Here is a 57671-nt window from a genome sequence, read left to right on the forward strand (position 1 = left end):
TACCTGGATCGAAAATCATCAACGAAGCAATGACCTTTTACTTCTGCTGCAACATCTCCCTCCCAGGCAGTTGGAGCGCTTATATAGCCGTTTATTGGAAACAGCCGATAGTAATCCTCCATGGCTATCAACTCTGGTAACCTATATTGTTGCCAATCGTCTTTCTGGCAATTTGAATAAAGAACTGCATCGCCACTTTGCCAAACTTGCAAGTTATGTCCTGCTGTCACCTACTTCTCATGACAACATTCATACGTTGTCGTTGGCACTCACAACGGAACAGTTGGTTAATATTATTTTTCAACTACGAGCAATTGCTGCAACGTACTCTTCCGAAACTCGAGAAAAACAACATCAACGTTTTAACGAACGCCGTCAAATTTATTTATCCAAATATGATGCACTAGCCACTGCTTTAACTGTTCGTGCTACCAACTCACAGGCTGAGTATGAGCAGTTGATTTACAACAATAGTGAACTTGCCAACATTGTGATGGTGAAGCGACTTAAAGGACAAATAGCTCCCAATCGTCAAAAAGAATTAGTCATGGAGTTATTAACCCATAGCAGTAAATATGATTTAAAGGATCCTTTGCTCAAAGCAGCTGCAATAGATGCTTTTTTGGCCGTTTTTGTCAAATTAAATCAGTCTGATTTAATTCAGTGCTTTAAAAAATATTATACCCTGTATGCCGATAAAAATTTAGCGGAAATCATTCGCTTTCTTGATCTTTTTTCTCATAAAACACAGGACATAAGCAAAATTTTAAGCTGTATCCATGAAATTGATGATGAAGATAGAACCATTACGATTAATTTTATTACCACCAGCAAAGCGGCGAAATATGACCTCATGGAAGGGTGTTTATATCGACTTAATGAGAAGCAATTGATTAATCTTTGTGGTCACGTGGTGGCCTTACGTCAAATTACTCGCAATGACAGTGAATTACTATCAGTTTACTATAACGTTTTAGCAAAAAAAATTAGTTCCTCTTCTTCTCCGCTCCAACATTTTTCAGAGCTGGCACACACTATCAAATTACTGCCGGAAAACGTTGTTAATGAATCAATTAGTAATATTCTCCTCTTTTTTAAAAATAACAGTGTCCTTCGTTATCAATGGTTAAGCGTTTTATTTGCCGCAGATTTTAATAAGACAACACTCCTGGCGCCTTGCTATGAATTGTTTAAACAGATTAAGTTATCAGAGCAGCTAACCTTACTTAAACATTTTTCCAGTGGAGAACTATTAAATTTTTATTTATACATGCTGCGTAATAACGCGGCTACCGAAGACTTTCATTGCCTGATTGAACTATTAAAGGAAACAGATAGACAACCTTTGTTATTATATTTGCTTTTAAACACACCACTCCATCAAGCTTTTCTTGATAAATTAATGGCCTTTATCGATGATAAAAATTTAATTACGCTTATCGAACAACTCATTGATAAAGTTAAGGAAGACAATGATTATAGGACAACACTTGGTGAGCTGTTAAAACACTTCTGTCAGCGGCTACAAGTAACCCGAGATGAAAATTCTTCTTTACATCAGTGGGTAGACGAAAGTCAGCACTGCCAGGCACTGGCTTTTCATTTACTGGAAAATCCCGTTTGTTTTTACAGTCTATCGTCACGTTCAACAATCTTGCAAGAGCTTACTCCTACGGTTTTACAAAGCTATTTAGGTAATCATGCTGCCGCTGATTTAAAATTAAGAATCAATCGTATTTTAAATGTGATTAAGTTAAATCCAGAAACTGCGGAAAACATTGCGCTGAATTTATTGAGTCACTTTCAAAATACACCCAAGAAATTACAAACACTCTTTGCAAATCTAGAAACAGCTCAACTCAGTCTGAATAGCCATGGTAAGCAAAATTACCACTATTTAAAGCAGGCTTGCTGGCATTTGTTAAACCCGAAAACTAACAGCTACGACGATACGCGATGCACTACCCTTTTAACAACACAACTTGGTCTTGCACACTGTTTTGATCCCATTTTAGCAAGACTTGCTGCTGATATCAGTCAAAGTGATGATGCTCATCTTAGTGCTCAATATTTAATACAAATAGAAGCGGCGGCAATAGAACAAATAGCTCCTGCATCGCTAGCAATGATTTTGACGAAATCAACCCAGGAAAACACTTTAACCAATTGGCAGAAAGTTGCAAATTACTTAAACAATCGAAATCTGGAAGAAAATTTGGTTTTAGTAAAAACGCTGATCGCTCATCTACAAAAAAGTACCCATCCAGTTTTGCTTAAGCTTGCCTTGCAATTTATTACGCAACTGGAACGTTTTGAAAAATTTCTCACTCAATTAGGTGAAGATGAACTGCGATGGTTTTTGCGAGAATGCAGCAACACAGAGTTCAGCAAACAGTTACCTTTTTGGTTTAATTTGTTGCTCGATTACTCTGCTTTTGAGCGGTTAAATTATGCTTCATTACTTATTTTACTGCCACAAGAACAACACTGTCTTGAACTTATTTATCAACATGAAAATTTAAAACCTCATTTACCTACTCTGTTTACTCAATTAGCTTTTCTAAATGCCAAGCCTGTTCATTTTATAACAATCTTTAATGAGCTGAGTAAAGCATCCTCTCAGCAGAAACGTGACTTTATTACAAAAGCACAACCTCTCATTCATGCTCATACCATAGAACCTTCGGCTTTATTTGTAATTAATATGCTGTTGTTAACACTGGATGATTTACAAATAAATTCTCACGTCGACATGAACTTAGTGTTGCAACATCTAAAATTGATTACACTATTGACTAAAAATCAGCAAGAAAATCATCATTCAGAAGGCTTTTCCCATGAATTACAGCAATTAACTTTAAATACCCTCTGCTACCTTTTCGCTCAAAATTCACGTTGGGCAAATCAATTATTGGTTAGTGAAGAATTTAGTCAGATGGCTTTGACTTGGCTAAATCAAATGGATACAAAAAATGTTGAACGTCACCCTCTTACCAGACTGCTACTGGATAATGCAAGTTTGCATTTCCATCCCCTGCTAACCTCCGATCATCGTTTTCAAGCATTTATCAAGCAGCTTTTAGTAACCCCGCCTGCGTCAATGAATGAGGATCAATTTGCACTTCTTTTGGAGAAATTAACAGCAGAAAATCGAACAGAACTCTCCTTTAAATTACTGCAACAACCTACCTTGGGCGATGTGCAATGGTCTTCTTTAATGATATTAGCCCATGCACTACCAGTGACAACACTCTATGCTATTTATACACAAAGCAAAACGCGGTTTGTTTTTGTCGATCTATTAGCCAGACATCATGCAGGCATGGCTCTTCTTAGCGACTCTCAACGAAATAAGCTTATTGCTGAAATTATGTCTGGAAAACAAGTGTTACGTATTTTGGACAGTTACAGTCCTGTTGCCACAAAAATAGCCTTCGTGGATGCTATTTTCAGCTATCTGGAAGCAACCAATACTTCTCTCTCCCATTGGCTTGAAGCTATGAATGTAGATATACAAACCTTTGCCGCATTTTCCAATTATACTACCAGTAAAAAAAACAAACAAAAACTATTAGAAGTTATTAAGAAAAGTAACTATTACGGGGACGGACTTAATGGATATTTACAACATCCTTCCCTGGACATGTCCTTAGAGACAAATGGGTTTTTGTTTAAGCTATTTACTCAAATTGCCTTAAATCCCTGGAAAGGTTGGCAATGTCAATTTCAACATTTGCAGAAATTAACCCCCGATACTTTAAAAGAAATCGTTCAAAACCAATTCGAGTTATTTGAACAAATTGATCAACTCAATCTATTTTTTGAACCGCTAAGCTTAAGTGAGGAAGTCGCACCTCATATGTTGGTGAGCGCACGCTGGGTGCAGTGTTTACCCTTAATAAATAGTATCTTAACCAGTATTGCCGTGTTTTACAGTAACGCAGAGCTCAGGAATATTCTTATACCTACCGCACTCTATCAACAAATTATTTTGCCTCTTTTGCAGGAGTCTCTTCCTCCTTCCGAAATTTCCTTCGACTCGCTCTACGATTTACTGATAGATTATGCACAAACAGTTAAAGCAAGCCTACCTGCTCACGAACAGATAATTAAGGGTTATCTTCTTCAATATCAACATCATTTACAAGCCATTGAAAATTACTCTTTTCCGAAACTGATTCAACTGTTTAGACCCAACTCCCATTTTTGCCAAATTAAAAATGGGCAAATTAAAGTGCTCCATGAACCCGAAATTGAACTATTAAGCAATGCCGGACAGCATCATAAAGAGTGGCTTGAATTTAAAAAATTTTCACCTTCAATGCAATTGGTTAATTTATTAACTGCTTTATTACAGGTTCCAAACGTACTAGACGATAAGGGATTCAGGCAGTGGCTCTTGGTGCACTGCTTTTTTTCACCCCTGGCAGAACATTTAGACGACAATTTGCTGAAGCAATTAATCAATAATTTTCCCATTAAGGAATTTGAGCATGACCTTTCAGTAATCCATCAGCGAATTCAGCGCATGAGGCTCGCCTGTCAGCTCTTGAAGAAGCTTGACACTACACGCTCCCTGTCTGAACTTGTTACAGGCTTATATACTCAATCTGTTGAAAATTTAACCCTCGTCTTGCATACCACTAAATTTGCGCATTTGTCTTATTTATCCCAACTTATATTGATGGTGTTACAGGCAAAAAAAAGCAACTTGTCCTGGCAGCAACTTCAGGTCTTATTGCTACCCCTCAAATGGAGTCATCAGCTGGATGTAGAATGGTTTTATCTGGAAATTTCAAAACTTAATGATTTGGAGTACAAATTAATTGAGCGTTGCCGACAATTGGTAATTTCAGGATTAAGCGCGAATAATGATGAAAAGGATTCGGCACGCCTGACTGTTCTTTCGCGTTCATTTATTATTGATAATATGGTCAGTCTAACCAGGATTTTTAATTCTTATCAGGCGGTATTTTCTTCCAAAGAAGATAACATTCCTGCCAATAAATTACTCCGTTTGCTAGAAAATTTACACCCATCTCCAGAAAAGATCGCTATTTTGTTGAAAAATTTGCACACTGCCGTGTTAACAGCCGTCATTAATTTTGCGCTAGAGGATCCTACAACTAATGAAGAATTGTTAATTAAAATTATGGATGCAGGTTTTGGAGAGCTCTGCGAAACGCTCATGATTAATCAGCTTGAGAAAGCATTTAATCGTGTAAGAGGTAAAGAGGAGACTGCTTTTCTTGCCAGTCTCTCTTTAGAAGAATTTGCCGCGCTAAATCCCGAAGAATGGGGCAAAATCCTTATTATACAGCGTCTTTATTTTAATAGAGTACCGCTGCCTGAATTAGCTGCCTTAAGTTCTGGCAAAGAGAAGAGAGAATATCAACGATTTTGCGCCGATGCTTCTCTTTATCAGTGTCTGCTCCATCTGCAGCAGCAAATTATACACGCTGGGCTTGCAGAAAATGAAAATTTAGTAATCAGGGCAAAAAAAAATCTTACTGCTTGTTTTAATTTTTTAAACCTTAACTCCAGAGCAATTATCTATTACTCCATCATGGAAAAATTTCACCGGGAAATTAATACACAGCAACCAGCACTTTATTTCCATTGGTTATGTTTACTTTCCTTTTTTACTGAAGACAGCAGCATTTTAATTTCCTCTTTTTTAGATTGGCTACATCAGACTGCGGAATCTGACTTAGCTCACCAACCTTACCTGGAAAAGTTATTAATGCATCTCTTACAGCAAGGTTTATTAACTACCTTGTGTAAACGCTTGAGGCAGTCGGAAGGAATTACAGGCGCAAAAGCAAATTGGCTTTATGCGCATCTAACTACTCAATCTGACACAACGTCTTTAATTTCAGATATAGTGCTTGGATTTTCCTGGGATTGGCTCAAAGAACACATTAAAAACTCAACCACTGAATCCATCGCATTGCTCGACGGTATATTGCAGCAGGAAAACCACCTTAAAGCCATCACTGCCAATACCAACATGAAATTAACACTAATTGCTGTTTTGGAGAAATGTCAATTTGCGGCCAGTGATTTACTTCACTTACAAAAAAATAATGGCAATACAGTCATTAAAGCACTTATTGGAGCTCATTTGTTGGGACGCAAAGACTATATAGACCAATTGCAAGGTGAAACATTTATTTCGCAATTAACCGATGTAGGAAAAATTATTCGTCCACGCCTTAACCCCCTTATTCAGGATCTTCATCTTGCAGAACTTCCACAAGAAGTCATCAAACAACTGCATCCTGAAGCGGCAGCAACCTTATTATGTTCAATTAAAAAGTTTCATCAACTGGATCAATCCTATGTTGAACCTCTCCTGCGCACCCTGGGAGAGCATACGGAAACGTTCATTCAATACTGGCTTACTTATTTTGCCACCATGCCCAATGGGGAAACACCGCTAGTCGCCATGATGAATGCTTTTCCAACAAAAATAACAGCTGCGCTGGCAAATCTGTCCGAAAATAAAAAAAGTTCTATTCTTTCTTTGTTAATTCAACACCTTGATCAACTTAATGGAACACTTATTAAAAATTTAATTGCTCTAGGTGAGGAATCTCACCTTAATTATGCAGCTCATCTTTATCTCTACAAAAGACAGATAAACGAGATATCGATTCAATTTATTCAGGAGTTAACGGATAAGCTGCTTGAAAAAAAAGCCACTTTCTCTTCGCAAACCATTCAATTACTTATGCGGCTTAGTGAAGAAGCAAGCTTTAGTAGCTTGCGAGGAAAATTAGGCAAAGCAACCAGCGATTATTTACGCAGTAGCGCTTTGTTCGCCGATTGTTCCATCTTTTATGATGAAGGCCAATTGAATATAAAACGCATGCAAAAGTTAGTTCCTCTGCAACCTCATGAAAAAACGGAGGAAACACCACACAGTTTTTTTCAAGCCTTTACAAAAACGTTTAAAACCATGTTTATTGCGCAGGAATCTTCTGCGTTATCGTTGAATGAGTTAGCTGTCAACCCATTAATCGATGCAGTAATGAAAGACAATGATAAGCTATCTTCTTTTGATTATTTTCTCATTCACTATCATGGAAAATTGGAACCACTTGAACGTTGTTTTAATGACTATCTAGATTATTTGGTTGAAAGTACTTCTCCGACAAAAAGTAAGCGACTGCATACAGTAGCATGGCTTCTAACCCGCTCGGAAATGAATGGACGTATTAAAGAAATGCTATTTAATTCTCTTCTCGCTCGTCCGCAATTGTTGGATAGCCAAATAAGCGCAGGACTATTACTCTTTAATTGTCAACAAGCCATTCATCATTTTGGTATCAAGGGGGATTATCAAACCGTTATTAATCTATGTGCATGGGGTTTGCCGTTTTTGGAAACTGGTTCAGACCATGAAAAAATGACAAAACGTGCCATGAAAGAAGCTGAATTTGAATCCTCGATTCACACCGTTACAGGATTTCTTGCTCCACTTCGCGTATGGATTAAGCGTAGCTTGTTTTATGGTTGGGAAACCTGGCTTGAGCCTAAAAAGCCACAATATGTTTTACTGAATAACAGGAGTCATCAAGAAAAATCCTCTTCGATGACCGCGTTACAAAAGTTACAAACGAATAAACTGGTTAAAGAGAGCATCACCGAAGATAATTGTGTGCGCGAAAGCTTGGACATGCTTCTTTCTCGTCTCGACAATACTGCCACTATTCCTGCACTCACTACCTTAATCAATGCTCTCAACATTTTTGACTGGCAAAAAACCACTCCCTCAGAAATGCAAACACGAAAAGCAGTGGATGATTTATTTGAGTCTTTATGGCAACGCGCAACATGGGATCACAGTTTGGCAAACTGGCTTTCCCCACATCTTGAGCCCTTCATTAGTAATCGCCAACGATTAATTGGTCTTTACCTCCAAGAGAATCAACAGGAGTTAATCGCTTTATTAGCAAAAGCAGTGGCAGGTCCGGGACAGTTTCAAGAGTTAGCAACCCTGCTACTAGAAACCGATGAACCGAAGCTCACTACAGCAAACAAGCAAACTACTCCTTTGCCAGAAGCAAATACTCCTTCTTTATTAGACAAAGTGACCCAGGGCTTTTCTGCCCTCTCGTCCCACTTTTGGACACCCGTTAGTAATACTGTGCAGACCTATACAGCATCAGCGTCATCCTATTGGCGCACCAATCTATTTAAACGATAACAGCGTCGTCGATGTCTTAACATAGCCACAACTTTTCTTCCCCCTTGAAATTTTAAAATTTGCCACCATGCCTATGATTATAAGATAACCAACAAGGAGAACCGTTATGAATCTTACGAGACGTGATTATTATCCACTTAGAGATTTCTCTAATCTTCTGGAGAGTTTCTTTAAAGGGCAATCAGAGGATTCTTCCTTTATTGACACCAGTACCTGGGCACCTGCTGTTGACATTAAAGAGGAAAACGATCGCTTCCTTGTGCTAGCCGATATTCCAGGAGTAAAAAAAGAAGATATTCATATTTCTCTAGAAAAGAATATCTTAACAATCCAGGGCGAACGCCATTTTGAAAAAAAAGAGGATAAGGATAACTATTCCAGAGTAGAACGCATGCAAGGTCAATTTTATCGTCGCTTTAGTTTACCCGAAACAGCAGATGAATCTAAAATAAAAGCAAAATGCAAAAATGGTGTATTGGAAATTACTATTCCTAAAAAAGAAGTTGCTCCAGAAAAACGCATTGAAGTTACAGTAGAATAAAATTAAGAGGGGCAAATTTTCCCCTCTTAATTATCTGTAAACTAAAACAATTATCCAAAATAAGCCCTGTAAAGCAAATAGATTCCAACAAGCAGATAAATTACTGCCGCAATTAACAAATAGGATGGATTTGCCAGCCACCACTGCCCCATTCTTAATAAAGACTCAGGTATGACTAATCTTAAAATTCCACTAATAAGCACTAACCAACCAATAATAGTAACAATTACTGGCCAGCCGAGTACCCAGACGTTATGACTTAGAACCAACAGTAAGCCCAGAATAACAGTGACGATAGCAATAAAAAATAACAGCGCTCGTTGTGCCAAGATATCGCCCATCACCGTTCTTAATTGTTCCTGGCGAAACAAGACATAAAGACTTACTATTACTAAATACCATCCAATTACCTTGGCCAAAAAAATCGTGATTTCCATGATTTTCTCCCGAAAGCTATTCCTATTTTAAGTATAGAAAAGGATGAGGCTCAACTGGAATATTAACCTATATATAAGGCATAAAGTTATTCTGTAGTGGTGATTTTCTTAATGTGGTTTCTTTTTGCGATTGAAATAACGAGTAGCCGGCTGTAGTGGCTGAAGTATTTTTTACGCTTACTCTATAAGAATGATGTTTGCTCAGAACCTCCATTGCCGCCTGATTAGCTACATTCCTCGCCATGGTAAGTGCATCATCGTAAGCTATATTTCTCAATTTAGGATTGGCACCTGCTTGCAATAATTCTTCAAACAGTGCGGCATTGTGACGCGTGTGAGGCGATAAGCAAGCAAGCATTAAAGGCGTATAGCCGTCTTTATTTTTAGCATCAACCTGCACACCAGGACAAGCAAGTAAGATTTTTACCAAATCCAGATAACCATAATCACAAGCGATACCAAGGGGTGTTGCCCCATCACCACGACAAGACTTATTGATCGCAAATCCACGTGCTTTGATTAATAATTTTAATACCCTTTCATGATGATAATAAATGGCATAAAAGACAGCTTGGCTAATTTGTTCCATACTGAGGCGATTCAAACCATTATGCAGTTGCAAAATTTGCCGTACTGTTTTTTCTTCGCCATTCTGCGCACTAATCGCTAAAAAACCGACTTGTCGGCTATTTTTATAGCTTATCTGTCTGCGAAAAACAGGGTAAATGTCATCTAATCGTTGGAGACGTCTTTTTAACTCATGAGAAGGGTTAGCAGCGATGAAATCGGTGTGAAAAATAAGCTGTCTACTATCACTGAAGCTTATACTTAGTTGGATAACAAGTGCTTCACTACTTAGAATTAAATAAGGATAATCCTCTGACTGTGTATAAAGCTCATTAATATCAATAAATAACCACTTGCCATCCCTTTTTTTAAGGCCAACGGAATGATTTTCACTGCTTAACACCATTGGCACATTATCGTTTATTTTTAGTGATTTAAACAGCTGATTAAAGTATTCAACGCCTTCATCTTTCGTATTAAACGCCGTAGTCTTTAAAAGAAAGCGCTTTACCTCAGAATTCTGGGCCAATTTATGACGAATTAACGAAAAAATGGCATCAATATGAGTTTGGTTAAGCCGTTGTGCATAAATGTCGTCGTAATCCTCAGGACTTTGCGCAAGACAAATTGCTTCAAAAAGAGACTTAATCTCTAATAATTGATTTTCGTGCCCGTTTATTCTTTCTTTATTTTTGATTTTAAAATTAACGAGTTCTATTTTATTCCCAAGGGATTGTTTATGTTTTCTAATCAAATTTAATCGTTCATAAAAACATTCCTCTATTCCCAACGCTGCATCCTGAGCCCAAGTTAAGGTAAAACCGAAGCAAACACCTTCGTCAGGAGCATAATTAAAATGCTCGAGTAATGTAAGGATATCCCTGTGTTTTAACTGTTTTTGATTGCTAAAAAATGATTTAAAAATAGAGTCAGTAGGTATGATAAGGCGCTTTGTAGCTACAATTGTCGCAACCAACAATAAAAAATAAACGAAGTAAATCATCGTACTTGCCTCCACTTGCTCCTAAAAAAATCAAAACACAAGTTGAGGCTGAAAGTAAATAATAAATAAAACCAGGCATCTATTGAGTTAAACTATTCCTATGCGTTTCTCCTGGTAACTGTAAGGATTCATCTATCTCCCTAAATAAAGAATACAATCGCCTGGGTTCATCTCTGTCTCTACGTCTAATCAAACCTCTTGTTACGCTCCCATCTTTCGCCCGAGAGATTTCAGCTAACTTGTTTTGAAAACGTTCAGCCCATGGCTTTAGGAAGAAATTATAAAGGGTGGGTGTATATTCTGGTCTCGTTTTAGTAATTGTGATTTCAAAATAGTTTAAAAACAATTTAATCTGCTCTGGCGAATATTTCTTCATAAGTTGCACTCGGGTTTGACAAGGCAATGCCTCCAGTAAATCACGGATTACAGAGTCATTAAAAAATTTTTCTGGTGAAAGCATCATTTTTGGCAATCCCATCAGTTTGGCTACTAATAAGGGTTGTTCTGCGTGTTTTGTTAACTGCATTGCAATTTCCTGCAATTGTTGCGGTGATACTTTTCTGCTTGCCTGTTTTAAGAGAAGCTGTGTTATTTTTACTGGCTTTAGCCGAGCCACCATAGAGGAAGGATTTAATGAATACCCTTCATGCTCAAGATTAACAGAATCTAATCTCATATTGGCTATTATTGTAAACAAACCAACAAAAACTATATTATCAATCAATAAGCTTAAATAAGGATTGGTACTGTTTTGGAGTGCTAAATCCATCGAAAAACGAGCACCAGCCACTAACAAGGGTAAACTATTAATTTTTAATCGATTCAAACGGCGTACTGCCTGCCCATCCAAAGCGCTCTCCACCAGAGCATAGCTTGAGCTTAAGTTTAACAAAGTGTGAAGTAGATGGGCTTCTGGAAAAAACGCAATTAGGATTTCTTCAATAAAATGCTCTCCAAGTAAGTATTTTATTCTCATAGATTCATCTTCAAACGATTCAGAGAAGGGAAGTTCTGATAACCGAATATCCGCGCGCATCATATTTATTAAGTACTTTGTTCTAATAGATCCACTCTCAACCGGTTCAGAAGAGGAGTCTTCGTCCAAGAGGCCCTGCTTCACTAGATAAGGGATAGCCATAAGAAGCGCTGATAGCCGAATACCCCCGCGCATAACATTCCTGAGAATATAGGATATAAACATTACATTGATGCTGGCAGCTGCTACTCCTATTGCAGCACTCTCAATATATGCCTCGGAAATTTCCTCTTGATAGTCATTGAGCATTTCTTGCAGAGTTTCATTAATTTCAAACGCCATAATAGCAGGCAAGAAATCAGCCAGAGCCGTTTCAACTAATGGGATAGTAATGTTTGCAGTACCCTCATTGGCCCACAACGCACTAACTGACTCAAAACCCGCTTTTGTAAAATGACGGATATTCGCACCAAATCGAGCTATATAATCAAACATAGAGCATCCAAAACAATTATAAAGATCAAATTTTGAGCGAATAATAACGAATCCATCGTTTCATGTATATAAGATTTACAGAGTAACTGCGAATCAATGACTGTAACCTTCGCAATTACCCGGCATGAATGGTGCGTTTTAGAAAATTAAACGGACAATGGTTTCGCGTTAGCTTGAGAGTCACTGCCCTCAACAAGTCTTGAAACCACGCTTGTACCGCTTCGAGTTGTTAAATGGGCAACACTATAGGGCAGGGAAATCAGACTAAGAAAGGCACTGCAAGGCAGAAGAATAGCAGCAACTGTAGCAATTACCCCGCAAAAACTGCCGATATCCCATGCCTCGCGAGCAAGGGAAGATTGCCCCACTACTTTGGAAGCTCCCGCGGTCAAATAAGCACCAGCACAAATTAGAGTCGCCAGTGCGGCAACCGTGCCAGCCAGTGCTGTCGCTAATGCAAAAGCAAAGGGAGCATACAGTGGGGCCCCCACACTTAAAACAATATCCTTTGCACTTCTGTAAGGAGTAAAAAAACCAGGAACATATTGAGTATAAAAGGTTTTTCCTTCACTCCAAACTACATTTACCAATTGAAACAGGAAGCTCTCATTAGCCATAATTATATCCTTATAAAGATAGCACACGCTCATTTAAGAAAAGCACTGCGAAACTTTTCCCTACACCTCATATTAAACCAAGTTTTCTTCAAGCGTTAACCATTTTTTACCACGAATTTCAGGTCTGACTTCTTGCATGCGATTGTCACAGTCAACAAATACCACAATGGGTTGGTGTTGTTGACAGTTCTCTTCCGGCAGTTGAATGAAGGAAGCGATGATAATAATATCACCCGGGGTTACCAAATGGGCTGCAGCACCATTGACGCAAATCTCCGTTGAATTTTCTTCACCAGTAATTGCATAGGTCTCAAAGCGAGTACCCGCGGTTACATTCCAGACATTAACAGCCTCATTAGGTAAAATATTGGCAGCGATAAGTAACTCAGGGGCTATGGTTATACTTCCTTCATAATCCAAGTCGGCATGAGTGACTCGTGCACGATGGATTTTTGATTTCAACATTTTTCTATAAAACATGGCCTCAACCCGGAAAGCAACTAAAGGTTGTTAAAATGAATTTCCGGACACTATAATAGCATAGAGTGTATTTTACAAACAGCATACTCAGCAGACAGCCTCATTCACTGCAACAGGCTGTCTTGCGCAAGATTAATGTTTAGAAATTTCTTCCAGGGTTTCGCCTTTAATTCTTTCCTCAGGACAATTTACAGCAATATCGCCCAAAGAAAGAACGCCAGTTAGTTTTTTATCGTCATTTAATACCACTAAGCGGCGAATTTGATTTTCTCTCATATATTTGGAGGCTTTTCTAACATCATCATTTTCAAAACAATAGAATACCCCTTTGTGCATGACATTTTCCACAGGTGTGTTCAAATCTTTACCTGCAGCAAGCCCACAGATAACAATGTCTCTATCCGTTATGGTACCAATCAGTTTATCTGTTGCTCTATCACCAATGGGTAAAAAACCGGTGTCTAGTTCACGCATTTTTTTTGCAGCGTCGCTAAGGGTACTGGTTGCGAGTAAATATTCTGGATTTGGGGTCATGATTTCTTTTACGTCCATGATGCACTCCTTAATTAATCTGTTTTATCCTTCACTGCTTCATGATCGATTTAAATCAACATTAGTCATTTAGCTAATGCAAAAACGACCGTATCACTCTAATTATAACAATTTTTAGCCAAACTTAAAAAAATTAGCTTATTTGTTTTTTATTAAAAGGAAGATTTTTTGAAAAAATACCCTCTATTCTGAAGATAAAGGGTATTTAAAAAGAAATGTTTATAGCTGCGCTCTAGAAGAGGCATCCGGTTCAGGCCCTGATTTCTCTGCTTCAAGTAAGTTACTGCGTATCGCTTTAACCTCTTGCACTATCTTACTATCCGTGGCATAAAGACGATTCTTGTCGATGCCAAACAGACTTATGAAGCAATTGGCAATATTTTTTAACATTTTTATGGCCGCTTGGTAAAGAGTAGGCTCTGTAGATAAATCACCTTTAATGGCGTCATCCACTGACTCCCGGAACTTGGTTTTAAAATTCTCGACTCCCTCCGAAGTAGGGTCACCCCTCAGTAAAGATAGCGCCCCTGTTAAATCCTCATATAAGGTTTGAGCCGCTCTTTGAATAGCTCGCCCTCTAGTAGAAGTAACTTGAGGCAAAAGTTTTGTAATTTTCTGCTCATATTCATCTACAGCGCCCTGTGCTTTCACTAGGAAGTTCTGAATTTTTTCTTGCTCTTTACCACGTTTCTCCTCTTCAGCGCGTTTCTCCTCTTCAGCGCGTTTCTCCTCTTCAGCGCGTTTCTCTTCTTCAGCGCGTTTCTCTTCTTCAGCACGTTGCTCTTCTTCAGCGCGTCGCTCTTCTTCAGCACGTTGCTCTTCTTCAGCGCGTCGCTCTTCTTCAGCGCGTCGCTCTTCTTCAGCGCGTCGCTCTTCTTGACGAACACGTTCTTGCTGGCGATATACTTCTGCAGTTTGACGATGACTTTCTTTTTGTCTAAGTTCTCTCTCCAAATCCACTTCCCACTCTTTAAAATTATCATAGATTGGTCTTAACGCCTCTTCTTTATACGTCTGAAGAGTGGGCAGTTCTTTCTTATATTTTGAAAGATCCCCCATTTCACTGAGATAGCTCTGCATTGCTTCTCTCAATGCATCAATAGCTCCCTGCAAATCTCCTTTGCCTATTTTTTCTGTTGCCTCTTTCTCTTTTATTTCCATAGTTTCTTTAAGTGCGGTTAAACGCTCCAACTTAGACATGATTGCCTCCTAATATTTGCTCTATATCAATTTTAGTCATTTAACCTTAAGGAAAGCTGACGTATTTATTGCATTATTGTTGGTTTTTTGTAAAAAAGGTCTAAACAATAAATTTACTTAGCCACTATCTCTTCTTTAGATATCTCTCAGCAGGCTCATGAAAAAATTAGAATTTTTAGGCGTATCTAGGTACTATTAACTCCTCTATCGCAAATAAACGTTAAAAGGAGATAATCGATGTTGCGATTAAAACGAGGAATACTTGCTGTTCTCATGCTAGGCAGCAGTCCGTTATTCGCCGGTAGTATGGGGCCTGTATGTAGTCCGGGTACAGTCACAGTCCCTTGTGAATGGAGTGGCTGGGACTTTGGTGTTAAAGCACTCTACCTTAAACCTGCCTATGATGTGGATTATGGCTATGGTCCCTTTGCCACTGTCGATGGCATAACACGCCACTATATTGATACTGATCCTGATTGGCATTGGGGCTTCATGCTAGAAGCTTCTTACCGTTTTAGTACGGGTAATGACTTAAACCTAAACTGGTCTCATTGGGATGATAATCGAAACAATTACAGTTATGCAGGCGCCTTTGTATCGGGTTTCGCCGGTGCTTTATTTGGAACTACTCAGTTTGAGCCTGAATGGGATGCTGTCAACTTAGAATTCGGCCAGCATGTCGATTTTGGCGAATTTAAAGACATCCGCTTTCACGCCGGCGTACAATTTGCACATATCGAACACGAAACCAGAGCTTCTGGTTATTCAACCATCATACCAGCAACTTTACCCTTCTCTTTTACTATTGATAGTCAGTTTAATGGTTTTGGGCCACGTGTGGGTAGCGATATGACTTATAACATTGGCCATGGTCTTGCTATTTATGGTAAGGGGGCAGCCGCTATTCTGGTGGGTACTGGAAAATTTAATGCCGGTGTTACCGTACCTACCCTGGTTGGAATGGCCTCTAGTGGTTCAAAAACGACAATTGTTCCTGAATTGGAGACCAAACTGGGTGCTAAATACGGTTGGGTGATGACGCAAGGCACATTGACGCTGGATGCTGGGTGGATGCTCGTGCATTATTTCAATGCCAATCACTTTATGAGTGTCTTTGGTACCCGAAATGAGTCTGGTTTTGCTCTACAAGGGCCTTATGTGGGTTTAAACTGGCTTAGTACGGTCTAACTAGTGGAAAAAAGTTCATCCTTCCATGCTCAAACCTTGTACTGAAAGGTATCGCGCTTAAAAGGAAGCGCAGTACGTAAGCAGTATAAAATCTTTAAACCAGGAGATCCTTCAAGCGACGATGTCGCTTAAAGGATGACAGTAATTTGTGCAGCTATCTATTACATTTCAAAATGCCTATTTTAAATTCTATTCTATACTTAAATAAAAACTACCACAGGACGTCATTTGAAAATGAAATTTCTCTGTCTAGCCTGTTGTTTTTTTTGCAGTTTTTGTCTTGCAGACACTCCTAAGGTGACTATTGGATCACCTCTTTTCGATCCGCCTTATATTATCACCTCAACCTCGGTTATACAGGGGTTTGATATCGATTTAATGAATACAATTTGCTCAAGACTTCAATGGGAATGTCAATATAAACCCCTCAAATTTGTTGATCTTCTTGCTGCAGTTCGTAATAATCAGGTGGATCTCGCTATTGGATCCATTGTTATTACGCCTGAGAGGATGCAGGAATTTATTTTTAGCACTCCTTATTTACCTTGTGATGGGGGTTTTACTGTACTAAAAAACAGTGCAATTAATAATCTTAACGATTTGCAAGGGAAGCGCATTGGCGTCCTACGTGCACGTGAATATTATCCATATTTATCTGAAAATTTTATTAACCAATTTACAATCGTACCTTACAGCAACTATCAAGATCTCTTTCTTGATCTTAAAAGCGGCAAAATTGATGCGGTATTTGGTAATTATTTTAGTACCTTGTATTTGGCTCATCAGTATCCGGATGACGTTAAAGTTCTTAAAGAACATTTTCAAGTTGGAGAAGGATTAGGTATCGTTGCTTCACCGGTCAATCAAGAAAAAATTGATCAAATTAATAAAGTAATTTTACAACTTCAGGCCGATGGAACTTTTGTTGGGCTATACAATTATAATTTTGAATTTTTTACACAGCAGCCAATTATTCGCAATTAAGCAGATGCCTTTAACTTCCAGCGCTTGTGAAGCCAGTGCCACTGTTCTGGGTGCGCTAGAATAATGCGCTCCAATGCTTGATTATAAGCAAGCGTATTTTGATAAATAGACTCTTGTGTCGTCTCATAATCTTTCCAGTAGATGGGCTCATGAAACTCAAGGACATGTTTGCCGTTTGGCAGACGATAACCTGCTGCAGGGACTACAGGAACACCTGTATGACGTGCAAAGCTGGCTAAGCTACGATAAGTGCCGGCTTTTTTGCCAAAAAACTCGACTGCCACGCCATCACGATTCACAAGAGAGGCGTGCTGATCTAACACAAAAACAACAGCGTGATTTTGATCCAGGGCTTGGCAAACCTGCTCTAATGAGTTCTTCTTGGGAATAACATTTAAACCGGCCCGATAATAGCGGCGAAACAGAAATTGCTCAAGCACCTTATTTCCTAATGTACGACGGATAAAATGAAATTGACCTTTAAATTCTTTAAAATTCAATATTCCACCGAGTGGGGCAAACTCCCAGTTGCCAAAATGTCCTGTTAAAATTAAAACCCCTCTCTCTTCTGCGACAATATCCAGCAATCGTTGATAACCCCGAACCTCTACGCGCTCCCGCAGTTTTTTTTCACTGATGAAGCGTAACTGGATAATCTCTTTAATTGAAGTTGCCATGTGCGAGTAGAATGCCTTTGCCAAGCGTTCTTTTTGCAAAGCGGTTAAACTCTCCCCAAAAACTTGGTTAATATTTGCACGAATAATGCCACGCCGATAGGGAATAAACCGATACAGGAATCGTCCTATCAGCGAAATACGCAACTTTTCTATTTTAGTATTTAGTTCAGTCACAGGCTTTTATCACTATAGAAGCATTCATGCTGGCAAATCCGCGATTAATCATTAACGCTGTTTTTGCCTTGTCTAAATAACGATGTTCTGCCTTAATATTTAACTGCTCACAAGCAGGTGCAGCCTGTGTAAAATTGGCAATACCTGGCACACATTTATGTGTCAGTGCATAACTTGTTAATACCGCATCAATAATACCAGAAGCACAAATAGTGTGTCCCATTGCCCATTTAAAAGCAGTCACCGGAACATTGGCAAACACAGCATGAATGGCTTTCGCTTCACTGTTATCAGATTTTACATTGCCATTACCGTGAGCCACGACCAAATCAATCTCATCAGGATTTATATTTTGGTCATCTAAAGTGCGTTTTATTAAGCTCGCTAACTCTTCACCATCCGCGTCAAGGGAAAATAAACCTGTTGCCTCACTTGCTGAAATACCGCCTGCGATTTCGCCAAAACAACGCGCTGAGCGGGCATGAACACTTTCTTCACTTTCCAATACTATTGCTGCAGCACCCTCAGCTAACACAGTACCATCATGTTCTTTGTCGAAAGGTTTTAAATGCCGATCGCTTAGTACCCCCAGTTTCTCATAGTAAAAAAGCGCTTGCGGTTCGATACTGATGTCATAGCCCACAACAATTGCTCTATCAGCCTGTCCCAGAGCAATCGCATGATAAGCTTCAATTAGCGCCTGTGTACCGCCTACAGCATGATTGGTCACATTATGATTAGGACCTTTGAAACCGTAGGTAATCCCTGTGTAAGCCAGTACATTATTAGGTAAAATACGTAATAACCACATAGGATGAACTTCATTAAAGAGTTCATCAGCAAACGTTTTCATATCTCCCTGCGTTTTGGCCAATAAAGGTAAAAAATCTTCCTGCTGAAAATATTTATTACCCGGAGAGCCCACATAGATAGCTGTTCTATCATTAAAATACTCCGTCATTTCCGGAGTTAAAGTAGTGCGGTAATCCATTAATTGACTATGATTGACTGCCTGTACTGCAGCATTGATCCCTATTACATCCTGTCGGGAAATTACTTTTATTAATTTACGATCAGGAAGCATTTTTGCCGGCTGAAAATTTTTAAGTTCGCCGCCTAAGCGATGTGACCATGAAGACAAATCCCATTGCTTAATTTCATCAATGCCAGTCTGACCCTTTAAAATGGCTTCCCAGGTGCTATCAGCTGTCTCACCACATGCTGTTACTGCACTTAATCCGGTCATAAAAACGCGATTGGAGTTTTTCATTAACTCGCTCCTCCAAACTCAGGGTGCTTAAATAATAAACAACTATTGGAGCCACCAAAACCAAATGAATTTGAGAGGACAACCCCTAAGGATTTTTCCCGAGGACCATCAACGACATAATCCAAATCACACTCAGGATCTACTGTCGTTAAATTTGCGGTTGGCGGAATGTGTGCATGCTGGATACTTAAAACTGACAGCACTGCTTCGAGAGCGCCAGCGGCCGCAATTAAATGTCCTGTCTGGCTTTTTGTCGAACTCACAGGAAGTTGTTTAGCATAGTCTTTAAATACTGCTTTTATCGCATTGGTTTCACTTAAATCATTCATCTTGGTTGATGTGCCATGGGCATTAACGTAATCCACATCTCGAGCAGTCACTTGAGCATCCTCCAACGCTCGTTGAATCGCCTGAATGGCACCATCCCCATTTGGATGAGAATCAGTGATGCGATAAGAACTTAGAGAATTACCCTCACCAGCCAACTCCGCATAAATTTTTGCACCACGCGCTTTTGCTTTGCTCCATTCTTCAAGAATTAAAAATGCAGCACCCTCACCAAGCACAAAACCATTACGCGTTTTATCAAAAGGCCTGCTTGCCGTTGCCGGTGTTTCATTGTAAGTGGATAAAGCACCCAACAAGCAAAAACTGGATAAGCCAAGGGGATTAATCATTGAGTCGAAACCACCTGCCAGCATAAAATCTGCTTCGCCTCGGCGAATAACCTGCATGGCTAGTCCCAGAGCCTGCCCTCCTGACGCACAAGCAGTGTGTACCGAGGATGCATAACCTTTGATTCCAAACTGCTGAATTAGCAAAGAAAGACCTGAGTTAGAAGTGGTCTTACCAAAATCAACTAAATGGTAAAAATCTCGTGCTTTTTCTTGCAAGACTTGCCAATTAACGACTCCATCAGCAGCACAAGTGTTTTGAAAGCGTTGTAAATAGCTAAATTCAGCAGTCATCATACCGCTACCAGTTACCACGCCCCAGCGAGAAGCGGTTTGCAGAGAAGGAGTAATACCTGCATCATCAAAAGCTTGATAAGCAGCCTCCAGTGCATATTGGGTAAACGGCATGGCAAAACGATTGTGTTTGCCTTTTATACAGGGATTAAGTTGAAATCCTTTCACTTCTGCAGCAATGCGAGTGGGGAAACCGCTGGCATCAAAATGCCTGATTCCAGCAATTCCTGACTGGCCTGCCATTAGATTCTGCCAGGTAGAACTAACATCATTGCCCAGGGGTGAAACAATACCCAACCCTGTAATTGCCACTCGTCTTTTGTTCATAATTAGCAACCTTTTGCAGTCATAACTAACTCTAAAACGCAGACGCGCTTACCTTCGACCTCGCTGCGATAACTTAAAATTAATTGTTGGTCATCCTGCTGTTTGACCTTCACATAGCAGGTAACAATATCACCCGGGTAAATAAATTCATTCATTTTTATTTTACGCAGCTCACTAATTTGATACGTGGTAGCAAACTGTGCTTGAACCAGAAACTCGCGCGCCAAATTAAGCTTGCATTCCAATAAAACAGTCATTGGCAGTACCGGTTTTCTGGGAAAATGATCAGGAAAAAAAGGAGCTGCTCGAGTGATATTTTTTTCAGCAACTAATGAAATACCAGGTTCTGAGGCTAAAATTTTATCGAAAGACAGTTTTGGAATACGAGGAGTCAGGTCGATATCTATCGTTTCTTGTGGTGAATGAGCGTCTGGTGACCACTCTCCAGGCCGATAAATTTCCTGGAATTGACGACGCACCTCTTGTTCATCAATAAATTCATCCATTGATAGCAATGGACCCAAAGCGCCATCCACCCGAAATACAATTTCCCTGTTGATGCGGGCAATGCTGTGATACTGTACCGCAGTATCATCAAGTCTTTCTATAAATGATTCTAATTCAAGAGTTTCACCAACATAAGCAGCACGATAAACACGCGCGCTAGCGACTACTCCAGCTACTGGACGCAAGCTAAATTGGTTAAAAGACATTACATTCCATGCAGCCAATTGGCCTAGCGTTTCCCCTATTAAAGAAGGGATAAAACACAACCGGCCAGTTTCATCGTAGCATAAATAAGCATCATCCTGTGTTACATGCTTTATCCCTCGGATGGATTCACCCGGAGATAACTGCAGAATTCTATCGACAAATAAAAACCGCATCAGGCTGGTGTTTCACAAGTTTTTTGTTCATTTACAGCGGCCACAACCAATTTACAGAATGTTTCGACAGTAAACAGTGTAGGAATTTCATTGACTTTCAGGTTTGCCTTGAAGTAATCAGCCGGCACTTCACTTAAATAATTTCTGAGCGCTTGCATGCCTTTAGGAGTCAGTATGCCCCCTTTTTCAAACTCATCTTCAGCCAAATCACCACGGGCATTTTTCTCAAGTTGACCCCGAGGTATTTTAATACTGAATTCTTTTTCAAGCTGAAAAACTAAATCAAGAAAATCAATTGATTCAGCACCTAAATCGGCTATCAATCGACTATTTAGAGAAATTTCTTCTTCATCAATAACCAAAACATCAGCGATAATTTCCCTTACCTTAGGGTACACGCTTTCTACATTCATTTTTCTTCCTCAGAACTCAACTGGTTTTCAAAATCGGGAAGTATATCATAAATTTTTGACAGACAGCTACGATAATAAAGTAAATCCAGGGTAAATATTTCTTATTTTTTGCTCATTTTGCCTTGCTTGCTCCTGCATGAACATGCAACAGAATTGATAGTATTTATTGATAAATGAGAGAGAATAAATTCTCTTTAATTGATGATTAGAGTTCACGTAATGAATTCAGGTGCCTAAACAGAAAAGCAAACCACGCCGATTTTTCGCTCTTCATCCTGATGACTATAAAAAAATATCATTATCTTTTATACTTTTCCCCTGGATAAAAAGTTTAAATGCTTTTCTTAATGAGTAGTGGAAATAATGCAAAAAATTAGAAAAATAATTGTCTTATCTGTTCTTATTGTTTTACCTCTTTCCCTTGCATATTCTTTCACAACCACTGACGTTCACCCCCACGCGACAGACGTTAATCAAAATCAAGAGTTTCGTGATATGGTCATTGCCCATATTCGTTCTGTTGCCAATCATCGCATTTTTCACACCCCGATTGCAGAAACCTCACTGGATAAGCTTTGGAATACCTCCTACCAGATACCTAACTGGAGTACTGACATAGGTATTTATTATCAAGGTACCCAAATTGGTCGAGCCAGCGTTCAGGGTCCCAATTTACCCCAGGTTTTGCAATCGGCTACTGAACATGCTTTAAAAAATACAAACTTAAAACCAATAACGGCTAAAGAATTAGAACAATTCCGCTTTAAGGTAAATTTTGACTATTACCCTACGCAAACCTATGCCTTTATTGAATATTTAAAAAGGGGATTAGAACTATTGGGAAATCGCGTGGCCGTAAGACGTTTAGAGGTGCCTTTGATCAAAGAACAAATAGCCAATAGTCAACATTATTTGCTTAATGTAATGCATCCCTCTCTATATGGATTTTTTAAGTTTTATGACGCGGGACAGGATAAACAAGAAAAGCGGCTACGTACCATTTATAGTGCTTCCAGTTTGTATACTCTCATGAAACTTTATCAATATAACCATGACCCGATACTGGAAAAAAATTTCAAACCTATTGCTAAATTTATAGTCTCCATGCAGGTACCTTCTGGTCCTCATGCAGGAGGATTTTATTACTCTTTTAATCCTGTAACATCCAAAAAACAATGCCGTGTTGTTGTGGGGACAACCTCCAAAACCATTTTTACGCTTTTAGAACTGTATCATTTTTATAATGATGATAGCTATCTCGCTACTGCTAAAAAGGCAGGTGATTGGTTATTAACCATGATAAAACCTGATGGCAATGTATCACCTATTGCCAAATGTGAAGGAACAGATTGGCATGTTTACGATAGATATTCTTTCCTTTACTCAGGCCAGGTCCTTTCAGCACTTTCACGCTTGTATGCCATTACCAAGGATCAACGTTATTATAAGGGCGCGACAAAAATTGCCAATCATTTTAAAGAAGAGGTTAAGCAACAAGGCGCCTTTGTTGGCGATGATTTTCGACCCAAGAATTCTATTTCTACCAGCTGGGTTCTCATGGCAATGATTGACTATGCCAAAATTAATAATGAGGCGGTTTATCGACGCATTATTCAAGAAACCGCTGCAAAAATATTGTCGCTGCAAATCACCAATAAACATGATGCTTACACTTATGGACGCTATCGTGATGCTATTACTCCTAGCGGCAATGGTTGGATTAATGAAGTGATGGGGGTTCTTTATGACTTTTGTCAAAACGAGCATTTAAACAATTGTGATCAGTATCGTCAGCCCATGTTATTAACTACTCGTTGGCTATTACAAAATGCCTATACCAAGGCCAACACCTATGATGTCAAAAATCCGGAACGAGCCATAGGGGGGTTCATTACCAATTTTAGCAGTCAAACTGTACGTACCGATGCTGTTTGCCATGGTGTAAATAGTTTGCTTAGCTTGTTAGCTATGGTAGGGGACACCAAAGAACCCTTATTGGTAGTTCCCGAAAGACCTTTTGCCGAAATTTTACCCTCCTTAAGGGCAGGCAGACTCACGTGAGTTCGACAGAACATTTAAGTGATTGATAGTTGCTCTTTCTGGGGCCCCGGTTTATTTACCGCGGCACCCAACCCACCAAATGTTATATATTTGACCAGTTTATGATAAAATTATTCACCTTTATTTAAATTTGCATTCTCTTATGGCTCAAATTATCGATTTATTCAATTTAATACCCGCTACACGCTCCTTATTGGCCAACCTTTTAATTGCGAATAAAAACAAAACTACGTTTGCGAAAGGTTCTCATTGGGTTAATGACGAGGAAATTATTCTTAGTCATCGTATCATCATGCACTTAAACTCCAACGCCACCAAAAATGTCTATGAAGTTCTTGATGACAATCTTTACGGCAAAGGGTGTTTTGGCGAACTTTATTTAAGTTTAGTCACGCTGGTGTTTGAAGAAAACACATTAATTGCCAAAATTAGGCCGGAAGAAAAACAACGTCTGGTCAAGGCACAACCTTTAAAATATGTTTCCAAAGAACAAGCCGAAAGAGAGGTTAGTAATTTAACCACCTTGGGATTTTTTCATTGTAAACCACTGACTATCGACGATGCACAAAGTTATATTACCATGCGTAAACTACCTGGTGTGCCTCTTAAGGTATTAATTGAAGCGAATCAGCTCACTATTCAGCAAAGATATAACTTAACCTGTATTTTAGTGCAAACCTATAAAGAGCAAATCATGGAGAAAGGTTTAATCCATCGTGATATTAATCCCGGAAATATTTTAATCAATGAGCAATTTGTTACCCATTTTGTCGATGCGGCATTTGCAATTCCTAAGGGATATGATGATTCTAGAGACCACCATGGCGCTATTCCTTATGCAGCCCCTGAATGCTATTCACTCTATGAGAACAGCACGGTTAAAACAGACATCTATGCCCTGGCTCGAGTGCTCATGCTTGTCTGGGGGGATGATATGTTTGGCAATCCCGATTTTCGTCCAACCGATGTGATTTGGACTGCCAAACACCCTTCTTTTGCCACCTTATTCTCACGCATGGATGAAATTCCGACGTGTCATGAGGAAATTCGGTCCCTGCTACGTAGCATGATGCATGAAGACGCGTTTGAAAGAGCCGACCTTACCCAAATTTTCACAACTTTAGACGGGTTAGCCAACCAATTAACTCCTATAGCTAATCCTGACAAAACTACCTTTGTAAGTTCTGTCAATTCTGCAGCCCCAGTAAAGGTAGATAGCGAAAGCAATGAGACTCCATCTGAACTTTCAAATCCTAATGTTAACAACTATTATACTGAAGATGATGAGGAAGGCTATAATGCCTATTACGGCTTTACTTAAAGAGCACGCAAGATAACTTGCATGCTTCCCCTTATCCAACTCGACTATAACCTGCATCTACAAATAGAGTATGAGCATTAATCATTTTTGCTTCCGGCAAACAGAGAAGATAAATGGCATCTGCTACATGTTCTGGCGTGAGAGGCTCGGCCGATAAAGCATGAGCATGATATTCATCCAATAATTGCTGGCGGTTAGGAAAGTGCTTTAATGCATCCGTATCAACCACACCTGCTGAAACTGTATTCACAGTAATGCCAAATTCTGCTAATTCAAGACTTAAAGAACGAACCAGCGCTTCCAGAGCAGCTTTGGAGGCACCAATAAAGGCATAATTGGGAATTGCCCGATGTGAGCCTAAGCTTGATAGAGCAATAACACGGCTTTGAGGTGGCATTAATTCACGTCCCTCAACTACCAAGTGATTTAGAGCCAAAGCATTGGTCTCCAAACACCAACGCCAATGTTTGGTCGACATTTTTAACGCGGGCTTTAAAACACCACTAGCCGCATTACTGATTAAAAAATGAAGTGCTGAGAAATGTTCTCGAAATTGCGCAAACATTTCTTTTACTGACTGGTGATCCGCAACGTTCGCCTGCAAGGCGACCGCTTTGCGTCCCAGTTGCTGAATGTCTTCAATCAAATGTTGAGCTTCGTCTGAACTATTATAATAAACAATTGCAATGTCGCTGCCAGCTTGTGCTAATTTTAAAGCAGTCGCTTTACCAATACCCCGCGCTCCGCCGGTTATCAATGCCACTTTGTTAGCAAATACACCACTCATTTAACCTTTTCCTCTGGGTAAAAAAGCATCAAAACTACAGTGAATAATATTATCTGTCAATGCTAGATAACGTCCATCTGGCAAGATCATACCTTGTATGATACTTCAACACTCAAACCTTGAGTAAATATTGTCATCTTGCCTTGAGCAATGTGAGGGAGGATATCCTTGCTTAAATGGCATTTCCAATGTTTTTCTTTTGAAGTATTCTTGTCTCCCCGACACTAACTTTGTACCATCAGCAAACACTATTAAAAGGCATTGTTGTTAATGAAACACTCTTGGTTAAAAACGGTTTTTCCCATTGCCGCTATTTTTTCATTTCGTATGCTTGGTTTGTTCATGCTGATTCCAGTGTTTACCGTGTTTGCTGGTAAACTTGAAGGGGCAACCCCTACCTTAATTGGTTTTGCCTTGGGAAGTTATGGCTTAAGTCAGGGGTTGCTGCAAATGCCCTTTGGCATGCTTTCCGATCGGTTTGGTCGTAAATCAATACTCACGATAGGTTTGGTTATTTTTGCTTGTGGCAGTTTAATCGGCGCATTAAGCCAGTCAATTTATACAATGATAGTTGCAAGAATTCTGCAGGGTACAGGCGCAATTGGTAGCGTGCTTATTGCGCTTATGGCTGATTTAACACCGGATGAATATCGGACAAGAGCCATGGCTGTGATTGGTATGACTATTGGTTTGTCATTTAGTTTAGCCATGGTTGTCAGTCCTGCTATTACTACCCATTTTGGTCTAGCCGGCATTTTTTATTTAACCACAGTCCTTGCTTTCATGGGGCTTTATTTATTGCATTTTGTGATACCAACACCTCGAAAAGAAAGTTTCCATGTTGACAGTGAAGCCAATCCATCTCTTCTTAAAACAGTATTGGCTAATCCACATTTACAACGCTTAAATCTGGGAATATTTTTTCAACATTTTATTTTAACAGCGACCTTTTTTGTGATTCCCCTCCTTCTGCAGCAACACATTAATCAAAAACAGTTATATCAGCAGTGGCATTTTTATTTACCATTAATGGTTTTCTCGTTTATTTTCATGATTCCTTTTATCCTGCTGGCCGAAAAAAAGCGGAAAATGAAATCTGTTTTTATCAGCTCTGTGATGACAGTTAGTCTAATGCAACTCTTTTTAGCCTTTATGAATCAACAGTGGCTTGGTTTATGGATTGTAATGTTTTTTTATTTTATTGCCTTCAATATTCTTGAAGCGACTCTACCTTCCTTAATTTCCAAACAATCTGAAGCCACTAGCAAAGGAACAGCTATGGGAGTCTATTCCAGCAGTCAATTCTTAGGGATTTTTGCAGGTGGTGCTCTTGCTGGAGTTCTTTATCAGCTGGGTGGGAGTATGCTGATATTTATTGTGAATGCTTCTTTAGGTGTAATCTGGTTTATCATTGCCTTATTTATGAAGCCTGACGTTTATTTATCAACATTGATCTTAACTTACCCTACAAACATCAAAGATACACAACAGCTATTGGATTTATTAAAAAACTTGCAGGGAGTGCGTGATGTAACCATTTCTCAAGCTGAACAAGTTATCTACTTGCGTGTTGATAAGTCTTCCTATCAAGAGGGAAGTGCCGTAAAACTTTTACAGCAAATCACAAGTTAACGTTAAAGGTTAAGGTTTCAATAACGGATGGATCATAATCCGGTGAAACTTATCTCACCCACGCCTACGCAATCGCTTTCAGATTAGTTATAATTCTGCTCTAACTTTCGCATACAGGAGAATAAGCATGGCACGTGGCATTAATAAAGTAATTCTAATAGGCAATGTCGGTGTAGATCCCGATGTTCGATATATGCCTAATGGCAATGCCGTAACAACAATATCGCTTGCAACTAGTGAAACATGGAAAGATAAGCAAACAGGCGATAAACAGGAACGTACAGAATGGCACCGCGTGGTTTGCTTTAACCGCTTAGGTGAAATAGCTGGTGAATATGTTCGCAAGGGTTCTAAACTTTATATTGAAGGCAGTTTACGTACTAGAAAATGGCAGGATCAACAGGGACAAGATCGCTACACTACAGAAATTGTAGCGAATGACATTCAAATGCTGGATGCCAAGTCTGGTTCTTCAGGTTTTGACGAGATGCCAACCGCAGCTGGAGCACCAATGAATCAAGGCATGAGTCGTAAACCACAAGCTACCCAGGCACCTCAGGGAGCATTTGAAGAATTGGATGATGATATTCCATTTTAAAATCTCAGAAAGATTTTAGCCTCACTTAAACATCCTTGTTACCTTGATGATTTTATGAGCATCAAGGTAACCTTCTTGTAATGCTCTAATTGTTATTATTTTATTGTTAATTGAATATTTTCTATTTGTTTCAATGTTCCGCTCCCTAATTTGGGGGTAAAAAAGCCTCGCTGGACTCTGAACAATCTACCTAAATTTGTAGATTTATTTAAACATTCCTCTATTAATTTTTGTTGAGACTCTAAAGGGGCTGCTTTTATATAGCTAACAATATTTTCCTTCTGCCCAGCAAGTGCTTTAAAAATAGAGGGCGCAACAAATTTTTTTGTCTGTAACAAAGCTACTAAACCTTGAGCGCTAGTGCTTTGTTTAAGAATTTCCTTAACTTCTTCATCCTGCATTATTTCTGTTGGGGAAAGAGTTGTCAGAAAACTGAATGGATCGTTAATATTATCAGGATTATAGGTTTCCAGATTAGGATCTGTTGCCTTATGATAACAGGTTTTACCAGGGTGACGGATAGAACTATAAATTCCTATTTTCCTATCCGTGGAATGAACTATGCCCGCTTTAATTTTCTCCCTTACTAAATGAACTTCAATTTCTTCTAACATATCCTGACATTGCTTTTCCTGCCCAGGCAAGATATAGAGGGTGAATTGCATCCCGTCAAAAAATCTTAACGCATTCTCAACCTTTTGTTTTCTTCGCTCTATTAAGCATTCGTATGTGTGCATTATACGAGTAAATAGCATTTCTTTATTGGGATTTAGAAGATAAAAAAAGTGAAGCAATTTATTATAATATTTTTGTACAGCAGCAATTAAGCGCCATTGACTATAACTGTAACTTTTTAACTCCTGTGATAATTTATAATATTTACTACTTAAGAAATTTATATCTTGTGAATTGAAATTATGTTGAAGCTGTTTATACTCACGCTCCAATTCGTCTAATTTTCTCTGTCTATCATTTTTAAATTTTTCAATAGCGTTATAATTTGTCACCTTAAAGAGTGTATTTTTTTGACAAAGAATAGGGAAAATTATATCCCAGGCTTTATTCAAATCATCGGAGTGAATACTAAGACGCGCTTTCCAATTAGTATCAACTTTTCTATATAAAGGAGTTTTTAGCAAGTTACGAGGACGAAAATAAATAAAACTGGAGCCATTGAAAGATCTAATAAGAATATATTTTTTATTGAAGTTACTTTCAAGAGGAATTAAAGCTTCTGGATTGATAAGTTCAGAGTATTTCATCATAAATTAAATTTATTATAGTGCGCGCCATTTTAGCAAATTGCCCATAACTCATGCACCAATTTAATTTCAACGTCTAAAACCTAATAGAAAAACAACTGCTATGTTACGATTAACAAAAAGCCCGCTTAAAGCGGGCTTTTTGTTAATCAAGGCGTTACTCTTCAGCTTGTTCTTCCATGGGCCTATCAACCAATTCCACGATAGCCATAGGAGCGTTATCGCCAGGACGATAGCCGCATTTTAGAACTCTGACATAACCACCCGGACGCTCTACATAGCGAGGACCTAAAGTCGTGAATAATTTTCCGACAGCACTTTTTGAGCGTAATCGATCAAAGACATAACGTCTTGAAGCAACAGAATCCTTTTTACTAACAGTGATAAGAGGCTCAATGTAGCGACGCAGTTCTTTTGCTTTGGGCAATGTTGTTTTAATCAATTCATGCTCAATTAACGATGTACACATATTTGAAAACATCGCCTTTCTATGGCTACTTGTGCGGCTAAAACTACGGCCTGAATTACGGTGACGCATGACAAACTCCTAAATATTACTCGCCAAGATTTGCTGGCGGCCAATTTTCAAGCTTCATTCCCAAAGATAAAGAACGTGAAGCAAGTACGTCTTTAATTTCAGTGAGAGATTTTTTTCCTAAATTTGGTGTTTTTAACAGTTCATTTTCAGTCTTTTGAACCAGATCACCAATATAATAGATATTTTCTGCTTTTAAACAGTTAGCGGAACGTACAGTAAGTTCCAGATCATCAACTGGTCTTAGCAAGATAGGATCGAAATCATTTCTTTCCTTATTATCAGTACGCGATTCTTCAAACTTCATGTCAACAAAAGCATGTAACTGACGTTGCAAAATAGAGGCAGAAATACGAATAGCCTCTTCAGGATCAAGAGTACCATCAGTCTCTAAATCAATGGTTAACTTGTCCAAATCTGTTCTATTTTCAACACGGGCGCTATCAACAAAGTAAGCAACTTTTTTAACTGGTGAAAAGGTATTATCAAGTTTCAATTTACCAACAGATTTTTGTTCAATTTCCTCATCAAAATTTCTAACGAATGAGTCTGTTGAATGAAATCCTACACCTTTTTCAACCTTCAAGGTCATGTTCAACTTACCATTTTCATTGAGTGTAGCGATGACTAACTCAGGATTAATAATCTCCTGACCATGAGTTAATTGAATATCACCAGCCGTTACCTGACATGGACCTTGCTTACTTAAAGTTAATAGTGCTTCCTTTCCAGTGGTAATTTTAATAGCCACCTGCTTTAAGTTTAAGAGGATATCAACAACATCCTCTTGAACACCTTCGATGGTGCTGTATTCATGCAGTACGCCATCAATAGTTACTTCAGTAATTGCATAACCGGGCATAGATGATAAGAGAATTCGTCTCAACGCATTACCGAGGGTATGACCATAGCCACGCTCTAAAGGCTCAAGAACGACTCGTGAGTGGTAAGGCGACTTAGCATCTACTTTAAGTACAGATGGCGTCATCATTTCTTGTATATCCATTCGGTTTGTCTCCGAGCTTACTTAGAGTAAAGTTCTACAACTAAATTAACATTATAATAGGTGGATAAATCATTCAGTGTTGGTACAGTTGAAAAAGTGCCTTTGAAAGTACTTGAATCAACCGTTAACCAATCACAAGAAGCACGCTGCTCAGATAGCGCAACAGCAGCTTGAATTCGACCTTGCCCTTTAGCCTTTTGACGTATAGAAACGACATCACCAGGCTTGACCAGGTAAGAAGGAATGTTAACCACCTGATCATTAACCAATATTGCTTTATGTGCAACTAACTGTCTGGCTTCAGCACGAGTACTGGCAAAACCCATTCTGTAAACAACATTATCAAGGCGTCTTTCAAGAAGAACCATTAAATTCTCGCCAGTAGATCCTGGTTGTCTAGCTGCCTTTTTATAATAGTTATGAAATTGTTTTTCCAGAATGCCATAAAGGCGTCTGATTTTTTGTTTTTCACGTAATTGCACACCGTAGTCACTAAGGCGAGGTTTATTGGCACCATGCTGCCCTGGCAGCTTTTCAGACTTACACTTTAATTTGTGGTCACGAACACCACTTTTCAAGAATAAATCAGTGCCTTCTCTACGTGACAATTTACATTTTGGACCAAGGTATCTAGCCATTAAAAACTCCTGAACTTATACACGACGTTTTTTGGGTGGCTTACATCCATTATGAGGTATGCCAGTTACATCGGTTATTTCTACAATTTTAAAATCCTGCGAAATCAGCTCACGAATGGTTGATTCACGACCTGGCCCAGGACCATCAATAAATACAGCCACAGATTTCATACCATATTCTTTTGCAACAGCAGATGCTTTTTCAGTTGCAACCTGAGCAGCATACGGGGTACTTTTTCTTGAGCCGCGGAAACCGGAACCACCCGCAGTAGCCCAGCATAAGGCGTTACCTTGGCGGTCAGTAAAAGTAACAATGGTATTATTAAAAGAAGCATGAACATGAACTATACCGTCTGATACAATTCGTTTTATCTTCTTTCTAGCTTTTTGCTGCTTTGCCTTATTTATAGCCATCTTGTTTTCCTACATATAATTAGATATTGCTAGTTTTACGTCGACCTTTTCGAGTACGCGCATTGGTTTTTGTGCGCTGTCCTCTTAATGGCAAACCACGACGATGACGAAGACCGCGATAGCAGCCAAGGTCCATGAGCCGCTTAATATTCATATTAACAGTACGACGTAAATCACCTTCAACAGTCATTTTGGCAATTTCTGCGCGTAAAGCCTCAAGCTTTTCCTCTGGTAATTGCGATACCTTTGTTGCCGTATCAATACCTACAGTTTTGCATAAATCCGCTGCTGTTGTTTTGCCAATTCCATAAATCGATGTAAGGGCTATCACGATATGTTTGTGATCCGGTATATTAACACCTGCAATACGAGCCATTAGTCTCTCCGAACGTTATTTTTTGCTCTGTCAGAAAGGGACAGAAGAATACTATTATAATGAACTAAAATCAAGCAAGGATTTTATCCCTGCTTTTGCTTATGCCTTGCATCTTTGCATATAACGCGGATAGTTCCATTACGCTTAATAATTTTACAGTTACGACAGAGTCGTTTTACTGATGCTCTAACTTTCATTAAAAACTCCGATAATAATCATAAAAGACCAGGCAACTTGGTCCCTCTAAAATTGGCTTTTTTCATCAAAGAATCATACTGTTGTGTCATAAGATGAGCTTGTACTTGAGCTACAAAGTCCATAATTACAACAACGATGATTAACAATGATGTTCCACCAAAATAAAAAGACACATGCCAGGTATACATTAAAATCTGTGGTAATAAGCACACTAACACTAGATATATTGCACCAACAAGTGTTAACCGTGTCATAACCAAATCAATATAACGAGTCGTTTGCTCACCGGGACGTATACCAGGAATATAAGCCCCTGATTTCTTTAAATTATCAGCCGTATCTTTGGGATTAAATACCAAGGCCGCATAAAAGAAAGCAAAAAACAAAATAGCAGCAGCATAAATAATCAAGTAAAGAGGTTGTCCTGGAGAAAGCGCCATACCAATATCCGCTAACCAATCCATTCCTTTACCTTTCGCAAAAAATTGCGCGAGAGTTGCCGGTAACAAAATTATACTTGATGCAAATATTGGTGGTATAACGCCAGACATATTAATTTTTAACGGCAAATGACTGGTCTGTGCTGCATATACTTTACGGCCGTGAGTGCGCTGCGCATAGTTAACGCGTATGCGACGCTGTGCCCTTTCCATAAAGACAACAAATCCCGTAACCAATACTACAATCACCCCAACCAACAATAGGGTAAGTGCCTGCATTTGTCCTTCCTTTACTTGCTGAAAAACTGATGCAATAGCATGTGGCATACTGGAAACAATTCCAGAAAATATAATTAAGGATATTCCATTACCAACACCTTTCTCAGTAATTTGCTCACCAAGCCACATTAAAAACATGGTGCCTGTTACTAAAGTAACAACAGCAGTAAAATAGAAAAATATATCCGCATGTAATGCTATTTGTTGGCCTGCAAGCCATCTAGCCATTCCTAATGATTGGAATATAGCCAAAACCAAAGTCAAATAACGGGTATACTGATTGATTTTTCTTCGTCCTGACTCACCTTCTTTTTTCAATTGCTCCAATTTAGGTGAAACAACTGAAAATAACTGTATAATAATCGAGGCAGAAATATAGGGCATAATTCCTATTGCAAATACAGTGACACGCGATAGAGCACCTCCAGAAAACATGTTGAACAAACCAAAAATTGTATTTTGTTGCTCACCGAAAAAATTAGCCAATTTCTGAGGATCCAATCCGGGCACCGGAATATGCGCACCTAGTCTGTAGACTAAAATTCCTATAATAACGAATAACAACCGCGATTTTAATTCCGCCAATCCGCCACGAGATTGGCTTGATATTTGCTTTTGGTTATTCATAGTTACTCTTCAATACTGCCACCAGCTTGTTCAATTGCCGCACGTGCACCTTTAGTCACACGCAAGCCCTTTAATTTAAGTGGAGCATTCAGCTCACCTGAAAGAATAACTTTTACTTCTTTAATTGATTTATTAACTAAACCAGCATCTTTTAACGTTTGAAGATCAATATTTTCTGCGTTTAATGCCACCAATTCAGTTAAAGTAACTTGATCAATTGTTCGTGCAGTTCTGGACTTGAAGCCCATTTTAGGTAGACGACGCTGAATTGGCATTTGTCCACCTTCAAAATTAATCTTATGGAAGCCACCAGCACGAGCTTTTTGCCCCTTATGTCCTTTTCCACAAGTTTTACCTAGACCAGAGCCAATTCCTCGACCAAGACGTTTTCTTCCAGGACGTGAACCAGGATCTGGAGATAGTGTATTTAAATTCATTACGCACACTCCTCAACTTGCACCAGGTAATTAACAACATTAATCAGTCCTCTGATTGCAGGATTGTCTTGTTGAATTACACTGCTATTCAACTTGCCTAAGCCCAGTTGCTTAACTATTTCTATATGCTTTGGTTTCCGACCAATAGTGCTCTTAACCAAAGTGATTTTTATCTTTTTGCTCATTATTCTTCCGCCGTTACTTCTGCAACTGTTTTACCACGTTTAGCAGCCACATAATCAGGAGTTCCGATATTAGTCAGTGCATTAATAGTGGCACGTACAATATTGCTTGGGTTGGTAGAACCAATACTTTTTGCCAAAATATTTTGTACACCCAAAACTTCTAGTACAGCACGCATTGCACCACCAGCAATAATTCCTGTACCCTCACTCGCAGGCTTCATAAATACTTTTGAAGCACCGTAATTCCAGGTAATTTCGTGATGAATTGTTGTGCCCGCAAGTGGAATGTAAGTCATATTCTTTCTTGCCTGATCCATTGCCTTCATAATAGCAACAGGTACTTCCCTAGCTTTACCACGACCAAAGCCTACCTTACCTTTTCCATCACCCACTACCACTAGTACGGCAAAGCCAAAAACACGTCCACCTTTTACTACTTTGGCCGTACGTGTAACAGATACCAATTTCTCTTGGTACCCATCACTCTTTTGAATTTCATCAAATGCTGCCATAACCGTTCCTTAAAAAATCAACCCAGCTTCTCGAGCGCCGTCGGCTAAAGCTTTAACTCTACCGTGGTATTTATAACCTGCACGATCAAAAGAAACTTTATCTATACTTTTAGCCTTGGCTCGCTCACCTAACAATTTACCAACTTGCTGGGCTTGTTCTACTTTGGTTCCTGAAAGCTTAGCCTTAAGCTCCTTATCCATTGTAGATGAACAGACAAGTACAACATCACCCTTTTCACCACGAGCAACAATTTGAGAATAGATGTGAGAACCACTTCTATGCACGACAAGTCTTGCTTTATCGGGATGACGACGATGAATGGCTTTTGCCTTTAAACCACGTCTTATACGGGCTTTTTCTTTATTCTTCATCTCTTACACCTTATTTCTTTTTGGCTTCTTTACGAATAATAATTTCGCCAGCATAGCGAATACCTTTACCTTTATAAGGCTCTGGAGGTCTAAAACCTCGGATTTCTGAGGCAACTTGACCTAACAATTGTTTATCAATACCACGAATTACAACCGTTGTGTTATTTGGCGTCTCCGCGGTAACACCCTGAGGTAAATTGTATTCAACGGGGTGAGAAAAACCCAAAGACAGGGTTATTGACTTATTGTTTGCTTGTGCACGATAACCCACACCAATCAGCTCCAAGGTTACATCAAAGCCGTTTGTAACACCTTTAACCATATTGTTAACTAAAGCACGCACTGTTCCGGCATGTGCCCATGCATTAGGATCATTAGAAGCTGGTTTGAACAAAATTTTGTTATTGCTTTCTTCACATTTACTAACGTTTACCAGCTTATTATAGTGCTGAACCAAGGAACCTTTGGGGCCTTTAACCGTTAAAGTATCTTTTCCAATGGTAAGCTCAACATTAGCAGGCAAATTAATTGGGGCTTTTGCTACTCTAGACATATCATTCCTCTCAAGTATTAGGCCACTTCACAAAGAACTTCGCCACCAACGCCTTGTCTCTTAGCTGCTATATGAGTCATCACCCCTTTAGAGGTTGAAAGAATGGCAACACCAAAACCAGGAATTGAAGGTAAGTCCTTAAATGATTTATAAATTCTTAAACCAGGGCGGCTAATACGCAAAATACGCTCAATTACAGGCTTACCATGATAGTATTTTAATTGTAACGTAATTGTTTTAATATTATTTTCAAGAAGTTGGACATCATAATCTAATATATAACCTTCTTCTTTTAACACCCTGGCTATTTCTTCTTTCAATTTAGATGAATTCAGGGTTACGCTCTGATGTTTAGCTTGCTGACCATTACGAATTCTAGTCAACATGTCAGCAACAGGATCATGCATACTCACAGTTGTTCTCCATAGAATAAAATTTACCAGCTGGATTTGCGACCACCAGTAACATTACCGGTCATCAACTGCTGTCTTAAGCAAATCCTGCAAAGGCCAAATTTGCGATAAACGGCATGCTGACGCCCACATTGCTGGCAACGGGTGCTATATCGCACTGGGTTAGAATTAATTGGAAGCTTAGTTAATTGAGCTTGCGCTTCCCTAATCTCATCATAATCAGTTGATGATTTAATCAAAACTTTTAGTTCTTTTCTACGCTCTGCATATTTCGCGACAAGTTTAGCTCTTTTATTTTCGCGGGCGAGCATTGATTTTTTAGCCACAGTATTACCCTTTCTTAGTGTTTATCTCTGTCTTTCAAAGGCAGGTTGAACGCTTCTAACAAGGCCTTCGCTTCTTCATTAGTCTTGGCACTTGTGGTGATACAAATATCTAAACCACGAATACCATCAGTTTTGTCAAAGTCGATTTCAGGGAAAACCAATTGCTCGTGAATTCCCATACTATAATTGCCAGTCCCATCAAATGATTTAGGATTTAAACCACGAAAATCACGAACACGAGGCAGAGCAATAGTAACTAAACGATCAAGAAATTCATACATACGTTCACGTCTTAACGTTACCTTGCAACCAATTGGCCAACCTTCACGAATTTTAAACCCTGCCAACGATTTTTTGGCTTTAGTAACAACCGGTTTTTGTCCAGCAATCAAAGTCATATCTTCAAGTGCATGGTTCATAATTTTCTTGTCACCAACCGCTTCACCAACACCCATATTCAATGTAATCTTTAGAATTTTGGGCACTTCCATTACACTTTTGTAGCCAAAGCGTTTTATCATCATTGGCACTATATCATTTTTATATAAGTTTTTAAGTCTAGCCATTTTCCGTCACCTATCAGACAAGATCGATAATTTCGTTATTTGATTTGAAATAACGAACTTTATGCTTATTGCCATCTTTTTCAAGGTATTTAAACCCAATTTTGTCTGCCTTTTTGGAGACTGGATTATACATGGCAACATTGGATACATGGACAGGGGCTTCACGTGAGACAATCCCACCTTGTTGATTCAATTGCGGATTAGGCTTCACATGTTTTTTAATCATGTTACCACCTTCAACAACTACACTATTATCGAAAACTTTGGTTACCTTGCCCACATGACCTTTACTTTTCCCGGCGATAATAATTACAGTATCACCTGATCTAATACGCTTCATAACTAATCCTTCTCACAATACTTCAGCAGCCAGAGAAATAATTTTCATAAACCGCTCTCTTAGCTCACGAGTTACAGGTCCAAATATACGTGTACCTATAGGCTCATTTTGGTTGTTTAAAAGTACAGCTGCATTACCGTCGAAGCGGATAAGCGAACCGTCATCACGGCGGACACCTTGACTTGTTCTCACAACTACCGCTCTCATTACTGCGCCTTTCTTTACTTTGCTACGTGGTATTGCATCTTTAATGCTTACTTTAATTACATCACCAACACGGGCATACCGTCTATGTGATCCACCAAGCACTTTGATACACATCACTTTACGTGCTCCGCTATTATCTGCAACATCGAGCACAGTCTGCATTTGTATCATTATATTCTCCAGCTCTAAATTCGACCAGAAAAAGGTTGCTGATTATATCAGGCCTCTTAATAATTTAAAAGTAATCAAAATGAATATTAGGAAATTACTTCAACTAGCACCCAACTTTTCATTTTAGAGAGTGGTCGAGATTCGCGAATTCTTACAATATTTCCAACTTTACCAATTTGATTCTCATCATGAGCATGAAGTTTAGTTCGACGCTTCATGATTTTGCCATATTTCGGATGTTTTACAGTTCGCTCAACCATAACAACAATAGTCTTCTGCATTTTATCGCTAACGACTTTTCCTACGATGGTTCTGGCGTTATTTTCACTATTAGTCATGACGCTTACCTACCTTCTGAGTCATAATGGTTTTAACTTGTGCAATAGTTTTTCTAACTTTAGGAATATGATGAGTTTTATCTAAAGAGCCACTGGCTTTTTTCATACGCAAGTTAAATTGTTCTTTACGAAGGGAGATCAGCTCGGCTTGTAATTCATCAGGTGTCAATTCTCTTAACTCTTTAATGTCTTTCATCACATCACCTTGCGCTCTTCAAAAATTACTTTGAATGGTAGTTTCGCTTTGGCTAAATTAAATGCTTCCATAGCCAACTCTCTACTAACACCTTCCATTTCAAATAAAATCTTACCAGGTTGAATTTGTGCTACCCAGTATTCCACACTACCTTTACCTTTACCTTGACGAACTTCAAGAGGCTTTTGAGTGATTGGCTTGTCTGGGAATACTCTAATCCAAATTTTTCCACCTCGTTTAATGTGACGAGTCATTGCTCGTCGAGCGGCTTCAATTTGTCGAGCAGTCAAACGCCCTCTTTCCAACGCTTTTAGCCCAAATTCACCAAAGCTTACTTTTGAACCTCTTTGAGCCAAACCACGGTTGCGGCCCTTCATTTGCTTACGATATTTCGTACGTTTTGGCTGTAACATGACTGTAATTCCTCACTTACTTACCACTTTCAGCATTACGTTTCTTCTGAGGAAGAACTTCTCCCTTGAAGATCCATACCTTTACCCCTATGATTCCATAGGTAGTTTTAGCTTCAGCAGTACCATAATCAACATCGGCACGGAAAGTATGTAGAGGAACTCTTCCTTCTCGGTACCATTCGCTACGAGCAATTTCAGCACCACCCAGTCGTCCACTAACACATATTTTAATTCCTTTAGCACCAGCCTTCATCGCTGAAGTCACGGCTCGTTTCATTGCTCGTCTGAACATCACGCGTTGCTCTAACTGCTGGGCAATACTTTCGGCAACCAAAGTTGAATCTAATTCTGGTTTTCGCACTTCTTCAATGTTCAAGTGAACAGGAACGCCTAGCTTAGAAGCAATTTCACTTCTTAATGCTTCAATGCCACCACCTTTCTTACCAATAATGACACCTGGTCTTGCAGTATGAATTGTAACTACTGCATTACTAGCTGGACGATCAATGCGAATCTTGCTAACTGCTGCCGCCATGAGCTTCTTTTTAAGATGCTTACGCAGATTAATATCTTCATTGAGGAGTTGGGCGTAGTTTTTACTAGCATACCATTTGGAATTCCAATCTTGAACGATACCTAATCTAATACCTATAGGGTTTACTTTCTGTCCCATTGCTATTCCTCGTCAGATACTTTAATTGTGATATGGCAGGTACGCTTACAAATACGATTAGCACGACCTTTTGCACGTGGACTAATTCTTTTAAGAGTTGGCGCTTCATCTACACAAACCACACCTACTTTTAATTCATCAATATCTGCACCATTATTGTTTTCTGCACTAGCGATTGCCGATTCTAACAATTTTAGCATAAGGTGCGCACCCTTCTTGGGAGTAAATTTCAAAACGTCAATAGCGTTAGAAACATCCATCTTACGAATCATATCGGCGATCAATCTACCCTTTTGGGCAGAAAGCGGTGCATTTCTTAATTTTGCTGTTACTTCCATCATTGCCTCTTACTTACCTTTAGCCTTTCTGTCGCCAGAATGACCTTTGAATGTACGAGTCATGGCAAACTCACCAAGTTTATGGCCAACCATGTTGTCAGTAATATATACAGGAACATGATCTTTACCATTATGCACTGCGATTGTTAAATCAATCATCTCAGGTACAATTGTTGAGCGCCTGGACCAAGTTTTTATTGGTTTCTTAGACTTAGATTCGATCGCCGCCTCAACCTTTTTGATTAAGTGATGATCGACAAACGGACCCTTTCTTATAGAACGTGCCACCTTGATATCCTCTTAGCTAATTATTTCTTCTTACGTCTTCTGACGATAAAACGATCAGTACGTTTGTTACTGCGTGTTTTGTACCCCTTAGTAGGAATACCCCATGGAGTTACTGGATGACGTCCACCAGATGTACGACCCTCTCCCCCACCATGTGGGTGATCTACAGGGTTCATCGCAACACCACGAACAGTAGGTCGAATACCACGCCAACGTTTTGCACCAGCTTTACCAAGAGCACGTAAACTGTGTTCGCTATTACTTACTTCACCGATAACAGCTCTACAAGAACTTAAGACCTTACGCATTTCACCTGAACGCAGCTTTAAAGTCGCATAAGCACCTTCTTTTGCAACTATCTGACCACTACAACCGGCGCTTCTTAACATCTGAGCACCTTTGCCAGGTTTAAGTTCAACACAATGAATTGTGGTACCTACAGGTATATTTCTTAAAGGCAAACAATTGCCATTGCTGATAGGCGAGTCTTCACCACTAATAATAATATCATCAGGCTTTATACCAGCAGGTGCGATAATGTAACGTCGGTCACCGTCTTTGTAAACCACCAAGGCAATTAAAGCAGAGCGATTAGGATCATATTCCAAGCGTTCAACTTTAGCTTCAATGCCATCTTTGTTTCTTTTAAAATCAATTATACGATATTTTGCACGAACACCACCACCAATATGTCGAACGGTAATTCGACCTTGGTTATTACGTCCACCGGTTTTATTTAATTTCTCAACCAGACCAGCATAGGGCTGTCCTTTGTGAATATTATGATGGACGACTCGAATTTCACCACGTTTCCCAGGTGAAGTTGGTTTAGATTTTAATAATGCCATCTTAATCTGCCTTATTCAGTCACGGTAAAGTCGATGTCGTAATTTTCCTGTAAAGCGACAAAAGCCTTTTTCCAATCACTACGTTTGCCGTTTAATTGTTTAAAACGCTTTCTTTTACCCTTTACATTCATTACTGATACAGACTTCACTTTGACATTAAACATATGCTCAACAGCCTGTTTAATTTCCTGCTTAGTCGCTGTCTTAAGCACTTTAAATGTAAACTGCTTATATTTATCAGCCATTACAGTTGCCTTTTCAGAGGTATGTGGCTCACGCAGAACCATTAATATACGTTCAGCATTCATTGTAACTGCTCCCCTAAAATCTTAACGGCACCTTCTGTCATTAGCACTTTTTCAAAACTCAGTAAACTTACAGGGTCTAACGACATTACATCGCAAATGTCATAGTCAATCAAATTACGAGAAGCCAGGTATTCATGTTCACCCACTTCATGCATAACGATTAAAGCATTTTGCAACTCTAGTTCATTCATCTTCTTGATAAAGTCTTTTGTTTTATGAGATTCACATTGAAAATCACTAACCACCACAAGGTTACCTGCACGATGAAGTTCAGAGATTATACTACGCAATGCACGTTTGTACATTTTTTTATTAAGTTTTTGACTATAATCACGTCTCTTTTTCGCGAAAATAATACCCCCTGAGCGCCATAGCGGACTCCGAATGGTACCAGCTCGAGCTCTACCTGTACCCTTTTGACGCCACGGTTTCTTACCACCACCACGCACTTCAGCACGAGTTTTTTGAGCACTGTTACCGCTACGTGCATTATTCATAAAGGTAACTACAGCTTGATGTATAAGACCTTCGTTGTAAACATAACCAAATACTTCTTCATTTACCTTAAGTTGTGTATTGGTATCAATTGTTTTAATTTCCATTATTGCCCCCTTTCTTCTTAACTGCGGGCCGTACTTCAACTCGTGCGCCAGGGCAACCAGGGATAGCACCTTTAATCAAAAGCAAATTACGCTCTTTATCAACACGAACTATTTCTAAACTTTGGGTTGTGCAACGCACATTTCCCAAATGCCCAGCCATTTTTTTTCCTTTAAATACACGACCAGGTGTCTGGTTTTGACCAATAGAACCGAGAACACGGTGAGAACGTGAGTTACCGTGGGTAGCATCCTGAGTGCGGAAATTATGCCGTTTAACGCCACCAGCAAAGCCTTTACCTTTTGTTGTTGCAGCCACATCAACAAACTGCCCATCATTGAATATATCATGAACAGAAATTACTTGACCTGCAGTAAATGCATCGATGCTATCTACGCGAAACTCACCTATCATATCGCCTGCATCAACTTCAACCTTGGCAAAATGTCCGGCAAGTGGTTTGCTAACACGGCTAGCTTTTTTAGCGCCACCAGTTAATTGAACTGCAGTGTAGCCATCATTATCAATAGTTTTAATTTGTGATACACGGTTAGGAACCACCTCAACCACAGAAACAGGTATTGATATACCATCCTCTGTAAACACCCGTGTCATACCGATTTTACGGCCTAATAACCCAATCGTCATTCTAACACCTCGTTAATAACTTTTGGCCTCAACATTATTCGTCGTCAAGGCTAATCTGTACGTCAACTCCAGCAGCCAGATCAAGCTTCATTAACGCATCTACTGTTTTTTCTGTAGGATGCACAATAACAACCAGGCGTTTGTGAGTACGCAATTCATACTGATCACGCGCATCCTTATTAACGTGGGGCGAAATCAATACAGTAAATTTTTCTTTCTTAATAGGCAAAGGTATAGGACCACGTAATTGGGCCCCAGTACGTTTTGCTGTCTCAACAATCTCACGAATTGACGAATCAATTAGTCGATGGTCAAACGATTTAAGACGGATTTTAATATTTTGATTGTTGCTCATCATTATCACTCAATAATTTTTGCGACTACACCGGCCCCAACTGTGCGACCACCTTCACGAATTGCAAAACGCAATCCTTCGTCCATAGCAATTGGTGAATGCAAGCTAACTGTCATCTGCACATTATCGCCTGGCATTACCATCTCTATACCACTGGGTAATTCACATGAACCTGTAACATCAGTCGTCCTGAAATAAAACTGGGGACGATAGCCATTGAAAAATGGTGTGTGACGACCACCTTCATCTTTTGACAGAACATAGACTTCTGCTTCAAACTTCGTGTGAGGCTTGATTGTGCCTGGCTTAGCCAACACTTGACCACGCTCGACTTCGTCTCGCTTCGTACCACGTAACAATACACCAACGTTATCCCCTGCGCGTCCTTCGTCCAGCAACTTGCGGAACATCTCTACACCTGTACAAGTCGTCTTTTGCGTGTCACGGATTCCTACAATCTCTACTTCTTCACCTACTTTGATGATTCCACTCTCAACACGACCTGTTACAACTGTTCCTCGGCCAGAAATCGAGAATACATCTTCAATCGGCAACAAGAAACTCTTGTCGATATTTCTCACCGGCTCAGGAATATAGGAATCCATCGTCTCTACTAATTTCTCAATAGCCGGTACACCAATCTCGCTGGTATCTCCTTCCAATGCTTTCAATGCTGAACCAACAATAATGGGAATATCATCTCCTGGAAACTCATAACTACTTAACAAGTCACGGACTTCCATCTCTACCAATTCTAACAACTCCGGATCATCAACCATGTCCGCTTTGTTCATAAACACTACAATATAAGGCACACCTACCTGACGTGACAACAAAATATGTTCACGGGTTTGTGGCATCGGACCATCCGCCGCTGATACTACTAATATAGCGCCGTCCATTTGAGCTGCACCTGTAATCATGTTCTTTACATAGTCAGCATGGCCAGGGCAATCCACATGGGCATAGTGGCGGTTCGCTGATTCATATTCAACGTGCGCAGTTGATATCGTTATCCCTCGCTCTCGCTCTTCTGGTGCCGCGTCAATTTGATCATACGCCTTCGCTGTTCCACCAAATTTCTTTGCCATAATTGTGGTAATCGCTGCAGTCAAGGTGGTCTTCCCATGGTCTACGTGACCAATCGTTCCCACGTTTACGTGCGGCTTCTTACGCTCAAACTTTTCCTTCGCCATTTCAAATACCTCATTAACTTTTATTGTTTCTTAATAATCGCTTCAGCAATGTTTGTGGGCGCTTCTGCATATCTGGAAAATTCCATAGAGTATGTTGCACGACCTTGAGTTGCAGAACGAAGATCCGTAGCATAGCCAAACATTTCAGCAAGAGGAACTTCTGCTCGAACGACTTTTCCAGCAGGAGAATCTTCCATACCCTGAACCATACCTCTTCGACGATTGAGATCACCCATTACATCGCCCATATAATCTTCAGGAGTTACAACCTCTACTTGCATAATTGGTTCAAGTAAAACAGGCTTAGCCTTCAACGCACCTTGCTTAAAGCATTGGGAACCAGCAATCTTAAATGCCATTTCGCTTGAATCGACTTCATGGAATGAACCATCAAATAAAGTCACTTTGACATCAACAACAGGATATCCAGCGAGAACACCATTTTGAAGTTGCTCTTGTACACCTTTATCAACCGCAGGAATGTATTCTTTTGGAATCACACCACCAACGATAGCATTTACGAACTCATAACCAGCACCTGGTTCTTGAGGTTCAATTTTCAACCAAACATGACCATATTGACCACGACCACCTGATTGACGAACGAATTTGCCTTCCTGTTCAACAGCATTTCTAATTGTTTCACGGTAAGCAACTTGAGGTTTACCAACATTAGCCTCAACATTAAATTCACGCTTCATGCGATCAACAATAATTTCTAAATGGAGCTCCCCCATTCCCTGAATAATGGTTTGGCCCGATTCTTCATCAGTATGAACACGAAATGAAGGATCTTCTTGTGCTAATTTACCTAAAGCGATACCCATTTTTTCCTGATCAGCTTTAGTTTTAGGTTCAACCGCTACTGCGATAACAGGATCTGGAAAATCCATACGCTCTAAGGTTACAACATGGTCAATGTCACAGAGCGTATCACCAGTGGTTACTGTTTTGAGACCCACAGCTGCGGCAATATCTCCTGCTCTAACTTCTTTGATTTCCTCACGAGAATTAGCATGCATTTGCAATAATCGACCAATTCGCTCTTTTTTACCTTTGACAGGGTTATAAACGGTATCACCACTCTTAAGAACACCTGAATAAGCACGGAAATAAGTAAGAGTACCTACGAATGGGTCGGTAGCAATTTTGAAGGCCAATGCAGAGAAAGGCTCATCATAAGATGTCTTACGATGAATTTCATTACCATCTTCATCGACACCGCGAATAGCAGGAACATCAAGAGGAGAAGGCAAATATTCAATTACACCATCTAATACAGCTTGAACCCCTTTATTTTTAAATGCAGAACCACAAAATACAGGTACAATTTCATTGTTTACAGTACGCTTACGCAATGCAGCTTTAATTTCTTGTTCAGTGAATTCTTCACCTTCAAGGTATTTTTCCATTAATTCTTCAGAGACTTCAGCAGCTGCCTCAACAATCTTGGCGCGATATTCTTCACATAGTTCCAACATATCCGCAGGGATATCTTTATATTCAAAAGACATACCTTTAGACTCTTCATCCCAGTGAATTGCCTTCATTTTAATAAGATCAATCACCCCTTTAAAAGAATCTTCTGCACCGATAGGTAATTGAACCACAACAGGATTAGAACCCAGACGTTGTTTGATTTGTTCGACTACACGCAGGAAATTGGCACCCATTCTGTCCATTTTGTTGACGAAAACAATCCGAGGAACACCATATTTATCGGATTGACGCCATACAGTTTCAGACTGAGGCTCTACTCCAGAAACAGAGTCGAACACCACAATTGCGCCATCGAGTACACGTAATGAACGCTCCACTTCAATCATGAAGTCCACGTGGCCTGGGGTATCGATAATATTAATACGATGACGCTGGTAATTTTTATCCATTCCAGACCAATAGCATGTTGTTGCTGCGGAGGTAATGGTAATACCACGTTCCTGCTCTTGAACCATCCAATCCATCGTTGCAGCACCGTCATGTACCTCACCGATTTTGTGTGACATTCCTGTATAAAAAAGTACACGCTCGGTGGTTGTAGTTTTCCCGGCATCAACGTGTGCGGCAATGCCGATATTTCTGTATAGTTCTAATGGAGTAGACACGACTTACCTCTCTATTAATTCCATCTGAAGTGCGCAAAGGCTTGGTTAGCTTTTGCCATCTTATGAGTATCTTCACGTTTTTTAACTGCAGAACCTTTGTTTTCAAACGCATCCATCAATTCGCCAGCCAGGCGCAACATCATACCTTTCTCACCACGAGAACGAGCAGCTTGAACAATCCAACGCATACCTAATGCGATACTCCTGTCTGTTCGCACTTCTACTGGAACTTGATAGGTGGCGCCACCGACACGGCGTGATCTCACCTCAACACTAGGGCGAACATTATCAAGCGCTTGCTCAAAATAACGAAGCACACTACCAGCAGCACCTGAACTACTTTCATCGCCGCCTTCTTCATCACTTTTTCTTGCCTTTTTTACACGCTCATTTAGTAACTCTAACGCACCATAAATTATTTTTTCAGCAGTGGATTTTTTTCCACTAACCATTAGTACGTTTATAAATTTAGCGAGTAATTCACTGTGATGCTTGGGATCAGGTAAAATTTCGCGCTTGGGGACTTCTCTTCTTCTTGGCATGTCTAGTTCCTACAATCAGATTATTTCTTATCTTTTGGTTTCTTGGTACCGTACTTAGAACGACCTTGTTTACGGTCATTAACACCCGAGGTATCCAAGCTACCGCGAACTGTGTGATAACGCACACCCGGTAAGTCTTTGACACGACCACCGCGAATTAGCACAACAGAGTGCTCTTGCAAATTGTGGCCCTCACCACCGATATAGGATGTAACCTCGAAACCATTCGTCAAACGAACACGAGCAACCTTACGCATAGCTGAGTTAGGCTTTTTAGGTGTTGTGGTATACACACGAGTACAAACACCTCGTCGTTGTGGACAGGATTCCAATGCGGGGACGTTACTCTTCTTTTTAGCATCCACGCGAGGCTTTCTTACTAACTGATTAATAGTAGCCATTTATTCTTAACTCCGAACTTTCACTTTTGTATATATTTCGAATGCATAAGGAGGCCGGATTCTATATAGGTCTAGCAGGTTTGTCAAGTTTCAAACCTGCTGTGCTAATAGATCCTGCATCAATGATCATGATGATCAGCATTAAGCGCTTCACTTAATGCATGTTCTACATCACTCGCAGTCACCGTATGCGTACCTTGCTCACTTCCTGCAGCAATAGCTTTTGCGCGTTTTGCCTTGCGGCTTTGATGATAAGTGTAGCCTGTTCCAGCTGGAATCAGGCGCCCTACCATTACGTTTTCCTTCAAGCCACGCAGCTCATCCACTTTTCCACTCACTGCTGCCTCAGTCAAGACACGGGTAGTCTCCTGGAATGATGCGGCTGAGATGAAAGATTCTGTTGCTAAGGACGCTTTAGTAATACCTAATAAGATAGGTGTACCTTGAGCTATTTCTTTACCTTCTGCGGCCAGCTTGTCGTTTTCTTGCAACATTACGCTTTCTTCAATCTGTTCACCTACCAGGAATTTTGAATCACCCGCATAAGTGATCACGCGTTTGCGTAACATTTGTCGAACAATCACTTCGATGTGTTTGTCATTAATTTTCACCCCTTGCAAACGATAAACGTCTTGAACTTCATTAACTATATAATTTGCAAGTGCACCCACTCCCAGCAGACGTAAAATATCATGTGGATTAAGTGGACCATCCGCGATCACCTCACCGCGCTCTACATGCTCACCCTCAAAGACTGAGATATGACGCCATTTAGGAATTAACTCTTCATGAGAATGATGCTCTGATGCAGTAATTATTAAACGTCGCTTACCTTTAGTTTCTTTGCCAAAGTTAACCAGACCAGAAACTTCAGCCATTACAGCGGCATCTTTTGGTTTTCTAGCTTCAAAAAGGTCTGCTACTCTGGGTAGACCTCCGGTAATATCGCGAGTTTTGGAGCGCTCTTGAGGAATACGGGCGATTACATCACCAATACCAACAGCACTTCCGTCTTCAAAATTAATAATGGCATCAACAGGTAAATAATACTGCGCAGGAACATTTGTACCAGCCAGATAAATGTCTTCGCCATCATCAGAGACAAGTTTAACCATTGGCCGCAGATCTCTACCAGCAGCACTACGTTGCTTAGCATCAATAACGACTATGTTACTCAAGCCAGTTAATTCATCTGTCTGACGATTCATTGTCAGACCCTCTATCAGATCCACAAATTTTAATTTACCACTTACTTCTGAAATAACTGGGTGAGTATGTGGATCCCAGGTTGCAATGATTTGTCCTGCTTCTGCTGACATATTGTCATGAACCGTTAAAACTGCACCATAAGGCAATTTATAACGCTCACGCTCACGTCCGAAATCATCAACAATTGATACTTCCCCTGAACGGGATACAGCAACCAGATTACTGTTTTCATGAGATACTGTCTTAATATTATGCAGGCGGATAATCCCCTTATTCTTAATTTGAATATTATTTGCAGCAGTAGCTCTTGATGCAGCACCTCCAATATGGAAGGTACGCATGGTTAACTGTGTACCAGGCTCACCGATTGATTGTGCAGCAATGATACCTACTGCTTCACCGGTATTAACTAAATGACCACGAGCCAGATCTCGACCATAACAACTTGCACAGAGACCAAAGCGAGTTTCACAGGTAATAGGAGAACGAACCAGCACCTGATCAACACCAAACTTTTCAAGTTTTTCAACCCAGTCTTCATCAAGAAGTGTTCCAGCAGTGACAATGGGTTCGGCCTGATTGGGAATATAAACATCCGTCGCAACAACACGACCTAAGACTCGCTCATGTAACGGCTCAACAATGTCTCCACCTTCAATCAATGGTTGCATTAGAATACCATGCTCAGTGCCACAATCATCTTCTGTAATCACTACGTCTTGTGCAACGTCTACCAGACGACGTGTCAGATATCCTGAGTTCGCTGTTTTTAAAGCTGTATCTGCAAGACCCTTACGGGCACCGTGAGTTGAAATAAAGTATTGGAATACATTAAGCCCTTCACGGAAATTTGCAGTAATTGGTGTTTCAATAATTGAACCATCAGGAGCTGCCATTAATCCCCTCATACCAGCAAGCTGTCTAATCTGAGCAGCAGATCCCCTTGCGCCCGAGTCAGCCATCATAAAAATTGGATTAAAGGATTCTTGACGTACTGTTTTACCATCACGCGTTGTAACTTCTTCCGTTGCAATTTTTGCCATCATTGACTTGGCAACCATTTCATTGGTACGTGACCAAATATCGATAACTTTATTGTATCGCTCACCATTCGTTACCAAACCTGAACGATACTGAGCTTCAATTTCGCGAACCTCATTATCTGCTTGCTCAATAATTGATGCCTTATCATCTGGTATCTCCATATCTTCAATACCAATAGAAGCACCTGCTCGCGTAGCAAACTTAAAGCCTGTATACATCAGCTGGTCAGCAAAAATAACAGTTTCTTTTAAACCAAACTTACGATAGCAAGTATCAACTACTTTCGATATGGCTTTTTTAGTCATCGCTCTATTTATCAGAGAAAATGACATTCCTTCTGGTAAAATATCAGAAAGAATTGCACGCCCCACTGTCGTTTCAACTAAATGGTAACCTTCAGCATCTTCACGAGGCATTCTAATTTTTACTTTGGCGTGGATATCCACATAACCTGCTTCGTAAAAATTTTGAGCCTCTTGAGGGCTGGCAAAAATTTTACCTTCACCTTTCGCATTTACGCGTTCTCGAGTTAAATAATACAGTCCGAGTACCACGTCTTGGCTAGGTACAATAATAGGTTCACCACTCGCTGGGGACAAAATATTATTTGTCGACATCATGAGTGAACGAGCTTCTAACTGTGCTTCAAGTGTCAATGGCACATGCACGGCCATCTGGTCACCGTCGAAGTCAGCATTGTAAGCAGTACAAACTAAGGGATGTAATTGTATTGCTTTACCTTCAATCAAAACTGGTTCAAATGCCTGAATACCCAAGCGGTGCAAAGTTGGCGCACGGTTGAGCAGAATAGGATGTTCACGAATTACGTCATCCAAAATATCCCAAACAACTGGATCCTCACGCTCAACCATTTTTTTGGCAGCTTTAATCGTAGTTGCTAAACCACGAAATTCCAATTTGCTAAAGATAAAGGGCTTAAAGAGTTCTAATGCCATCTTTTTAGGTAAGCCACATTGATGCAAACGTAAAGTCGGACCAACCACAATTACAGAACGACCGGAATAATCCACCCGCTTACCAAGCAAGTTTTGTCTAAAACGACCTTGCTTTCCTTTAATCATGTCAGCCAAAGATTTCAATGGACGCTTATTAGTACCTGTAATAGCACGACCACGACGACCATTATCAAGAAGAGCATCCACAGACTCTTGCAGCATTCGCTTCTCATTACGCACAATAATGTCAGGCGCGTTTAAATCAAGAAGTCTTTTTAATCGATTATTACGATTAATGACTCGACGATAGAGATCATTTAAATCAGAGGTAGCAAAGCGTCCACCATCTAATGGTACCAAGGGTCGCAGATCTGGCGGCAGAACCGGCAATACATCCATGATCATCCATTCAGGCTTATTGCCTGATTCCTGGAAGGCTTCGAGTAATTTTAATCGCTTGGTGATTTTCTTAATCTTTGTTTCTGAATTAGTAGTTGGTAACTCTTCACGGAGCGATTTAATTTCTTCTTCCAAATCGATTTGGCGAAGTAAGTCACGAATTGCTTCTGCACCCATACGTGCATCAAATTCGTCACCATATTGCTCCATAGCATCAAGATACACTTCATCATTGAGCAATTGACCTCGTTCTAATTCGGTCATACCTGGATCAACAACAACAAATGCTTCAAAATATAGCACGCGCTCAATATCACGAAGCGTCATGTCTAAGAGCAAGCCGATGCGAGAAGGTAATGACTTGAGGAACCATATATGTGCAACTGGGCTTGCTAGTTCAATATGGCCCATTCTTTCACGGCGAACTTTAGCAAGTGCAAGCTCAACACCGCATTTTTCGCAAATAACACCACGATGCTTGAGTCGCTTGTATTTACCACACAGGCATTCATAATCTTTAACAGGCCCAAACGTCTTAGCACAAAACAGACCGTCACGCTCAGGCTTAAAGGTTCTATAATTTATAGTCTCAGGCTTTTTAACTTCGCCATAAGACCATGAACGAATTAAATCGGGTGAAGCAAGCGCAATTTTAATCGCATCAAACTCTTCACTTTGACCTTGTTGTTTGAGGATGCCAAGCAAATCACTCATCACAGGTGGTTTTCTCATTGGTTCGAGATTAGCCAAGTCTATGCCTCCAAAAAGTAGTTGTCAGAAATATCGCTCGAATGATTAGTCATGTTCCAGTTCGATATCGATACCCAAGGCCCTTATTTCTTTCAATAAAACATTGAAAGATTCAGGCATACCAGGATCCATACGGTGGTCACCATCAACTATATTTTTATATATCTTCGTGCGTCCTCCGACATCATCTGATTTAACTGTTAACATCTCTTGCAACGTATAGGCAGCACCATACGCTTCCAACGCCCATACTTCCATTTCCCCAAAGCGCTGTCCTCCAAACTGAGCTTTACCACCCAGTGGTTGCTGCGTTACCAAGCTGTAAGAGCCAGTAGAGCGGGCGTGCATCTTATCGTCTACTAAATGATTAAGCTTAAGCATATACATATAGCCGACTGTAACTGGATTATCAAATTGCTTACCTGTTCGGCCGTCGTATAAAATGGTTTTACCATCTGGACGCAGACCAGCCAATTCAAGCATATCTTTAATCTCTTTTTCACTGGCACCATCGAATACAGGCGTTGCCATAGGGACTCCAGCACGCAGGTTATCAGCCAGGATCATAATTTCTTCATCACTCAGACTATTTAAATAGATGCGCTTTTGCCCATCGTGATTATAAATTTTATCTAGATAAGCTCTTATTTCAGTGACAGAATGTTGCGAATCAATAAGATCAGCTATTCGTTGCCCAAGACCTTTGGCAGCTAATCCTAAATGAGTTTCCAATACCTGACCTATGTTCATACGTGAAGGCACCCCAAGTGGATTTAACACGATATCAACAGCAGTGCCATCAGCCATGTGAGGCATATCTTCGACGGGAACAACAATAGAAATAACACCCTTGTTTCCATGACGCCCTGCCATCTTATCACCTGGCTGAATACGACGCTTCACCGCCAAATAAACTTTAACAATCTTAAGCACACCAGGCGCTAAATCATCGCCTTGAACAATTTTTTTGCGACTATCATTAAAACGCTTTTCCATCTCCTTGCCGAGTAACTCCATTTGTTTGGATAGCTGCTCTAATTGCTGACTAGTTGCCTCATCATCAACACGAATATCAAACCACTTCTCTCTACCCACTTTATCTAAATAATCAGCGGCTATTTTAGAACCTGGTTTAATACTGCCTGGACCGCCAGTAGCAATTTTATCGAGTAATAAATTACTCACGCGGTGATAGATGTCTTCTTCACGGATACGTCGTTCATCAATTAAATCTTTACGTACTCGAGCTAGATGTTCTTCTTCGATACTTTTAGCACGTTCATCCTTTTCAAGACCATCACGAGTAAAGATTTGAACGTCAATCACTGTTCCATTCATTCCAGAAGGAACACGCAAAGAAGAATCTTTTACATCTGACGCTTTTTCTCCAAAGATTGCTCTAAGCAATTTTTCTTCAGGGGTTAATTGCGTTTCTCCCTTTGGTGTTACTTTACCTACTAGGATATCTCCAGCACTAACCTCGGCACCAATATATACAACACCAGACTCATCCAGACTAGCCAGTGCTGACTCACCAACATTAGGAATATCAGCGGTAATCTCTTCAGTACCTAGTTTTGTATCACGAGCAATACAGGTTAATTCTTCAATATGAATAGTGGTAAATCTATCTTCTTGAACTATACGTTCTGAAATAAGAATAGAATCCTCAAAGTTATATCCATTCCAGGGCATAAAGGCTACTAACAGATTTTGGCCCAATGCAAGTTCTCCCATATCTGTGCAAGGACCATCAGCCAGGATATCTCCACGCTGAATTCTGTCACCAGTAGAAACAATAGGACGCTGATTAATACAAGTATCCTGATTTGAGCGGAAGTATTTGGTCAGGTTATAGATATCAACCCCAGCTTCACCGGCAGTGGTCTCATCATCATTTACACGGACGACAATACGTGACGCATCAACTAAATCAATTATTCCACCTCGTTTGGCAACGACTGAAACGCCAGAATCGGATGCTACAGTTCGCTCCATTCCTGTACCAACCAGTGGTTTTTCTGAACGTAATGTTGGGACTGCTTGCCGTTGCATGTTTGATCCCATAAGCGCACGGTTAGCATCATCATGCTCCAAAAAGGGAATTAAAGAGGCAGCTACCGAAACGATTTGTTTTGGTGAAACGTCCATATAATTAATTTTATCGGGCGTTGTTAATGAAAATTCATTTTGATGTCGGCAAGGTACTAGATCAGCAAGAATATTTCCTTTTTCATCCACGGGAACAGTAGACTGAGCAATATACTGGTCAACCTCTTCAATTGCAGAAAGATATTCAATTTCATCGGTTACTCGACCGTTAATAACTTTACGGCAAGGTGTCTCAATAAAACCATAATCGTTTGTTCGTGCATAGACAGACAAGGAATTAATCAATCCGATATTTGGACCTTCGGGTGTTTCAATCGGACATACGCGACCATAATGGGTCGTGTGTACGTCGCGAACTTCAAAGCCTGCCCGCTCTCTCGTTAAACCACCTGGGCCAAGTGCTGAGACACGGCGTTTATGAGTCACACCTGAAAGAGGATTAACTTGATCCATAAATTGTGATAACTGGCTTGAACCAAAGAACTCTTTTACAGCCGCTGAAACCGGTTTTGCATTGATTAAATCTTGTGGCATTAAATTTTCAGACTCCACCAGACTTAAGCGTTCTTTAACAGCTCGTTCAACACGAACCAGACCAACGCGAAATTGATTTTCTGCCATTTCTCCAACGCTTCTTACACGTCGGTTACCTAAATGATCAATGTCATCCACCATGCCGATACCATTGCGAATATCAATCAAAGTCTTAATGACCGCAAGAATATCTTCTTTAGCTAAGGTACCTGGACCTGTATCTTCTTTTCTGCCCACACGACGATTGAATTTCATACGACCTACTGCAGAAAGATCATAACGGTCTTCAGCAAAAAATAAGTTTTTAAATAATGCTTCAGCAGCTTCTTTGGTTGGAGGCTCACCTGGACGCATCATCCGATATATTTCAACCAATGCTTCCAATTGACTGGTAGTTGGATCAATTCTAAGAGTATCAGAAATATAGGAACCATGATCCAAATCATTGGTATAAATTGTTTCAAAACTAAGAATACCATTATCAGCTAATTGATCTAATAATTCAGCAGTTACTTCATCATTCGCTTGAGCCAATACTTCACCAGTATCAGTATTAACAATATTTTTTGCTAAAACTTTGCCTATTAAATAGTCTCTAGGCACAACAAGATCCTGCATGTTGCTCTTTTCCATTAATTTAATATGGCGAGCAGTAATTCGACGACCCTGTTCAACAATTAATTCACCAGTTTCGGGAACGGCTATATCAAAAGAAGCTATTTCACCACGTAGTCTTGCTGGAATCAGGTTAATATGAAATTCACCATTCCTTAGTTGACAAAGCGTTGTTTCAAAAAATTCGGCGAGAATATCCTCAGCTTCATATCCTAAAGAGCGTAATAGAATAGTAACGGGTAACTTGCGACGCCTGTCGATTCTTACAAACACACAGTCTTTGGGATCAAATTCAAAATCTAACCATGAGCCACGGTAAGGGATAATGCGGGCTGAATACAGGAGTTTACCTGAAGAATGTGTTTTGCCGCGATCATGCTCAAAGATTACGCCTGGAGAACGGTGTAATTGGGATACTACAACACGCTCTGTACCATTAACGACAAATGTACCTACATCAGTCATTAAAGGAATTTCGCCCATAAATACATCTTGTTCACGAATATCTTTTATGGGTTTGGGCTCGCCTGCTGCGTCCTTATCTAAAACCACCAACCGAATTTTTACACGTAGTGGTGCTGAATAGGTCAAACCTCTGAGCTTACATTCACGTACATCAAAAGCTGGTTCACCAAGCTTATAGCTAACATATTCCAGTCTTGCATTTCCAGAAAAACTTTCTATAGGGAATACAGATGAGAACGCAGCATGCAAACCTGTCCTCTGCCCATTACCATTAGGGTCAGTTTCTAAAAAATCTCGATACGATCTTAGCTGGATTTCAAGCAGATTCGGAATTTCCATCTTATCTGCCTGCCTACCAAAGCTTTTGCGAAATCGTTTTTTCTCAGCATGTGAATATTGAGGTTTAGCTTCTGCAATTGCCATGGTGGTTCCTCTGTAAAATTATTGATATCATCAAACACACAAACCCAGCCATGAAAACATGGCTGGGTTCTTAAATTTATCTACAACGGTATTATTTAACTTCGACAGTCGCGCCAGCTTCTTCAAGCTTTTTCTTAATTTCAGCGGCCTCGTCTTTAGATACACCTTCTTTAACAGTTGAAGGAGCACCTTCTACTAGATCTTTAGCTTCTTTTAAGCCTAATCCGGTAATTTCACGAATTGCTTTAATAACACCTACTTTGTTTGAACCAAAGCTGCTCATCACCACAGTGAATTCAGTTTTTTCTTCGGCAGCAGCAGCACCACCAGCAGCAGGTGCAGCAACAGCTACAGCAGCAGCGGCAGCAGAGACATTGAATTTCTCTTCCATTGCTTCGATAAGTTCAACAACTTCCATTACAGTCATGTTAGAGATTGTTTCAAGAATCTCATTTTTTGATACAGCCATTTCTAGCTCCTAAGTTAAAAATTATAAAGATTATGTGGTTTATTACTGCTTGGTGTCTTTGATTGCAGCTACAGTCCTTACCAATTTGGCATGAGGTTCTGCAAGCGTACGGACAAATTTTTCTATTGGTGCTTTCATCACATACATTAGTTTAGCCAAGGCCTCATCGCGAGTAGGCAAGCTAGCCACAGCTTCAAGTTGATCTGGACTATATACTTTTCCACTCACAGCTAATGCTTTGATTTCCAGCTTATCAAATGATTTCACGAACTCCTTTAACATTCTTGCTGCATCACTCGGAGCTTCGAGAGATAAAGCAATAAATAAAGGACCAACCAGCTTTTCATTTAAACAAGCAAATTCAGTGTTTTCAAACGCGCGACGAGTTAGCGTATTAGGTACTACTCGTAAATAAACACCAGCTTTGCGTGCTTCACTACGCAGTTGGGTCATTTGATTCACAGTTAAACCACGATAATCAGCAACGACTGCCGAAATAGCCTTAGAAGCAACATTTGTTACTTCTTCTACAACGGCTTTTTTTGCAGCTAATGTTAATGTCACGTTACTGACCTCCTAAGTTGCGCAAATCATAAATGATTTGACAGTTATGGTGGCCGTCTCAGAAAACTCAGAGTCGGTTCACCGTCTGCGCAGGATATTAAGCCTGTGGCACCTGCGGTCTTCGACGGCATCGAACCATGTCTATGCCGTGAAAGCTGTTTTAAGGGCGATATATATTACACAGGTATTGTAGCAATATCAATAGGCAAGCCTGGCCCCATTGTTGTAGACAGGGATATTTTCTTAAAATAGACACCTTTTGCTGAGGTGGGTTTTGCCTTTCGCAAATCGACCATCAATGCAGCAATATTTTCAATCAAATCTTCAGCGGAGAAGGTAATCTTCCCAACTGTACAATGTATAATACCATTTTTGTCGGTCCTATATCGTACTTGTCCTGATTTAGCATCATTTACAGCTGCTTCAACATTTGTTGTCACAGTACCAACTTTGGGATTAGGCATTAAACCACGAGGACCAAGAATTTGCCCTAATTGCCCTACAATTCGCATTGCGTCGGGTGTGGCAATCACTACATCAAAGTCCATTTCTCCTGCTTTGATTTGTTCAGCCAAATCTTCAAAACCAACTATATCTGCACCAGCATTTTTAGCTTTTGTAGCATTATCACCTTGTGCAAACACTGCAACTCGTACTT

Annotated in this window: 59 protein-coding genes (2 of these 59 running past the window's edge); 8 read left to right on the top strand and 51 right to left on the bottom strand. The window is 39.9% G+C overall.

Going from position 1 to position 57671, the window contains the following annotated elements; translation table 11 throughout:
* Positions 1-8212, top strand: the 3' portion of a protein-coding gene (locus tag clem_RS13005) for a hypothetical protein (protein ID WP_094091942.1). Its footprint begins 338 nt before the window's first position; 8212 of the gene's 8550 nt are visible here — the last part of the coding sequence; its start codon lies off the left edge, out of view; it ends in the stop codon at positions 8210-8212.
* Positions 8213-8318: 106 nt separating this feature from the next.
* Positions 8319-8753: an Hsp20/alpha crystallin family protein gene (locus clem_RS13010; protein WP_094091943.1), complete on the top strand. Its 435-nt coding sequence runs from the start codon at positions 8319-8321 to the stop codon at positions 8751-8753.
* A gap of 50 nt (positions 8754-8803) precedes the next feature.
* On the opposite strand, the gene clem_RS13015 is transcribed toward clem_RS13010, so the two are convergent.
* From clem_RS13015 to clem_RS13045, 7 genes are all read right to left on the bottom strand, one after another.
* Positions 8804-9190 carry a hypothetical protein gene (locus clem_RS13015; protein ID WP_094091944.1) on the bottom strand — a complete coding sequence of 129 codons (387 nt, stop codon included), beginning with the start codon at positions 9188-9190 and terminating at the stop codon, positions 8804-8806.
* Between the two features lie 67 nt (positions 9191-9257).
* Positions 9258-10760, bottom strand: a complete 1503-nt coding sequence (ankG, locus tag clem_RS13020) for a Dot/Icm T4SS effector AnkG/AnkZ/LegA7 (protein ID WP_094091945.1) — start codon at positions 10758-10760, stop codon at positions 9258-9260.
* Between the two features lie 79 nt (positions 10761-10839).
* A complete protein-coding gene (locus clem_RS13025) occupies positions 10840-12231 on the bottom strand; it encodes a hypothetical protein (protein ID WP_094091946.1) in 1392 nt (463 codons plus the stop codon).
* Positions 12232-12377: 146 nt separating this feature from the next.
* Positions 12378-12848 carry a hypothetical protein gene (locus clem_RS13030; RefSeq protein WP_094091947.1) on the bottom strand — a complete coding sequence of 157 codons (471 nt, stop codon included), beginning with the start codon at positions 12846-12848 and terminating at the stop codon, positions 12378-12380.
* Positions 12849-12920: 72 nt separating this feature from the next.
* Positions 12921-13328 (bottom strand): aspartate 1-decarboxylase, encoded by a 408-nt coding sequence (panD, locus tag clem_RS13035; protein WP_094091948.1) that lies wholly within the window; start codon positions 13326-13328, stop codon positions 12921-12923.
* A gap of 132 nt (positions 13329-13460) precedes the next feature.
* Positions 13461-13880, bottom strand: a complete 420-nt coding sequence (locus tag clem_RS13040) for a CBS domain-containing protein (protein ID WP_094091949.1) — start codon at positions 13878-13880, stop codon at positions 13461-13463.
* 219 nt (positions 13881-14099) lie between these two features.
* Positions 14100-15080, bottom strand: coding sequence for a hypothetical protein (locus tag clem_RS13045; protein ID WP_094091950.1), 981 nt, complete (start codon positions 15078-15080; stop codon positions 14100-14102).
* A 237-nt stretch (positions 15081-15317) separates the two neighbouring features.
* On the opposite strand from clem_RS13045, the gene clem_RS13050 reads away from it, so the two are divergent.
* Together clem_RS13050 and clem_RS13055 are read left to right on the top strand one after the other, a co-directional pair.
* Positions 15318-16268: an Lpg1974 family pore-forming outer membrane protein gene (locus tag clem_RS13050; protein WP_094091951.1), complete on the top strand. Its 951-nt coding sequence runs from the start codon at positions 15318-15320 to the stop codon at positions 16266-16268.
* Positions 16269-16502: 234 nt separating this feature from the next.
* On the top strand, positions 16503-17252 hold the full coding sequence (locus tag clem_RS13055) for a transporter substrate-binding domain-containing protein (protein ID WP_094091952.1): 750 nt from the start codon (positions 16503-16505) through the stop codon (positions 17250-17252).
* Here clem_RS13055 and clem_RS13060 read toward each other — a convergent pair.
* From clem_RS13060 to clem_RS13080, 5 genes are read right to left on the bottom strand one after another with little or no spacing between them, the layout of a single operon-like run.
* Positions 17249-18103 carry a lysophospholipid acyltransferase family protein gene (locus clem_RS13060; protein ID WP_094091953.1) on the bottom strand — a complete coding sequence of 285 codons (855 nt, stop codon included), beginning with the start codon at positions 18101-18103 and terminating at the stop codon, positions 17249-17251. The genes clem_RS13055 and clem_RS13060 overlap by 4 nt on opposite strands.
* Complete coding sequence (locus tag clem_RS13065; RefSeq protein ID WP_094091954.1) at positions 18096-19373, bottom strand: beta-ketoacyl-[acyl-carrier-protein] synthase family protein; 1278 nt, start codon at positions 19371-19373, stop codon at positions 18096-18098. Before clem_RS13065 ends, clem_RS13060 begins: the two co-directional genes overlap by 8 nt.
* Positions 19373-20668 carry a beta-ketoacyl-[acyl-carrier-protein] synthase family protein gene (locus clem_RS13070; protein WP_094091955.1) on the bottom strand — a complete coding sequence of 432 codons (1296 nt, stop codon included), beginning with the start codon at positions 20666-20668 and terminating at the stop codon, positions 19373-19375. The genes clem_RS13065 and clem_RS13070 overlap by 1 nt, the downstream gene beginning before the upstream one ends.
* A gap of 2 nt (positions 20669-20670) precedes the next feature.
* Positions 20671-21555, bottom strand: a complete 885-nt coding sequence (locus clem_RS13075; RefSeq protein WP_094091956.1) for a hydroxymyristoyl-ACP dehydratase — start codon at positions 21553-21555, stop codon at positions 20671-20673.
* The gene (locus clem_RS13080) at positions 21555-21968 is read right to left on the bottom strand and encodes an acyl carrier protein (RefSeq protein ID WP_094091957.1); all 414 of its coding nucleotides are present in this window, start codon (positions 21966-21968) and stop codon (positions 21555-21557) included. Before clem_RS13080 ends, clem_RS13075 begins: the two co-directional genes overlap by 1 nt.
* A gap of 363 nt (positions 21969-22331) precedes the next feature.
* Here clem_RS13080 and clem_RS15210 point away from each other — a divergent pair, with 363 nt between their 5' ends.
* Together clem_RS15210 and clem_RS13090 are read left to right on the top strand one after the other, a co-directional pair.
* Positions 22332-24029 (top strand): glycoside hydrolase family 76 protein, encoded by a 1698-nt coding sequence (locus tag clem_RS15210; RefSeq protein WP_232505491.1) that lies wholly within the window; start codon positions 22332-22334, stop codon positions 24027-24029.
* Positions 24030-24171: 142 nt separating this feature from the next.
* On the top strand, positions 24172-25350 hold the full coding sequence (locus clem_RS13090; RefSeq protein WP_094091958.1) for a protein kinase domain-containing protein: 1179 nt from the start codon (positions 24172-24174) through the stop codon (positions 25348-25350).
* A gap of 31 nt (positions 25351-25381) precedes the next feature.
* Here clem_RS13090 and fabL read toward each other — a convergent pair whose 3' ends face one another.
* Positions 25382-26137: an enoyl-[acyl-carrier-protein] reductase FabL gene (gene fabL, locus clem_RS13095; RefSeq protein ID WP_094091959.1), complete on the bottom strand. Its 756-nt coding sequence runs from the start codon at positions 26135-26137 to the stop codon at positions 25382-25384.
* A 270-nt stretch (positions 26138-26407) separates the two neighbouring features.
* On the opposite strand from fabL, the gene clem_RS13100 reads away from it, so the two are divergent.
* On the top strand, positions 26408-27769 hold the full coding sequence (locus clem_RS13100; protein WP_094091960.1) for an MFS transporter: 1362 nt from the start codon (positions 26408-26410) through the stop codon (positions 27767-27769).
* A gap of 127 nt (positions 27770-27896) precedes the next feature.
* Positions 27897-28367: a single-stranded DNA-binding protein gene (ssb, locus tag clem_RS13105; protein WP_094091961.1), complete on the top strand. Its 471-nt coding sequence runs from the start codon at positions 27897-27899 to the stop codon at positions 28365-28367.
* 95 nt (positions 28368-28462) lie between these two features.
* Here the strand turns inward: ssb and clem_RS13110 are convergent, their stop codons facing one another.
* The 38 genes from clem_RS13110 to rplA form a co-directional block, all read right to left on the bottom strand.
* Complete coding sequence (locus tag clem_RS13110) at positions 28463-29632, bottom strand: hypothetical protein (protein WP_157698252.1); 1170 nt, start codon at positions 29630-29632, stop codon at positions 28463-28465.
* 154 nt (positions 29633-29786) lie between these two features.
* A complete protein-coding gene (gene rplQ, locus clem_RS13115; RefSeq protein WP_094091963.1) occupies positions 29787-30167 on the bottom strand; it encodes a 50S ribosomal protein L17 in 381 nt (126 codons plus the stop codon).
* Between the two features lie 16 nt (positions 30168-30183).
* Positions 30184-31170 carry a DNA-directed RNA polymerase subunit alpha gene (locus tag clem_RS13120; protein ID WP_094091964.1) on the bottom strand — a complete coding sequence of 329 codons (987 nt, stop codon included), beginning with the start codon at positions 31168-31170 and terminating at the stop codon, positions 30184-30186.
* Between the two features lie 17 nt (positions 31171-31187).
* The gene (gene rpsD, locus clem_RS13125; RefSeq protein ID WP_094091965.1) at positions 31188-31808 is read right to left on the bottom strand and encodes a 30S ribosomal protein S4; all 621 of its coding nucleotides are present in this window, start codon (positions 31806-31808) and stop codon (positions 31188-31190) included.
* Between the two features lie 15 nt (positions 31809-31823).
* Positions 31824-32222 carry a 30S ribosomal protein S11 gene (gene rpsK, locus clem_RS13130; protein WP_094091966.1) on the bottom strand — a complete coding sequence of 133 codons (399 nt, stop codon included), beginning with the start codon at positions 32220-32222 and terminating at the stop codon, positions 31824-31826.
* A gap of 19 nt (positions 32223-32241) precedes the next feature.
* A complete protein-coding gene (gene rpsM, locus clem_RS13135) occupies positions 32242-32598 on the bottom strand; it encodes a 30S ribosomal protein S13 (protein WP_094091967.1) in 357 nt (118 codons plus the stop codon).
* Positions 32599-32681: 83 nt separating this feature from the next.
* Positions 32682-32795, bottom strand: coding sequence for a 50S ribosomal protein L36 (gene rpmJ, locus clem_RS13140; protein WP_081778074.1), 114 nt, complete (start codon positions 32793-32795; stop codon positions 32682-32684).
* Between the two features lie 18 nt (positions 32796-32813).
* Positions 32814-34142, bottom strand: coding sequence for a preprotein translocase subunit SecY (gene secY / locus clem_RS13145; protein WP_094091968.1), 1329 nt, complete (start codon positions 34140-34142; stop codon positions 32814-32816).
* A gap of 2 nt (positions 34143-34144) precedes the next feature.
* Positions 34145-34579: a 50S ribosomal protein L15 gene (gene rplO, locus clem_RS13150; RefSeq protein WP_094091969.1), complete on the bottom strand. Its 435-nt coding sequence runs from the start codon at positions 34577-34579 to the stop codon at positions 34145-34147.
* Positions 34579-34764, bottom strand: coding sequence for a 50S ribosomal protein L30 (rpmD, locus tag clem_RS13155; protein ID WP_094091970.1), 186 nt, complete (start codon positions 34762-34764; stop codon positions 34579-34581). The genes rplO and rpmD overlap by 1 nt, the downstream gene beginning before the upstream one ends.
* Positions 34764-35276, bottom strand: coding sequence for a 30S ribosomal protein S5 (gene rpsE, locus clem_RS13160; protein ID WP_094091971.1), 513 nt, complete (start codon positions 35274-35276; stop codon positions 34764-34766). Before rpsE ends, rpmD begins: the two co-directional genes overlap by 1 nt.
* Before the next feature lie 9 nt (positions 35277-35285).
* Positions 35286-35648 carry a 50S ribosomal protein L18 gene (rplR, locus tag clem_RS13165; RefSeq protein WP_094091972.1) on the bottom strand — a complete coding sequence of 121 codons (363 nt, stop codon included), beginning with the start codon at positions 35646-35648 and terminating at the stop codon, positions 35286-35288.
* Positions 35649-35658: 10 nt separating this feature from the next.
* Complete coding sequence (gene rplF / locus clem_RS13170) at positions 35659-36201, bottom strand: 50S ribosomal protein L6 (protein ID WP_094091973.1); 543 nt, start codon at positions 36199-36201, stop codon at positions 35659-35661.
* A gap of 17 nt (positions 36202-36218) precedes the next feature.
* Complete coding sequence (gene rpsH / locus clem_RS13175; protein WP_198333280.1) at positions 36219-36608, bottom strand: 30S ribosomal protein S8; 390 nt, start codon at positions 36606-36608, stop codon at positions 36219-36221.
* 29 nt (positions 36609-36637) lie between these two features.
* Positions 36638-36940, bottom strand: a complete 303-nt coding sequence (rpsN, locus tag clem_RS13180) for a 30S ribosomal protein S14 (protein WP_094091975.1) — start codon at positions 36938-36940, stop codon at positions 36638-36640.
* 14 nt (positions 36941-36954) lie between these two features.
* Entirely contained in the window at positions 36955-37506 is a 552-nt protein-coding gene (rplE, locus tag clem_RS13185) for a 50S ribosomal protein L5 (RefSeq protein ID WP_094091976.1), read from the bottom strand.
* 13 nt (positions 37507-37519) lie between these two features.
* Positions 37520-37846 (bottom strand): 50S ribosomal protein L24, encoded by a 327-nt coding sequence (rplX, locus tag clem_RS13190; RefSeq protein ID WP_094091977.1) that lies wholly within the window; start codon positions 37844-37846, stop codon positions 37520-37522.
* A gap of 12 nt (positions 37847-37858) precedes the next feature.
* A complete protein-coding gene (gene rplN, locus clem_RS13195; RefSeq protein ID WP_028373288.1) occupies positions 37859-38224 on the bottom strand; it encodes a 50S ribosomal protein L14 in 366 nt (121 codons plus the stop codon).
* Positions 38225-38310: 86 nt separating this feature from the next.
* Positions 38311-38562, bottom strand: coding sequence for a 30S ribosomal protein S17 (gene rpsQ / locus clem_RS13200; protein ID WP_094091978.1), 252 nt, complete (start codon positions 38560-38562; stop codon positions 38311-38313).
* Complete coding sequence (rpmC, locus tag clem_RS13205) at positions 38555-38758, bottom strand: 50S ribosomal protein L29 (protein WP_094091979.1); 204 nt, start codon at positions 38756-38758, stop codon at positions 38555-38557. Before rpmC ends, rpsQ begins: the two co-directional genes overlap by 8 nt.
* The gene (rplP, locus tag clem_RS13210; protein WP_094091980.1) at positions 38758-39171 is read right to left on the bottom strand and encodes a 50S ribosomal protein L16; all 414 of its coding nucleotides are present in this window, start codon (positions 39169-39171) and stop codon (positions 38758-38760) included. Before rplP ends, rpmC begins: the two co-directional genes overlap by 1 nt.
* Positions 39172-39187: 16 nt before the next feature.
* A complete protein-coding gene (gene rpsC, locus clem_RS13215) occupies positions 39188-39844 on the bottom strand; it encodes a 30S ribosomal protein S3 (protein WP_094091981.1) in 657 nt (218 codons plus the stop codon).
* A 2-nt stretch (positions 39845-39846) separates the two neighbouring features.
* Positions 39847-40182, bottom strand: coding sequence for a 50S ribosomal protein L22 (gene rplV, locus clem_RS13220; RefSeq protein ID WP_094091982.1), 336 nt, complete (start codon positions 40180-40182; stop codon positions 39847-39849).
* 9 nt (positions 40183-40191) lie between these two features.
* Complete coding sequence (gene rpsS / locus clem_RS13225) at positions 40192-40470, bottom strand: 30S ribosomal protein S19 (RefSeq protein ID WP_058450041.1); 279 nt, start codon at positions 40468-40470, stop codon at positions 40192-40194.
* Between the two features lie 20 nt (positions 40471-40490).
* Positions 40491-41318, bottom strand: coding sequence for a 50S ribosomal protein L2 (gene rplB, locus clem_RS13230; protein ID WP_094091983.1), 828 nt, complete (start codon positions 41316-41318; stop codon positions 40491-40493).
* A gap of 11 nt (positions 41319-41329) precedes the next feature.
* On the bottom strand, positions 41330-41626 hold the full coding sequence (gene rplW / locus clem_RS13235) for a 50S ribosomal protein L23 (RefSeq protein ID WP_094091984.1): 297 nt from the start codon (positions 41624-41626) through the stop codon (positions 41330-41332).
* A complete protein-coding gene (gene rplD, locus clem_RS13240; protein ID WP_094091985.1) occupies positions 41623-42228 on the bottom strand; it encodes a 50S ribosomal protein L4 in 606 nt (201 codons plus the stop codon). The genes rplW and rplD overlap by 4 nt, the downstream gene beginning before the upstream one ends.
* Entirely contained in the window at positions 42218-42874 is a 657-nt protein-coding gene (rplC, locus tag clem_RS13245) for a 50S ribosomal protein L3 (RefSeq protein WP_094091986.1), read from the bottom strand. The genes rplD and rplC overlap by 11 nt, the downstream gene beginning before the upstream one ends.
* Before the next feature lie 34 nt (positions 42875-42908).
* On the bottom strand, positions 42909-43229 hold the full coding sequence (gene rpsJ, locus clem_RS13250; protein WP_028373277.1) for a 30S ribosomal protein S10: 321 nt from the start codon (positions 43227-43229) through the stop codon (positions 42909-42911).
* A gap of 5 nt (positions 43230-43234) precedes the next feature.
* Positions 43235-44425 (bottom strand): elongation factor Tu, encoded by a 1191-nt coding sequence (gene tuf, locus clem_RS13255; RefSeq protein WP_094091987.1) that lies wholly within the window; start codon positions 44423-44425, stop codon positions 43235-43237.
* A gap of 20 nt (positions 44426-44445) precedes the next feature.
* Positions 44446-46530 carry an elongation factor G gene (fusA, locus tag clem_RS13260; RefSeq protein ID WP_094091988.1) on the bottom strand — a complete coding sequence of 695 codons (2085 nt, stop codon included), beginning with the start codon at positions 46528-46530 and terminating at the stop codon, positions 44446-44448.
* Between the two features lie 14 nt (positions 46531-46544).
* On the bottom strand, positions 46545-47072 hold the full coding sequence (gene rpsG / locus clem_RS13265; protein WP_094091989.1) for a 30S ribosomal protein S7: 528 nt from the start codon (positions 47070-47072) through the stop codon (positions 46545-46547).
* Positions 47073-47092: 20 nt separating this feature from the next.
* Entirely contained in the window at positions 47093-47473 is a 381-nt protein-coding gene (gene rpsL / locus clem_RS13270; protein ID WP_045098305.1) for a 30S ribosomal protein S12, read from the bottom strand.
* A gap of 119 nt (positions 47474-47592) precedes the next feature.
* A complete protein-coding gene (gene rpoC, locus clem_RS13275) occupies positions 47593-51795 on the bottom strand; it encodes a DNA-directed RNA polymerase subunit beta' (RefSeq protein WP_198333281.1) in 4203 nt (1400 codons plus the stop codon).
* A gap of 81 nt (positions 51796-51876) precedes the next feature.
* Entirely contained in the window at positions 51877-55980 is a 4104-nt protein-coding gene (gene rpoB, locus clem_RS13280; protein WP_094091991.1) for a DNA-directed RNA polymerase subunit beta, read from the bottom strand.
* A gap of 91 nt (positions 55981-56071) precedes the next feature.
* Positions 56072-56449, bottom strand: coding sequence for a 50S ribosomal protein L7/L12 (gene rplL, locus clem_RS13285; RefSeq protein WP_094091992.1), 378 nt, complete (start codon positions 56447-56449; stop codon positions 56072-56074).
* 42 nt (positions 56450-56491) lie between these two features.
* Complete coding sequence (gene rplJ, locus clem_RS13290) at positions 56492-57013, bottom strand: 50S ribosomal protein L10 (RefSeq protein WP_094091993.1); 522 nt, start codon at positions 57011-57013, stop codon at positions 56492-56494.
* 176 nt (positions 57014-57189) lie between these two features.
* A protein-coding gene (gene rplA, locus clem_RS13295; RefSeq protein WP_094091994.1) for a 50S ribosomal protein L1 crosses the window boundary here: on the bottom strand, positions 57190-57671 show its 3' portion. The gene runs 211 nt beyond the window's last position; 482 of the gene's 693 nt are visible here — the last part of the coding sequence; its start codon lies off the right edge, out of view; the stop codon is at positions 57190-57192.

Source organism: Legionella clemsonensis, from assembly GCF_002240035.1.
Classification (GTDB): Bacteria; Pseudomonadota; Gammaproteobacteria; order Legionellales; family Legionellaceae; genus Tatlockia; species Tatlockia clemsonensis.

Bases quoted from the DNA above. Each gene is read 5' to 3' on its own strand.
- rpsK (WP_094091966.1), bottom strand. From the start codon at position 32,222: ATGGCTATAAATAAGGCAAAGCAGCAAAAAGCTAGAAAGAAGATAAAA.
- clem_RS13045 (WP_094091950.1), bottom strand. From the start codon at position 15,080: ATGTCTAAGTTGGAGCGTTTAACCGCACTTAAAGAAACTATGGAAATA.
- ankG (WP_094091945.1), bottom strand. From the start codon at position 10,760: ATGATTTACTTCGTTTATTTTTTATTGTTGGTTGCGACAATTGTAGCT.
- clem_RS13015 (WP_094091944.1), bottom strand. From the start codon at position 9,190: ATGGAAATCACGATTTTTTTGGCCAAGGTAATTGGATGGTATTTAGTA.
- rpoB (WP_094091991.1), bottom strand. From the start codon at position 55,980: ATGGCAATTGCAGAAGCTAAACCTCAATATTCACATGCTGAGAAAAAA.
- rplW (WP_094091984.1), bottom strand. From the start codon at position 41,626: ATGAATGCTGAACGTATATTAATGGTTCTGCGTGAGCCACATACCTCT.
- clem_RS13010 (WP_094091943.1), top strand. From the start codon at position 8,319: ATGAATCTTACGAGACGTGATTATTATCCACTTAGAGATTTCTCTAAT.
- rplC (WP_094091986.1), bottom strand. From the start codon at position 42,874: ATGACGATTGGGTTATTAGGCCGTAAAATCGGTATGACACGGGTGTTT.
- secY (WP_094091968.1), bottom strand. From the start codon at position 34,142: ATGAATAACCAAAAGCAAATATCAAGCCAATCTCGTGGCGGATTGGCG.
- rplX (WP_094091977.1), bottom strand. From the start codon at position 37,846: ATGAAGCGTATTAGATCAGGTGATACTGTAATTATTATCGCCGGGAAA.
- rplL (WP_094091992.1), bottom strand. From the start codon at position 56,449: ATGGCTGTATCAAAAAATGAGATTCTTGAAACAATCTCTAACATGACT.
- rpsH (WP_198333280.1), bottom strand. From the start codon at position 36,608: ATGCATGATCCTGTTGCTGACATGTTGACTAGAATTCGTAATGGTCAG.
- rpsE (WP_094091971.1), bottom strand. From the start codon at position 35,276: ATGGCAGCATTTGATGAAATTCAAAAGAGTGATGGGTACCAAGAGAAA.
- clem_RS13025 (WP_094091946.1), bottom strand. From the start codon at position 12,231: ATGTTTGATTATATAGCTCGATTTGGTGCGAATATCCGTCATTTTACA.
- clem_RS13040 (WP_094091949.1), bottom strand. From the start codon at position 13,880: ATGGACGTAAAAGAAATCATGACCCCAAATCCAGAATATTTACTCGCA.
- tuf (WP_094091987.1), bottom strand. From the start codon at position 44,425: ATGGCGAAGGAAAAGTTTGAGCGTAAGAAGCCGCACGTAAACGTGGGA.
- rplO (WP_094091969.1), bottom strand. From the start codon at position 34,579: ATGAATTTAAATACACTATCTCCAGATCCTGGTTCACGTCCTGGAAGA.
- rpsG (WP_094091989.1), bottom strand. From the start codon at position 47,072: ATGCCAAGAAGAAGAGAAGTCCCCAAGCGCGAAATTTTACCTGATCCC.
- ssb (WP_094091961.1), top strand. From the start codon at position 27,897: ATGGCACGTGGCATTAATAAAGTAATTCTAATAGGCAATGTCGGTGTA.
- clem_RS13070 (WP_094091955.1), bottom strand. From the start codon at position 20,668: ATGAACAAAAGACGAGTGGCAATTACAGGGTTGGGTATTGTTTCACCC.
- rpsD (WP_094091965.1), bottom strand. From the start codon at position 31,808: ATGGCTAGATACCTTGGTCCAAAATGTAAATTGTCACGTAGAGAAGGC.
- rpsJ (WP_028373277.1), bottom strand. From the start codon at position 43,229: ATGAGCAACAATCAAAATATTAAAATCCGTCTTAAATCGTTTGACCAT.
- panD (WP_094091948.1), bottom strand. From the start codon at position 13,328: ATGTTTTATAGAAAAATGTTGAAATCAAAAATCCATCGTGCACGAGTC.
- clem_RS13100 (WP_094091960.1), top strand. From the start codon at position 26,408: ATGAAACACTCTTGGTTAAAAACGGTTTTTCCCATTGCCGCTATTTTT.
- rplD (WP_094091985.1), bottom strand. From the start codon at position 42,228: ATGGAAATTAAAACAATTGATACCAATACACAACTTAAGGTAAATGAA.
- rpmC (WP_094091979.1), bottom strand. From the start codon at position 38,758: ATGAAAGACATTAAAGAGTTAAGAGAATTGACACCTGATGAATTACAA.
- clem_RS13055 (WP_094091952.1), top strand. From the start codon at position 16,503: ATGAAATTTCTCTGTCTAGCCTGTTGTTTTTTTTGCAGTTTTTGTCTT.
- rplQ (WP_094091963.1), bottom strand. From the start codon at position 30,167: ATGCGTCACCGTAATTCAGGCCGTAGTTTTAGCCGCACAAGTAGCCAT.
- rplN (WP_028373288.1), bottom strand. From the start codon at position 38,224: ATGATACAAATGCAGACTGTGCTCGATGTTGCAGATAATAGCGGAGCA.
- clem_RS13050 (WP_094091951.1), top strand. From the start codon at position 15,318: ATGTTGCGATTAAAACGAGGAATACTTGCTGTTCTCATGCTAGGCAGC.
- rpsQ (WP_094091978.1), bottom strand. From the start codon at position 38,562: ATGACTAATAGTGAAAATAACGCCAGAACCATCGTAGGAAAAGTCGTT.
- clem_RS13030 (WP_094091947.1), bottom strand. From the start codon at position 12,848: ATGGCTAATGAGAGCTTCCTGTTTCAATTGGTAAATGTAGTTTGGAGT.
- rpsL (WP_045098305.1), bottom strand. From the start codon at position 47,473: ATGGCTACTATTAATCAGTTAGTAAGAAAGCCTCGCGTGGATGCTAAA.
- clem_RS13110 (WP_157698252.1), bottom strand. From the start codon at position 29,632: ATGATGAAATACTCTGAACTTATCAATCCAGAAGCTTTAATTCCTCTT.
- clem_RS13080 (WP_094091957.1), bottom strand. From the start codon at position 21,968: ATGAATGTAGAAAGCGTGTACCCTAAGGTAAGGGAAATTATCGCTGAT.
- clem_RS13075 (WP_094091956.1), bottom strand. From the start codon at position 21,555: ATGCGGTTTTTATTTGTCGATAGAATTCTGCAGTTATCTCCGGGTGAA.
- rpmD (WP_094091970.1), bottom strand. From the start codon at position 34,764: ATGAGCAAAAAGATAAAAATCACTTTGGTTAAGAGCACTATTGGTCGG.
- rpoC (WP_198333281.1), bottom strand. From the start codon at position 51,795: ATGAGTGATTTGCTTGGCATCCTCAAACAACAAGGTCAAAGTGAAGAG.
- rplE (WP_094091976.1), bottom strand. From the start codon at position 37,506: ATGGCTAGACTTAAAAACTTATATAAAAATGATATAGTGCCAATGATG.
- rplP (WP_094091980.1), bottom strand. From the start codon at position 39,171: ATGTTACAGCCAAAACGTACGAAATATCGTAAGCAAATGAAGGGCCGC.
- clem_RS13065 (WP_094091954.1), bottom strand. From the start codon at position 19,373: ATGAAAAACTCCAATCGCGTTTTTATGACCGGATTAAGTGCAGTAACA.
- fabL (WP_094091959.1), bottom strand. From the start codon at position 26,137: ATGAGTGGTGTATTTGCTAACAAAGTGGCATTGATAACCGGCGGAGCG.
- clem_RS13090 (WP_094091958.1), top strand. From the start codon at position 24,172: ATGGCTCAAATTATCGATTTATTCAATTTAATACCCGCTACACGCTCC.
- clem_RS15210 (WP_232505491.1), top strand. From the start codon at position 22,332: ATGCAAAAAATTAGAAAAATAATTGTCTTATCTGTTCTTATTGTTTTA.
- rpmJ (WP_081778074.1), bottom strand. From the start codon at position 32,795: ATGAAAGTTAGAGCATCAGTAAAACGACTCTGTCGTAACTGTAAAATT.
- rplF (WP_094091973.1), bottom strand. From the start codon at position 36,201: ATGTCTAGAGTAGCAAAAGCCCCAATTAATTTGCCTGCTAATGTTGAG.
- rpsC (WP_094091981.1), bottom strand. From the start codon at position 39,844: ATGGGACAGAAAGTAAACCCTATAGGTATTAGATTAGGTATCGTTCAA.
- rplV (WP_094091982.1), bottom strand. From the start codon at position 40,182: ATGGAAGTAACAGCAAAATTAAGAAATGCACCGCTTTCTGCCCAAAAG.
- clem_RS13120 (WP_094091964.1), bottom strand. From the start codon at position 31,170: ATGGATATACAAGAAATGATGACGCCATCTGTACTTAAAGTAGATGCT.
- rpsM (WP_094091967.1), bottom strand. From the start codon at position 32,598: ATGGCTCGTATTGCAGGTGTTAATATACCGGATCACAAACATATCGTG.
- rplB (WP_094091983.1), bottom strand. From the start codon at position 41,318: ATGGCATTATTAAAATCTAAACCAACTTCACCTGGGAAACGTGGTGAA.
- rplR (WP_094091972.1), bottom strand. From the start codon at position 35,648: ATGAAGAATAAAGAAAAAGCCCGTATAAGACGTGGTTTAAAGGCAAAA.